General features: G+C 71.1%; 52 protein-coding genes and 1 tRNA gene (1 of these 53 cut by a window edge). 19 read left to right on the top strand and 34 right to left on the bottom strand.

What is annotated here, in order from left to right:
• Positions 1-846: the 5' portion of a murein biosynthesis integral membrane protein MurJ gene (gene murJ, locus ABZY57_RS11300; protein WP_356510556.1), read on the bottom strand. Its footprint begins 777 nt before the window's first position; 846 of the gene's 1,623 nt are visible here — the first part of the coding sequence; its start codon is at positions 844-846; its stop codon lies off the left edge, out of view.
• A gap of 104 nt (positions 847-950) precedes the next feature.
• Complete coding sequence (locus ABZY57_RS11295; protein WP_356510536.1) at positions 951-2,126, bottom strand: peptidoglycan bridge formation glycyltransferase FemA/FemB family protein; 1,176 nt, start codon at positions 2,124-2,126, stop codon at positions 951-953.
• 217 nt (positions 2,127-2,343) lie between these two features.
• Here ABZY57_RS11295 and ABZY57_RS11290 point away from each other — a divergent pair, with 217 nt between their 5' ends.
• The gene (locus ABZY57_RS11290; RefSeq protein WP_356510534.1) at positions 2,344-3,555 is read left to right on the top strand and encodes an Ig-like domain-containing protein; all 1,212 of its coding nucleotides are present in this window, start codon (positions 2,344-2,346) and stop codon (positions 3,553-3,555) included.
• Positions 3,556-3,693: 138 nt separating this feature from the next.
• Positions 3,694-5,310: a CocE/NonD family hydrolase gene (locus ABZY57_RS11285; RefSeq protein WP_356510532.1), complete on the top strand. Its 1,617-nt coding sequence runs from the start codon at positions 3,694-3,696 to the stop codon at positions 5,308-5,310.
• A 52-nt stretch (positions 5,311-5,362) separates the two neighbouring features.
• On the opposite strand, the gene ABZY57_RS11280 is transcribed toward ABZY57_RS11285, so the two are convergent.
• The 5 genes from ABZY57_RS11280 to ABZY57_RS11260 form a co-directional block, all read right to left on the bottom strand.
• Positions 5,363-6,250, bottom strand: a complete 888-nt coding sequence (locus tag ABZY57_RS11280) for an amino acid ABC transporter permease (RefSeq protein ID WP_356510530.1) — start codon at positions 6,248-6,250, stop codon at positions 5,363-5,365.
• A complete protein-coding gene (locus ABZY57_RS11275) occupies positions 6,247-6,891 on the bottom strand; it encodes an amino acid ABC transporter permease (RefSeq protein ID WP_356510528.1) in 645 nt (214 codons plus the stop codon). Before ABZY57_RS11275 ends, ABZY57_RS11280 begins: the two co-directional genes overlap by 4 nt.
• 17 nt (positions 6,892-6,908) lie before the next feature.
• Complete coding sequence (locus ABZY57_RS11270; protein ID WP_356510526.1) at positions 6,909-7,850, bottom strand: glutamate ABC transporter substrate-binding protein; 942 nt, start codon at positions 7,848-7,850, stop codon at positions 6,909-6,911.
• 26 nt (positions 7,851-7,876) lie between these two features.
• Positions 7,877-8,620 (bottom strand): amino acid ABC transporter ATP-binding protein, encoded by a 744-nt coding sequence (locus ABZY57_RS11265; RefSeq protein WP_356510524.1) that lies wholly within the window; start codon positions 8,618-8,620, stop codon positions 7,877-7,879.
• Between the two features lie 215 nt (positions 8,621-8,835).
• Entirely contained in the window at positions 8,836-9,276 is a 441-nt protein-coding gene (locus ABZY57_RS11260) for a DUF6278 family protein (protein ID WP_356510522.1), read from the bottom strand.
• Positions 9,277-9,389: 113 nt separating this feature from the next.
• Here ABZY57_RS11260 and ABZY57_RS11255 point away from each other — a divergent pair, with 113 nt between their 5' ends.
• The gene (locus tag ABZY57_RS11255) at positions 9,390-10,247 is read left to right on the top strand and encodes a DUF3626 domain-containing protein (protein ID WP_356510520.1); all 858 of its coding nucleotides are present in this window, start codon (positions 9,390-9,392) and stop codon (positions 10,245-10,247) included.
• On the opposite strand, the gene ABZY57_RS11250 is transcribed toward ABZY57_RS11255, so the two are convergent.
• From ABZY57_RS11250 to ABZY57_RS11215, 8 genes are all read right to left on the bottom strand, one after another.
• Positions 10,244-11,023: an exodeoxyribonuclease III gene (locus ABZY57_RS11250; RefSeq protein WP_356510518.1), complete on the bottom strand. Its 780-nt coding sequence runs from the start codon at positions 11,021-11,023 to the stop codon at positions 10,244-10,246. The two genes, ABZY57_RS11255 and ABZY57_RS11250, sit on opposite strands and share 4 nt — an antisense overlap.
• 30 nt (positions 11,024-11,053) lie before the next feature.
• Positions 11,054-11,686, bottom strand: a complete 633-nt coding sequence (locus ABZY57_RS11245) for an MBL fold metallo-hydrolase (protein ID WP_356510516.1) — start codon at positions 11,684-11,686, stop codon at positions 11,054-11,056.
• Positions 11,687-11,729: 43 nt separating this feature from the next.
• A tRNA-Gly gene (locus ABZY57_RS11240) sits at positions 11,730-11,804 on the bottom strand.
• 21 nt (positions 11,805-11,825) lie between these two features.
• Complete coding sequence (locus ABZY57_RS11235) at positions 11,826-12,416, bottom strand: hypothetical protein (RefSeq protein WP_356510514.1); 591 nt, start codon at positions 12,414-12,416, stop codon at positions 11,826-11,828.
• The gene (locus ABZY57_RS11230) at positions 12,413-13,576 is read right to left on the bottom strand and encodes an ROK family glucokinase (protein WP_356510512.1); all 1,164 of its coding nucleotides are present in this window, start codon (positions 13,574-13,576) and stop codon (positions 12,413-12,415) included. Before ABZY57_RS11230 ends, ABZY57_RS11235 begins: the two co-directional genes overlap by 4 nt.
• Before the next feature lie 16 nt (positions 13,577-13,592).
• Positions 13,593-14,492, bottom strand: coding sequence for an ATP-binding cassette domain-containing protein (locus ABZY57_RS11225; RefSeq protein ID WP_356510510.1), 900 nt, complete (start codon positions 14,490-14,492; stop codon positions 13,593-13,595).
• Positions 14,493-14,494: 2 nt separating this feature from the next.
• Positions 14,495-15,550 carry an ABC transporter permease gene (locus tag ABZY57_RS11220; protein ID WP_356510508.1) on the bottom strand — a complete coding sequence of 352 codons (1,056 nt, stop codon included), beginning with the start codon at positions 15,548-15,550 and terminating at the stop codon, positions 14,495-14,497.
• On the bottom strand, positions 15,547-16,536 hold the full coding sequence (locus tag ABZY57_RS11215) for a sugar ABC transporter substrate-binding protein (RefSeq protein ID WP_356510506.1): 990 nt from the start codon (positions 16,534-16,536) through the stop codon (positions 15,547-15,549). The genes ABZY57_RS11220 and ABZY57_RS11215 overlap by 4 nt, the downstream gene beginning before the upstream one ends.
• 236 nt (positions 16,537-16,772) lie before the next feature.
• On the opposite strand from ABZY57_RS11215, the gene ABZY57_RS11210 reads away from it, so the two are divergent.
• Positions 16,773-17,777 carry a Gfo/Idh/MocA family oxidoreductase gene (locus ABZY57_RS11210; protein ID WP_356510504.1) on the top strand — a complete coding sequence of 335 codons (1,005 nt, stop codon included), beginning with the start codon at positions 16,773-16,775 and terminating at the stop codon, positions 17,775-17,777.
• A 143-nt stretch (positions 17,778-17,920) separates the two neighbouring features.
• Here the strand turns inward: ABZY57_RS11210 and ABZY57_RS11205 are convergent, their stop codons facing one another.
• From ABZY57_RS11205 to ABZY57_RS11195, 3 genes are all read right to left on the bottom strand, one after another.
• Entirely contained in the window at positions 17,921-19,105 is a 1,185-nt protein-coding gene (locus ABZY57_RS11205; protein WP_356510502.1) for a cytochrome P450, read from the bottom strand.
• Between the two features lie 55 nt (positions 19,106-19,160).
• Positions 19,161-20,075 carry a DMT family transporter gene (locus tag ABZY57_RS11200; protein ID WP_356510500.1) on the bottom strand — a complete coding sequence of 305 codons (915 nt, stop codon included), beginning with the start codon at positions 20,073-20,075 and terminating at the stop codon, positions 19,161-19,163.
• A gap of 174 nt (positions 20,076-20,249) precedes the next feature.
• Positions 20,250-20,864: a dihydrofolate reductase family protein gene (locus ABZY57_RS11195; RefSeq protein ID WP_356510498.1), complete on the bottom strand. Its 615-nt coding sequence runs from the start codon at positions 20,862-20,864 to the stop codon at positions 20,250-20,252.
• Between the two features lie 167 nt (positions 20,865-21,031).
• Between ABZY57_RS11195 and ABZY57_RS11190 the strand changes: the two genes are divergently transcribed.
• Positions 21,032-21,766, top strand: a complete 735-nt coding sequence (locus ABZY57_RS11190) for a 3-oxoacyl-ACP reductase family protein (protein ID WP_356510496.1) — start codon at positions 21,032-21,034, stop codon at positions 21,764-21,766.
• Between the two features lie 223 nt (positions 21,767-21,989).
• Here the strand turns inward: ABZY57_RS11190 and alc are convergent, their stop codons facing one another.
• Together alc and allB are read right to left on the bottom strand one after the other, a co-directional pair.
• A complete protein-coding gene (alc, locus tag ABZY57_RS11185; protein WP_356510494.1) occupies positions 21,990-23,108 on the bottom strand; it encodes an allantoicase in 1,119 nt (372 codons plus the stop codon).
• 2 nt (positions 23,109-23,110) lie between these two features.
• Complete coding sequence (allB, locus tag ABZY57_RS11180; RefSeq protein ID WP_356510492.1) at positions 23,111-24,454, bottom strand: allantoinase AllB; 1,344 nt, start codon at positions 24,452-24,454, stop codon at positions 23,111-23,113.
• Between the two features lie 327 nt (positions 24,455-24,781).
• Between allB and ABZY57_RS11175 the strand changes: the two genes are divergently transcribed.
• A complete protein-coding gene (locus ABZY57_RS11175; protein ID WP_356510490.1) occupies positions 24,782-25,585 on the top strand; it encodes an IclR family transcriptional regulator in 804 nt (267 codons plus the stop codon).
• Positions 25,586-27,270: 1,685 nt separating this feature from the next.
• On the opposite strand, the gene ABZY57_RS11170 is transcribed toward ABZY57_RS11175, so the two are convergent.
• Both ABZY57_RS11170 and ABZY57_RS11165 read right to left on the bottom strand, forming a co-directional pair.
• Complete coding sequence (locus ABZY57_RS11170; protein ID WP_356510488.1) at positions 27,271-27,951, bottom strand: ABC transporter ATP-binding protein; 681 nt, start codon at positions 27,949-27,951, stop codon at positions 27,271-27,273.
• On the bottom strand, positions 27,948-29,036 hold the full coding sequence (locus ABZY57_RS11165; protein ID WP_356510486.1) for an ABC transporter permease: 1,089 nt from the start codon (positions 29,034-29,036) through the stop codon (positions 27,948-27,950). The genes ABZY57_RS11170 and ABZY57_RS11165 overlap by 4 nt, the downstream gene beginning before the upstream one ends.
• 134 nt (positions 29,037-29,170) lie before the next feature.
• Here ABZY57_RS11165 and ABZY57_RS11160 point away from each other — a divergent pair, with 134 nt between their 5' ends.
• On the top strand, positions 29,171-30,397 hold the full coding sequence (locus ABZY57_RS11160; protein ID WP_356510484.1) for a sensor histidine kinase: 1,227 nt from the start codon (positions 29,171-29,173) through the stop codon (positions 30,395-30,397).
• The gene (locus ABZY57_RS11155; RefSeq protein ID WP_243339143.1) at positions 30,394-31,029 is read left to right on the top strand and encodes a response regulator transcription factor; all 636 of its coding nucleotides are present in this window, start codon (positions 30,394-30,396) and stop codon (positions 31,027-31,029) included. Before ABZY57_RS11160 ends, ABZY57_RS11155 begins: the two co-directional genes overlap by 4 nt.
• 115 nt (positions 31,030-31,144) lie before the next feature.
• On the opposite strand, the gene ABZY57_RS11150 is transcribed toward ABZY57_RS11155, so the two are convergent.
• Positions 31,145-32,632: a PLP-dependent aminotransferase family protein gene (locus ABZY57_RS11150; protein ID WP_356510481.1), complete on the bottom strand. Its 1,488-nt coding sequence runs from the start codon at positions 32,630-32,632 to the stop codon at positions 31,145-31,147.
• A gap of 87 nt (positions 32,633-32,719) precedes the next feature.
• Here ABZY57_RS11150 and ABZY57_RS11145 point away from each other — a divergent pair, with 87 nt between their 5' ends.
• The 4 genes from ABZY57_RS11145 to ABZY57_RS11130 all read left to right on the top strand — a co-directional run bounded on the left by ABZY57_RS11145 (position 32,720) and on the right by ABZY57_RS11130 (position 36,870).
• A complete protein-coding gene (locus ABZY57_RS11145; protein ID WP_356510479.1) occupies positions 32,720-32,950 on the top strand; it encodes a hypothetical protein in 231 nt (76 codons plus the stop codon).
• The gene (locus ABZY57_RS11140; protein ID WP_356510477.1) at positions 32,947-33,528 is read left to right on the top strand and encodes a nucleotidyltransferase family protein; all 582 of its coding nucleotides are present in this window, start codon (positions 32,947-32,949) and stop codon (positions 33,526-33,528) included. Before ABZY57_RS11145 ends, ABZY57_RS11140 begins: the two co-directional genes overlap by 4 nt.
• Positions 33,529-33,779: 251 nt before the next feature.
• The gene (aceB, locus tag ABZY57_RS11135) at positions 33,780-35,399 is read left to right on the top strand and encodes a malate synthase A (RefSeq protein WP_356510475.1); all 1,620 of its coding nucleotides are present in this window, start codon (positions 33,780-33,782) and stop codon (positions 35,397-35,399) included.
• Between the two features lie 283 nt (positions 35,400-35,682).
• Complete coding sequence (locus ABZY57_RS11130) at positions 35,683-36,870, top strand: hypothetical protein (protein WP_356510473.1); 1,188 nt, start codon at positions 35,683-35,685, stop codon at positions 36,868-36,870.
• A 62-nt stretch (positions 36,871-36,932) separates the two neighbouring features.
• Here the strand turns inward: ABZY57_RS11130 and ABZY57_RS11125 are convergent, their stop codons facing one another.
• Positions 36,933-37,322, bottom strand: a complete 390-nt coding sequence (locus ABZY57_RS11125) for a VOC family protein (RefSeq protein ID WP_356510472.1) — start codon at positions 37,320-37,322, stop codon at positions 36,933-36,935.
• Positions 37,323-37,510: 188 nt separating this feature from the next.
• Here ABZY57_RS11125 and ABZY57_RS11120 point away from each other — a divergent pair, with 188 nt between their 5' ends.
• On the top strand, positions 37,511-38,104 hold the full coding sequence (locus ABZY57_RS11120) for a 3'-5' exoribonuclease (RefSeq protein WP_356510470.1): 594 nt from the start codon (positions 37,511-37,513) through the stop codon (positions 38,102-38,104).
• Positions 38,105-38,108: 4 nt separating this feature from the next.
• On the opposite strand, the gene ABZY57_RS11115 is transcribed toward ABZY57_RS11120, so the two are convergent.
• Positions 38,109-40,127, bottom strand: coding sequence for a hypothetical protein (locus tag ABZY57_RS11115; protein WP_356510468.1), 2,019 nt, complete (start codon positions 40,125-40,127; stop codon positions 38,109-38,111).
• A gap of 139 nt (positions 40,128-40,266) precedes the next feature.
• Here ABZY57_RS11115 and ABZY57_RS11110 point away from each other — a divergent pair, with 139 nt between their 5' ends.
• The gene (locus ABZY57_RS11110; protein ID WP_356510466.1) at positions 40,267-41,337 is read left to right on the top strand and encodes an Lrp/AsnC family transcriptional regulator; all 1,071 of its coding nucleotides are present in this window, start codon (positions 40,267-40,269) and stop codon (positions 41,335-41,337) included.
• A gap of 156 nt (positions 41,338-41,493) precedes the next feature.
• Here ABZY57_RS11110 and ABZY57_RS11105 read toward each other — a convergent pair whose 3' ends face one another.
• The 7 genes from ABZY57_RS11105 to ABZY57_RS11075 form a co-directional block, all read right to left on the bottom strand.
• Positions 41,494-42,900 carry a nucleobase:cation symporter-2 family protein gene (locus ABZY57_RS11105; protein WP_356510555.1) on the bottom strand — a complete coding sequence of 469 codons (1,407 nt, stop codon included), beginning with the start codon at positions 42,898-42,900 and terminating at the stop codon, positions 41,494-41,496.
• A 420-nt stretch (positions 42,901-43,320) separates the two neighbouring features.
• On the bottom strand, positions 43,321-44,724 hold the full coding sequence (locus tag ABZY57_RS11100) for an 8-oxoguanine deaminase (RefSeq protein ID WP_356510464.1): 1,404 nt from the start codon (positions 44,722-44,724) through the stop codon (positions 43,321-43,323).
• 217 nt (positions 44,725-44,941) lie between these two features.
• Positions 44,942-45,865, bottom strand: a complete 924-nt coding sequence (gene pucL, locus ABZY57_RS11095; RefSeq protein WP_254381168.1) for a factor-independent urate hydroxylase — start codon at positions 45,863-45,865, stop codon at positions 44,942-44,944.
• A gap of 1 nt (position 45,866) precedes the next feature.
• Positions 45,867-46,274, bottom strand: a complete 408-nt coding sequence (gene uraH / locus ABZY57_RS11090) for a hydroxyisourate hydrolase (protein WP_356510462.1) — start codon at positions 46,272-46,274, stop codon at positions 45,867-45,869.
• An 8-nt stretch (positions 46,275-46,282) separates the two neighbouring features.
• Positions 46,283-46,798, bottom strand: a complete 516-nt coding sequence (gene uraD, locus ABZY57_RS11085) for a 2-oxo-4-hydroxy-4-carboxy-5-ureidoimidazoline decarboxylase (RefSeq protein WP_356510460.1) — start codon at positions 46,796-46,798, stop codon at positions 46,283-46,285.
• A 154-nt stretch (positions 46,799-46,952) separates the two neighbouring features.
• Positions 46,953-47,351, bottom strand: a complete 399-nt coding sequence (locus ABZY57_RS11080) for a helix-turn-helix domain-containing protein (protein WP_356510459.1) — start codon at positions 47,349-47,351, stop codon at positions 46,953-46,955.
• Positions 47,348-47,599 (bottom strand): hypothetical protein, encoded by a 252-nt coding sequence (locus ABZY57_RS11075; RefSeq protein ID WP_356510457.1) that lies wholly within the window; start codon positions 47,597-47,599, stop codon positions 47,348-47,350. The genes ABZY57_RS11080 and ABZY57_RS11075 overlap by 4 nt, the downstream gene beginning before the upstream one ends.
• 181 nt (positions 47,600-47,780) lie before the next feature.
• On the opposite strand from ABZY57_RS11075, the gene ABZY57_RS11070 reads away from it, so the two are divergent.
• The 3 genes from ABZY57_RS11070 to ABZY57_RS11060 all read left to right on the top strand — a co-directional run bounded on the left by ABZY57_RS11070 (position 47,781) and on the right by ABZY57_RS11060 (position 51,289).
• On the top strand, positions 47,781-48,614 hold the full coding sequence (locus ABZY57_RS11070) for a TIM barrel protein (RefSeq protein ID WP_254381172.1): 834 nt from the start codon (positions 47,781-47,783) through the stop codon (positions 48,612-48,614).
• A gap of 73 nt (positions 48,615-48,687) precedes the next feature.
• Complete coding sequence (locus ABZY57_RS11065; protein WP_356510455.1) at positions 48,688-49,587, top strand: 2-hydroxy-3-oxopropionate reductase; 900 nt, start codon at positions 48,688-48,690, stop codon at positions 49,585-49,587.
• Between the two features lie 244 nt (positions 49,588-49,831).
• The gene (locus ABZY57_RS11060) at positions 49,832-51,289 is read left to right on the top strand and encodes a catalase (protein WP_356510553.1); all 1,458 of its coding nucleotides are present in this window, start codon (positions 49,832-49,834) and stop codon (positions 51,287-51,289) included.
• A 673-nt stretch (positions 51,290-51,962) separates the two neighbouring features.
• Here ABZY57_RS11060 and ABZY57_RS11055 read toward each other — a convergent pair.
• Complete coding sequence (locus tag ABZY57_RS11055) at positions 51,963-52,112, bottom strand: hypothetical protein (protein WP_356510453.1); 150 nt, start codon at positions 52,110-52,112, stop codon at positions 51,963-51,965.
• Positions 52,113-52,379: 267 nt separating this feature from the next.
• Positions 52,380-54,170: a glyoxylate carboligase gene (gcl, locus tag ABZY57_RS11050; RefSeq protein ID WP_356510451.1), complete on the bottom strand. Its 1,791-nt coding sequence runs from the start codon at positions 54,168-54,170 to the stop codon at positions 52,380-52,382.
• A gap of 257 nt (positions 54,171-54,427) precedes the next feature.
• On the opposite strand from gcl, the gene ABZY57_RS11045 reads away from it, so the two are divergent.
• Complete coding sequence (locus ABZY57_RS11045) at positions 54,428-55,348, top strand: hypothetical protein (protein WP_356510449.1); 921 nt, start codon at positions 54,428-54,430, stop codon at positions 55,346-55,348.
• A gap of 42 nt (positions 55,349-55,390) precedes the next feature.
• Positions 55,391-55,879, top strand: coding sequence for a glutathione peroxidase (locus tag ABZY57_RS11040; RefSeq protein ID WP_356510447.1), 489 nt, complete (start codon positions 55,391-55,393; stop codon positions 55,877-55,879).
• Positions 55,880-55,987 lie beyond the last annotated feature (108 nt).

The raw sequence follows: 55,987 nt of genomic DNA, 5'->3' as shown, positions 1-55,987 counted from the left end.
CAGGTAGGCGTTGCTGTAGGCGGTGTAGCCAGCGCCGCCGGCGAGGCCGGCGTCCACGGCACGCTGCCCGGTGGCGGTGGAGAGCCGGGTGACGACCCAGTAGGCGATCTGGTTGGTCAGGACGAGCAGGACGAGCCAGCCCGCGTTGCGCAGCGGGCGGGCCAGTCCGCTGCCGCGCCAGTCGAAGCGGGGGCGCCAGCGGAAGCGGGCGGCGCGCAGCGAGGGGATCAGGCCGAGGGCCTGCACGACGATGCCGGCGGTGGTGCCGATGCCCAGCAGCCGGGTCTCGGAGGCGCTCAGGCCGTCCGTCGCGCCGTGGGAGACGTACAGGAAGAGCCCGAACACGGCGATGACGACGAGGTTGTTGAGGACCGGGGTCCACATCATCGCGCCGAACCGGCCGCGTGCGTTCAGCACCTGCCCGAGCAGGGTGAACAGCCCGTAGAAGAGGATCTGCGGGAGGCAGTAGCGGGCCAGGGCCACGGTGGTGGACTCCTGGCCGCCGCTGTAGCCGGTGTACGCCGAGACGATCAGCGGGGCGGCAAGTACGGCGGCGGTGGTGAGGACCAGCAGCGCGGCCGTGCAGACGGTGAGCAGCCGGTCGGTGTAGGCGGCGCCGCCGTCCTCGTGCTCCTTGGCGGCGCGGACCAGCTCGGGGACGAAGACGGCGTTGAGGGCGCCGCCGATGAGGAGGATGTACAGGATGTTCGGGACGGTGTTGGCGACCGCGTAGCCGTCTCCGAGCAGGGTGGTGCCGAGGGCGGCGACGATCACGGCGGAGCGGACGAAGCCGGTGGCGCGGGAGACGATCGAGCCGGCGGCCATGAGCGCGCCGCTGCGCAGCACCGAGGTCTTCTTCGCTGCTGCGCGGTCGGCGCCGGGCTCTGCCGCGGCTTCGGTGCCGGTGTCCTGCGCGGCCGGGGTGGCGGCCGCTCTGGGGTCTGCGAGGGTCACCGGCGGGCCATGTACGCCTGGAACGCCTTGTAGAGGGCCGTGTTGGCGTATCCGTCCATGGAGATCTCCCACTCACCGAGGGTTTCGACGACCTGTCCGCCGGTGCCGAGCTTCCAGCGCAGCAGCCCGAAGGAGCGTTCGTCGGGGTCGAGGGTGGAGGGTACCCCGCGCATGTCGTATTCGTCCGCTCCGAGTGCATGTGCGTCACACATCATGCGCCACTGCAGGGCGTTGCTGGGGCGGACCTCGCGGCGGTGGTCGGCGGAGGCGCCGGTCTGGTACCAGACCCGGCTGCCGGCCACGATCATGGTGTGCGCGGCGAGGATCTCGCCCTGGTGAACGCCCAGGTAGAGGCGCATGCGGCCGGGTTCCTCGGCGTTCAGGACCTCGTACTGCCGCTGGTAGTACGCGAGCGAGCGGCCGAGCCGGAAGCCGTCGCGCTCCTCGGTGATGCGCAGCAGCCGGTAGAACTCGGGGAGATCGGCGGCCGAGCCGAGGACCGTCTCGACGCCCGCCTTCGTGGCCTTGCGCACATTGCGCCGCCACTCCTGGTTCAGGCCCGACCACAGCTCGTCGAGGGTGCGTCCGGCGAGCGGGACGCGGAAGACGTGGCGGGGCTGGGCGTCGCCGTCGTCCTCGCCTCCGCAGCGCGTCCAGCCGCGGGTGCGCAGCCGGTCGGCGAGCGCGGCGCCGACCGGGTCCACCTCGGTGGCGAGGACGTCGGAGATCTGCCGGCCCGGGCCGGTGCCCGTCTTGGCGGTGGCCGCGTCCCAGCGGCGGTAGGCCGGGGTGGGCCCGATGCGCACGGCGAAGGCGCCGGAGGCCTTGAGGTGGTTCTTCAGGGGGGTCAGCCACCGGTCGATGTCGGGGTCGGCCCAGTCGGCGACGGGCCCCTCGGGGAGGTAGGCGAAGTATTTCCGGGTGCCGGGCAATTGACGGTAGAGGACGAGCCCGGCGCCCTCTATTTCACCGCCGGGGTAGTGCCATCCGACCCTTTCCGATCGCCAAAGGTCCTTTACTCCGCCCCAGGACGGGTACTGAAGAAAGCTGGCCCGGCCCTCCTTGGAAAGGAATGCCTGATATTCCGGTACGGACAGCGTGCGCACGGCGAGCTCCCTGTCCAGGCCTCGGGTCCGGTGCTGCTGGGCGGGTGTCACGAGCAGTGCGCACATGGCTGAACGGCCTTCCTGTACGTCCGAATCGGTGGATGCACAGGACTCTCACAGCTGTCCATGACGGCCGTGCGCGGCGATTGTGACCGGACGATGACCGTCTTGCTGCGGTCCATGTCACAAGCGAAATCCTGATCTTTTTCGCATCTCCCGCAACCTAGAGTCGTTCCGTCCGCATCTTCTCTTACGGACGATCATTACTTCGGAGGGGTTTTCGTTGAGCCGCACACGCCGGGTCTTCTCTGTACGCAGCCGCACCGCCGTGGTGGCCGGCACCGCTTTGCTGGCGGCTTCGCTGGCCGCTTGCGGGGGCGGCGCCGCTTCGGGCGGCGCCACCACGTCGGAGATGAAGCAGAAGCCGGACATGGCGGTCTCGGTGAATCTCACCGGCGACCAGGTCAAGGCGGGGCAGCCGGTGACCGTGACGATCGCCGAGGGCAAGCTCGCCGCGGTGAAGGTCACGGACGCCAAGGGCGGCGAACTGGCCGGGCAGATATCCGCCGACGGGAAGACCTGGACCTCGCAGGGCAACGCCCTGCCCTCGGCCGACTACAAGGTCGAGGCCCAGAACACGGACAGCCAGAGCGCCACGACGGCGTTCAAGACCTCGGCCCCCGACAAGGTGAACAAGGTCTCGATCAACATCCCCAAGGGCAGCACCGTGGGCGTGGCCATGCCGGTCTCGATCGTCTTCGACAACCCGGTGAAGGACAAGGCCGCCGTCGAGAAGCAGCTGAAGGTCACCACCTCGAACAACACCGAGGGTTCCTGGGGCTGGATCACGGACTACTCGGGCAAGGACCGGGTGGACTGGCGACCCAAGGAGTACTGGAAGTCCGGCACGGACGTGAAGGTCCAGATGAACCTGAACGGCGTCGACTCCGGCCCCGGCGGCGGGATGTTCGTCAAGGACTACGTCACCGAGTTCAAGGTCGGCAAGGACCGCCGGGTGAAGGTGGACCTCGACTCGAAGAAGATGACGGTCTCCGAGAACGGCCGGGCCGTCGGCACCGTCCCGGTCTCGGCGGGCACTCCCGGCGGCAAGAAGGCCTCGTGGGACGGGAAGATGGTGATGATGGCCAAGGAGGGCACCATCCGGATGGACTCCCAGACGGTGGGCCTGGGCGACTCCTACGACAAGATGGTCGACTACTCGATCCGGCTGACCTGGTCGGGCATGTATGTGCACGCCGCCCCGTGGAACACCGCCAACTTCGGCCGGGCCAACACCAGTTCCGGCTGCGTGGGCATGAGCGACGAGAACGCCGAGGCGTTCTTCGCGGCGTCCCAGGCCGGCGACCCGTTCGAGGTCGTGGGGCAGGGCTCCAAGGGCAATCCGGACGTCGGCAACGGCTACGGCGAGTGGAACCTCAGCTGGGAGCAGTGGCAGAGCAGGAGCGCCACGGCGGGAACCCCGCAGGTCGGCTGAGGTCCACCGGGCCGGCAGCACCGAGTTGACCATCGTTCAATCGTTACCGGCACGTAACTTACTCACGGGTTACCTCCGGTAAGCCCCTCCCGTTACCGTCGGGTCACTTTGACACCCGGCACACGCGAGGAGCGATAGATGGTCCGCACGGTCCGCACCACCAGCACCGCGACTGCCATGGCAGCCGTACTGGCAGCAGCCGCCCTGGGCCTGGCCCCCCATCAGGCCCAGGCGGCTCCCGCCCGCACGACCGCCGCCGTCTCACAAGCCCCGGCAGCCTCCCCGGAGCTGCGCTTCCACGACATCCCCGGCTCCGGCGGCATCACGCTCAAGGGCAACGTCTTCACCCCGGCGGGCGCCGGGGCCGGTGCGACGTTCCCGCTGATCGTGCTGCCGACCAGCTGGGGCATGCCGCAGATCGAATACATCGCGCAGGCCAAGAAGCTCGCCGACTCCGGTTACGTGGTGGTCAGTTACACCTCCCGCGGCTTCTGGCTCTCCGGCGGCCAGATCGAGACCGCCGGACCGGCGGACATCGCCGACGTCTCCGCCGTCATCGACTGGGCGCTCGCGAACACCCCGGCCGACGCCGCGCACATCGGCACGGGCGGGGTCTCGTACGGCGCGGGCATCAGCCTGCTGGCCTCCGCGAGCGATCCGCGCATCAAGGCCGTGGTCGCGCTCAGCGGCTGGGCCGATCTCATCGAGTCCATCTACTCCGGCCGCACCCAGCACCTCCAGGCGGCCGCCCTGCTCGGCGGCGCCGGCTTCCTCACCGGGCGCCCCGGCCCCGAACTCCAGCAGATCCTCGGCGACTTCCTCGGCTCGAAGCTGGACCGGGAGCCGCAGATGATCGAGTGGGGCAAGAAGCGCTCCGCCTCCGAGCAGGTGGACCGGATCAACGCCAACGGCGCCGCGATCATGCTCGGCAACGCCTGGGGCGACACCATCTTCCCGCCCAACCAGTACGCGAAGTTCTTCGAGAAGCTGACCGGCCCCAAGCGCCTGGAGTTCCGCCCCGGCGACCACGCCACCGCCGAGGCCACCGGCCTCCTCGGGCTGCCCAACGACACCTGGACCAACGCCCACCGCTGGTTCGACCACTACCTCAAGGGCGCGGCCAACGGGGTCGACACCGAGGCCCCGGTGCAGATCAAGCCCCGCAACGACGGCGGGGACGAGGTCTACGAAAGCTACACCGACTGGAAGTCGGTCGGCGACGGCGGCGCCGAGAAGCTGATGCTCTCCGACAGCGAGCACCTCTTCACCGGCATCGACTCCGGCGCCAACGGCGGGATCGTCATGCTCTCCAGCCTCCTCGACCAGCTCTTCCAGGCGCCCCCGACCGCCTCGATCCCGCTGCTCCCCCGCGCCTTCGCCGCCGTCTGGCAGTCGCCGCGCTACGACGAGGAGCGCCGCGTCCGCGGCACGGTCGAGCTGCACACCACCGTCACGTCCTCGAAGTCCGACGGCACCTTCGTCGCGTACCTCTACGACGTGGGCCCGCTGGGCATCGGCAAGCTGATCAGCAACGCCCCGTACACCTTCCACGGGAAGCCGGCCGGCCAGCCCTTCGGCGTGGACCTGGAGCTCTTCTCCACCGCCTACGACGTCCCTGCCGGGCACCGCCTCGCGGTCGTCGTCGACACGGTCGATCCGCTGTACATCGAGCACAACCCGACCGGCGGACAGCTGACCTTCTCCTCGCCGCGCACCGATCCCTCGTACGTCTCGGTGCCGCTGCGCGAGCAGTGATCCGCGGCTGTTGCCGGGCCGGGTGTGGCTCTGGGGGGCTTCGGCCCGCGGGTCAGATCCGGCCCGGCAACGCCGTTCCGGGGTCGGCGGTGTCGATGTCGATGTCGACCGCCGTCGTCTTGGGGCTGCGGCGCTCGCGCTTCGCCACCCAGGTGGCGAACCAGGACAGGAGCATGCACATCCCGATGTAGATCGGCGAGATGATCATCACCACCGGGATGAAGGGGAGGTCGTAGTCGAGGTTGGAGGCGATCAGTTTGCCCGCGTGCAGGAACTCCTCGTAGGTGATCAGGTAGCCGAGCGAGGTGTCCTTCAGCGCGACCACGAGCTGGCTGATGATCGTGGGCATCATCGCCCGGACCCCCTGCGGGGCCAGGACGTAGCTCATCACCTGGGTCTTGCGCATGCCCAGGGCGTACGCGGCTTCGCGCTGGCCCTTCTCGACCGAGTTGATGCCCGTCCGGAAGACCTCGGCCAGCACCGAGCCGTTGTACAGGGTCAGTCCGGCGACCAGCGCGGGCAGCGGCTGGACCTTGAGCGCGACGAAGATGAAGAAGATCATCACCAGCACCGGCATGGCCCGGAAGAACTCCACGCACAGCGTGGACAGCCAGCGCACCGGCCGGTGGACCGAGAGCCGGCCCGTCGCGAGCACGGCGCCGAGCACGAGCGAGAGCACCGCGGCGTAGACGAAGGCCTTGAGGGTGTTCCCGAGCCCCCTGAGCAGCAGCTCCTGGATGCCCTGGTAGGTGAAGGGGCTCCACTTGGCGGCGGTGAACTGGTTGGTGTCGAAGAGCAGGTAGAGCAGCCAGCCGAGGAGCCCGAGGATGAGAGCCGTCGAGGCGATCCCGTAGAGGAAGTGGCGGCGCTGGGCGCGCGGGCCCGGCAGGTCGTAGAGGGCGGTGGACTCCAGGTCACCGTGGAGCGCGTGCGCGGTCATCGGGCGACTCCGAAGCGCTTTTCGAGCACGTTGAACAGTGCGCTGATGGACAGGGTGATGATCAGGTAGCCCACCGCGATCCAGACGAAGGTCCAGATGATGCTGTAGCCGAGCTCGTTGAGGGTCTTGTACGTCCCCAGCAGCTCGTTGACGCTGAAGGCCCCGGCGATCGCCGAATTCTTGGCGAGCGCGATCAGCGTGGAGCCGATGGGCGGGATGACGGACCGGAAGGCCTGGGGCAGGACGACGGCGCCCAGGGTCTGGCCGAAGGACATGCCGAGACTGCGGGCCGCCTCGCCCTGGCCCTTGGGCACGGTGTTGATGCCGGAGCGCAGGACCTCGCAGACGAAGGCCGAGGTGTAGCAGCCCAGGGCCAGCACCGCGAAGACCTCGAAGGGCAGGACGAGGCCGAAGCGCGGCAGGCCGAGCAGGACGGCGAAGAAGAGCAGGGTGAGCGGGGTGTTGCGCAGGACGGTCACCCAGACGGTGCCGAAGACCCGGAACGAGCCGACGGGGGCGACGCGGAAGGAGGCCATCAGGAAGCCGAGGACCAGGGCCAGGAGGGAGGAGTAGACCGTGAGTTCCACGGTGCCGAGGAAGCCCTGCCCGTAGAGCGAGAAGTTTTCGGTGAGTACGTCCATGGCGGTGCGCTCTCCCCTCAGCTCGCCGGGTAGCGGTCGATGGCGGGTGGTGTCGGCGCCGGCTGGCCGGAGAGGCCGAGCGTGGCCTCGTAGGCCTTCTTCCAGTTGCCGTTCTTCTCGTTCGCGGCGAGGGCGTCGTCCAGTGCGAAGCGCAGCGCGTTGTCGGAGCGCGGCACGCCGATGCCGTAGGGCTCCTCGGAGAAGGGCTTGCCGACCACCTTGAGCTCCTCGGGGACCTTGGCCGCGTAGCCCAGGAGGATGGAGTCGTCGGTGGAGACGGCGTCGACCTGGTAGGTCAGCAGGTTGTCCACGCAGACCGAGTACGTGTCGTAGGCGACGAGGACGGCCCGCGGGAACTCCTTCTGGAGCCGCTGGTAGGGGGTGGACCCCGCGGCCGAGCAGACCTTCTTGCCGGCGAGGTCCTCGGGACCCTTGATCTCCGTCTCCCCCTTCCGTACGAGCAGGGACTGCCCGGCGAGGAAGTAGGGGCCGGCGAAGCCGACCTGCTTCTTGCGGTTGTCGTTGATCGTGTAGGTGCCGACGTAGTAGTCGATCTGGCCGTTCTGCAGGGCCGTCTCGCGGTTGGCGGAGGAGATGGTCTTGAACTCGATCGTCTTGGGGTCGAAGCCGAGCGAGGCGGACATCATCTTGGCGATCTCGATGTCGAAACCGGAGTAGCGGCCGCTCGCGGGGTCCTTCTCCCCCATGTACGGCTGGTCCTCCTTGGCGCCGACCACGAGGTGGCCGCGCCGCTTGGCCTTCTCCCAGGTCGGGGAGTCCGGCAGCTGGAAGCCTGTCGCGACCTGGTAGACGGGCAGGTCCTCGGGCTGCGGGCCCTTGACCGGCGGGCTGCCGGACTTCCCGCAGCCGGCGAGGGCGCCCAGCAGGGCGAGGGCGGCGGCGACGGCGGGCAGGACCCGGGTGCGCGGGGCTCGCACCCGGGCGCGCGGGGACCTCATCGGTAGCAGTCTCATCGGGCCGCCCCTCAGTGCTTGAGGATCTTGGAGAGGAAGTCCTTGGCGCGGTCGCTCTCGGGTGCGGTGAAGAAGGCCTCCGGGGTCCGGTCCTCGACGATCTTCCCGTCGGCCATGAACACGACGCGGTTGGCGGCGGATCGGGCGAAGCCCATCTCGTGGGTGACCACGACCATGGTCATGCCCTCCGCGGCGAGCTGCTGCATGACCTCCAGCACCTCGTTGATCATCTCCGGGTCGAGCGCGGAGGTGGGCTCGTCGAAGAGGAGGGCCTTGGGGTTCATGGCGAGCGCGCGGGCGATGGCCACGCGCTGCTGCTGGCCGCCGGAGAGCTGGGCGGGGAACTTCTCGGCCTGGTTCGCGAGGCCGACCCGCTCCAGCAGCTCGCGCGAGCGCTTGTCCGCCTCCTCCTTCTTGCGCTTCCTGACCTTGATCTGGGCGAGGGAGACGTTGGCGAGGACCGTCTTGTGCGCGAAGAGGTTGAAGGACTGGAAGACCATCCCCACGTCCGCGCGGAGCGCGGCGAGTTCCTTGCCCTCGGCCGGCAGTGGCTTGCCGTCGAGCGTGATCGTGCCCGACTCGATGGTCTCCAGCCGGTTGATCGCCCGGCACAGGGTCGACTTCCCGGAGCCGGAGGGGCCGATGACCACCACCACCTCCCCGCGGCCGACGGTGAGGTCGATGTCCTGGAGGACGTGCAGTTGTCCGAAGTGCTTGTTGACGTCCCGCAGCTCGATCAACGGATCGACGGCCATACGCTGCCCTGCCCACTTGTCGGTGTGTCGAGGTCAGCGCAAACTATCCAGCCGCGGAAGGGCACTTCACCGCGACACGCCTAAAAGCCGCATAAAGGCCAGCGAGGTCAGCCTTACGTGGCGACGGGGTCTTCCGCGGCAGCTCGGCCCCGCGTGGCGACTCAGCCTTCCTTCGCAGCCCGGCCTTCCCCGGAAGCCCGGCCCACCATGACAGCTCAGCCTTCCGAGGCTTCGGCGTAGGCCTGGCTGAGCTCGGGGGATCCCGTCATCGCCCAGGACACCCCCGACTCGACCACGTTCAGCTCGCGGCCCGAGGCCAGCCGTATCATCGGCCGGCCGTTGGGCCACACCTGCCAGGCGGCACCCGGAACCGAGCGGATGATCACGGTCCCGAGGTAGAAGCCCGCGTCGCTGCCCAGCCACGGGGCGATCTCCGGATCCCGGCGCCAGCGCGGCATCAGCTGGTCGATTTCCTCCAACGAGCGCGGACTCTCATCGAGTTCGAGCCCGGCCGAGCGCGCGTGGGCGCGCAGCATCTCGCACTCCGCGAACATCTCGTTGATGCCCTCGGGATCGTCCGCGAGGGCCGCGGCGAGTCCCGCACCCGGTTCCGTTTCGTGTCGATTCATCCAGTTGGCCAGGAAAGGGATGTTCATGAGGCCAGCCTGACACCCGAATGCGGGAGCGGCCATAGGACGCGCCTGGAGGATCACAGGCCGTGGGCACGATCCGCGTGCACCGGACGATCACCGTGAGGGAGACTGCCGTGATGAACTCCGACGCCCCGGACACCCCGCAGGAACGGGCCCTTCGCCACGTCACGGAGCGGTCGGCCGGCGATCCCGTCGATCCGGCTCTGCGCGTCACCCTCAACTTCCACCCGGACCGGCACGTGCGCGGCAAGCCGATCCTGGACGCCCTGGCCGAGGACGGCACCTACCGCTCACAGTTCGTCACGGGCGTCGGCAACGGCGGTCTGACCGCCCGCCCCGGCGGTGACCGGTGGCGGTGGGAGAGCAGGATCTTCGCCGGAGCCTACGACGACGCGCCCGCCCACGAGCGGCCCGTCTACGGGGCCCTGAACTTCCGCCGCAAGCCGGTCGGCGGTGCACCGCGCTTCGGGTCCGCCCACTTCAGGCTCACCGCGCGGTCACTGGCGCGGACCACCTTCTGCTATCCCGACAGCTTCCACGAACCCGAGGACTTCGGTGTCGCGGCCCGCATGCCGCTGATCGCACTGGCCGAGGCCGACAGCCCGGACGACCTCGACGACTACGTCGAGGCCCAGGTGCACGGACCGGTCGGGCTGGAGCGCGACGTGGAAGCGCTGGTCCTGGACCCCTGCTACCGCGGCACGGCGGTGGAGGCCGCGGCCCTTCGCCTGCCCTGCCCGCTGGAGTGGCACGGCGGGTTCACGCTCTCCGTCGGGGAGCTGCGCACGCACTCCGACTACCGCGGACGGGAGTACGTCGACCTGGGCGCGGCCATCGCGGCCGACGGCCGGCTCGATCCCCGGATCATCGGGGAGGCCCTGCTCTCCGGCCGCGACGACGAGCAGGCCCTCAAGAGGGTGTGGCACTGCCTCGCGCGCTTCGGGGCACCCGCCGGACCGGGCCGGACGCCCTAGAGCTCCAGGTCGACGACGACCGGCGCGTGGTCGGAGGCACCCTTGCCCTTGCGCTCCTCGCGGTCCACGTAGGAGTCGGTGACCGCCTTGGCGAAGGCCGCGTTCCCGTAGACCAGGTCGATGCGCATGCCCCGGTTCTTCGGGAAGGCCAGCATCCGGTAGTCCCAGAAGGTGTACGGCCGGTCGTACTTGAGCGCGCGCGGGAAGACGTCCGAGAGCCCGGCCGCCCGCAGCTGCTCCAGGGCGGCCCGCTCGGCCGGGGTGACGTGGGTGAGGCCCTCGAAGACCGCCGGGTCGTAGACGTCCTCGTCGGTCGGGGCCACATTGAAGTCGCCGAGCACCGCGAACGGGCGCTCCCCCGCCGCGTCTTGCGCGATGGCGGCGGACAGGGCCCGGAACCAGTCCAGCTTGTAGCCGTAGTGGTCGTGCTCGATCTCGCGCCCGTTGGGCACGTACACCGACCAGACGCGCACCCCGCCGCAGGTGGCGGAGATGGCGCGGGGCTCCTGGACCCCCTCGTAGTCGGGCCCGCCGGGCAGCCCCATGACCACGTCCTCCAGGCCCACCTTGGAGAGCAGGGCCACGCCGTTCCACCGGCCGGTGGCGTTGACGGCCGACTCGTAGCCCGCCGCGCGCAGCTCCTCGTAGGGGAACTGCTCTGCGGAGCACTTCGTCTCCTGGATGCACACGACATCGGTGCCGGAGCTCTCCAGCCAGGCCAGCAGGCGCGGCAGCCGGGCGGTGATCGAGTTGACGTTGAACGTGGCGATACGCATGCCGTCCAACCTACCGCCCGGCACCGACAGTCAGAGCTCGGCCGTGTCCCCGGCGGTGAGTCGGGTGTGCGGGGAGCCGCCGAGGGCGTCGAGGGCGAAGTCGTAGATCGGGCGGGCGAGGTCCGCGAGGTAGGCGTCGTGGATGTCGATGGCCACGCGCGGCTTGACCGCCCGGACGTAGTCGACGACCTCGGCGATCTTGTTCCACGGGGCGTGCACCGGGAGCATCAGCGTGTCCACGGGGGCGTCCGGCACGGTCAGCGCGTCCCCGGGGTGGAAGAGCGAGCCGTCGACCAGGTAGCCGACGTTGGTGACCCGCGGCATGTCCGGATGGATCACGGCGTGCAGCTCGCCGTGCACCTGGACGTCGAAGCCGGCCGCGGTGAAGGTGTCCCCGTGGCCCACGGTGTGGACGCGGCCCGGATAGGCGGGGGCGAGCTTCTCCGCGACGCTGCGCAGGGTCCACAGCCCCGCCGCCGGGTTCGCGTCGAGGGCGGCGCGCAGCCGGCCCTCCTCGAAGTGGTCGGGGTGCTCGTGGGTGACGAGCAGGGCGTCGGCTCCGAGGCCGGCGTCCGCTTCGCTGAAGGCGCCCGGGTCGATGACGAGCACGCGCCCGTCCTTCTCCAGCTGGACGCAGGAGTGCAGCCGCTTGGTGAGCTTCATGATCGAAGGCTAGCGGGGCGGCGGGCCCCGCAGGGCGGGAAGGCGGAGCCGACCGGATTCGAACCGGCGTCCTCGCGAGGGTGGAGACCGCGCGCGACGACCCCTGCGCCACGGCTCCGCCCCCGGCAGCACTGTATGCCTAGGGCACGGTCGTGGAGACCACGTACACCCGGGAGACGCGGGGGTCCGAGAGGTCGACGGTGATGTCCCGGGTGGGCCGCGGGTTCTCCGCTTCGAGGGTGGTCCCGAGCCACTTGGTCTCGGGAATCCAGGTCCAGCCGGCGACCTCGGTGTCGTGCTCGGAGACCGAGGGCCCCGGGGTCAGCGCCTCGCGGCTGGTGCCGACGGAGGCCAGGAAGGCGTCCAGGTCGCTCGGGACGACCGCGAACTGCACGTACAGCCGGCTGGTGCGCCAGTTGTTGGTCTCCAGGAACCCGACGCGCCAGGCGTTCGGCGGGATCGGCACCTCGTAGATGCTGCGCTGCACCTTGGACGGCCAGCCGGGGCGCACGGTGGCGGCGCCCACCTTGGCGGCCTTGTCGCGGCCGCTCTGGCGGCTCTGCTGGGCGGAGACCGCGAGGTAGCCCGCCGGGACCCCGACCAGCAGCAGGATGATGATCGCGGTGATCCAGCGGCGCCGCACGACGTGCTTGCGGTCCTCGGTGGAGGTCGGCGCGCCGGGCAGCTCGTCGGGGGACGGGGCCTGGCGGGGCAGGGAGGGCGGGGTCACTGCTGGTCCTGGTCCTCGGGTCCGGTGGTGGTGTCGCGCCGGCCGAACTGCGCGTAGCGCTCGTACCGCTCGACGCGCCGGCGCGTGGCGCGGCGGAAGCGGCGGGCGACGAGCCGGGAGAGGTCGGCGGCGCCGACCATGCCGGCCTCGGGGCCGAGCTGGGCCTTGGCGATCCGGGCCTCGGGGCGGTACCCGCGGCCGGTGAGGTGTCGGCGGAAGGCGTCGCGGGCGGGGCCGATCAGCAGGTCGTCGGCGGCGCTGACGCCGCCTCCGATGACGAAGCAGGAGGGGTCGAGGGCGGCCGCGAGGTTGGCGATGCCGACGCCGAGCCACTGGCCGATGTCCTGGAGCAGCTCGACGCACATGGCGTCGCCCTCGCGGGCCAGCTCGGTGATGAGCGGCCCGGTGATCTCGTGGACGTTGCCGCCGACCCGGGCGATGAGGTTGTACGCGACCGGGGAGTCGGCTGCGGCCAGCTCGCGGGCCTCGCGGACCAGGGCGTTGCCGGAGCTGTACTGCTCCCAGCAGCCGCGGTTGCCGCAGGGGCAGCGGTGGCCCCCGGGGACCACCTGCATGTGGCCGAACTCGCCGGCGACGCCGTAGCGGCCGCGCTTGACCTGGCCGCCTTCGAGGATGGCCCCGCCGATCCCGGTGCCCAGGGTGATCATGACGAGGTGGTCCTCGCCGCGGCCGGCGCCGAAGCGCCACTCGGCCCAGGCGGCGGTGTTGGCATCGTTGTCCACCATGACCGGGACCGCGAGCCGGGACTGGAGCGCGTCGCGCAGCGGTTCGTCCCGCCAGGCCAGGTGCGGGGCGAACAGGACGCGGGAGCGGTCGGCGTCGACCCAGCCGGCGGCGCCGATGCCCACGGCGTGCACGTCGTGCCGGTCGGAGAGGTCGAGGACGAGCTCGACGATGGTGTCCTCGACGACCTTGGCGCTCTTGGACTTGTCCGGGGTCTCGGCCCGGATCTTCTCCAGGATCACCCCGTCGGCGTCGACGACGCCGGCCATCACCTTGGTGCCGCCGATGTCGATGCCGACGGTCGGCACGCGCGGTGCGGTGAGGTGCGAGCGGCGCTCACGGGTCCCGATGGTCCGCAGGACGGTGCCTCGCGCCGCCCCCCGGTGGGCGAGCGTGAAGTCCCGGTACGTGCTCATCGAGTCGTGTCGTCCCTCAAGGTGCGGCGGGGCCCGCAGTGGGGCCGGATGCCTGGTCGGATGGAGCGGCGGACGGGGGCGCGGATGCGCTGTCCGGTCCTGATTCTGCCACTCGCTCCAGTTCGTGGCTCAGTTCGTCGAGCTCGGAGCCGCCCGCCATCTGCCGGGTGAGCTCGTCCAGGGTGATCGAGTCGCGGGTGTGGCTGCCCGCCATGGTGCCGCGTTTGAGCAGCACGAACCGGTCCCCGACCAGGTGTGCGTGGTGGGGATTGTGCGTGATCAGGACCACGCCGAGGCCGGCGTCACGGGCCGCGGCCACGTATTTGAGGACCACCCCGGACTGTTTGACGCCGAGGGCGGCCGTGGGCTCGTCGAGTACGAGCACCTTCGCGCCGAAGTGGACGGCGCGGGCGATGGCGACGCACTGCCTCTCGCCGCCGGACAGCGTGCCGATGGGCTGGTCGACGTCCCGCAGGTCGATGCCCATGCGGAGCAGCTCGGCGCGGGTGGTCCGGCGCATGAGCTCCACGTCGAGGCGGCGGAGGGGGCCGCGGCCCCTGGTGGGCTCGGAGCCGAGGAAGAAGTTGCGCCAGACGGGCATGAGCGGGACCACGGCGAGGTCCTGGTAGACGGTGGCGATGCCGCGGTCGAGGGCGGCGCGCGGGTTGGCGAGCACCGTCTCCTCCCCCTCGATCTCGAAGGTGCCGGCGTCGTGCTGGTGCAGCCCCGCAATGATCTTGATGAGGGTGGACTTGCCGGCGCCGTTGTCGCCGAGGACGCAGGTGATCTCGCCCGCCGAGACCTCCAGGGAGACGTCCTGGAGGGCGCGGATGTTGCCGTAGTACTTGCTGACGCCGGTCAGCTTCACCAGGGCGGGTGCACCGGCCGGGGATGCTTGGGTCTCTGTCTCGGTCATCGTCACTTCGCCTCCGCCCGCTTGCGGACCCATGCGTTGAGCAGCGTGGCCAGCAGCAGCATCGCGCCGAGGAAGAACTTGAACCAGTCCGGGTTCCACTGGGCGTACACGATGCCGTTGCTGGTCATGCCGAAGATGAAGGCGCCCACGGCGGAGCCGATGGCCGAGCCGTAGCCGCCGGTCATCAGACAGCCGCCGATGACGGCCGCGATGATGTAGAGGAACTCGTTGCCGACGCCCTCGCCCGACTGGACCACGTCGAACGAGAAGAGGATGTGCTGCCCGGAGATCCAGGCGCACAGCGCGACGCCCATGTACAGGCCGATACGGGTCTTCACGACGGGCACGCCGGTCGCGCGGGCCGCGTCCGCTCCGCCGCCGACGGCGAAGATCCAGTTCCCGGCGCGGGTGCGCAGCAGGATCCAGGTGGCCACGGCGACCAGGAGCAGCCACCACAGGATGGTGACCTTGAGGGTGACCGAGCCGAAGGTCCACTGCGAGGCGAAGAGCGCGCGGGCGGAGGAGAAGCCCTCCATGTCGGCGATGGTCTTGGTGGAGACCGAGCCGCTGATCAGCTTGGTGAAGCCGAGGTTCAGGCCGGTCAGCATCAGGAAGGTGCCGAGCGTGATGATGAAGCTGGGCAGTCTCGTGCGGGTCAGCATGAACCCGTTGAAGAACCCGATCCCCAGGGTGACCAGCAGCGATACGAGAACGCCCACCCAGACGTTCGCGGTCATCTGGTAGCTGAACATCGAGCTGAGCAGCGCCGACGAGGTGACCATGACCCCGGCGGACAGGTCGAACTCGCCGCCGATCATGAGCAGGGCCACCGGGACGGCCATGATGCCGATGGTGGAGGCCGAGTACAGGATCGTGCTCAGGCTGGAGGCCTGCAGGAAGCTGTCGGCGGCGAAGGAGAAGAAGACGAAGACGGCCGCCGCGCCGACCACCGCGCCGAGCTCGGGCCGGCCGAGCAGGCGGCGCAGCAGCGAGGTGTGCGCGAGGCGCTCGTCGCGCGGGGCCGGAGCCGGTGCCGGGGTCCGGGTGGCGGTGGTCATCGGCTGCCCCGGTTGATGAACTTCTCCAGGGTGGCCGCTTCGGCGCCCGTGACGATCTGCGGTCCGGTGAGGACCGGCCGGCCGCCGCCGAGCACGTCGGCGTTGTAGCGGTAGAGCCACAGCAGGTCGACGGCCTCGTAGCCCTGGAGGTAGGGCTGCTGGTCGACGGCGAATCCGAGGGCGCCGGACTTCAGGTCGCGGGCGACGGAGGCGTTCAGGTCGAAGGTGTCGACCTCGGCCTTGCTGCCCGCCGCGTCCTTGGCCTTGATGGCCGTGGGCGCGAAGGGCGCGCCGAGGGTGACGATCGCGTCGACGGAGGGGTCGGCCTGCAGCTTGGCCTGGAGGGCTGCCTGGACGGACGGCATGTTGGTGCCCTCGACGTACAGGTTCTCCAGGGTCCCGCCGGACTCGCCGAAGGTCTTCTTCGCCCCGGCGCAGCGCTGCTCGTGGCCCACGTTGCCCTGCTCGTGCAGGACGCAGACGGCCTTCTTGCGGCCGCGCTTGCCCAGCTCGGTGCCGACCGCCTCGCCGGCGATCTCCTCGTCCTGGCCGATGTGGGTGAGCGCCCCGTACTCGGCGGACTGGGCGGAACCGGAGTTGACCGTGATCACCGGGATGCCGGCCTCGACGGCCTTGGCGAGGACGTCCTTGAGCGCCTCGGGCTTGGCGAGGGAGACGATCAGCCCGTCGACCTTCTGGTCGATGGCGTTCTGGACGAACTGGGCCTGCTGCTGCGCCTGGTCGTCGTGGGCGTAGACGAAGTTGATGTTGTCCTTCGCCGCTGCCTCCTTGGCGCCCTTCTGCACGATGTCCCAGAAGGTGTCGCCGTCTCCCGCGTGGGTGACCATCGCGAAGGTCCAGCGCGGGGTGGAGACGGCGGGCCGACCCGCCGCCTCGGCCTTCGCACGGTCCTCGGCGCGCTTGCCGCCCGTACTGCTGCAGCCCACGAGGGAGGCACCCAGTACCGCCGCGAGCACCGCGCCCACGAGGCGTACCCCTGTCCGAACCCTAGCCACGTCTGCCCGTGCCTTTCGTTTGTCGCGCCGTCCCGGCGGCACTGTCCCGCCGCGGTACCCGCTCGTCAAAACGGTCATTTGTTTCAAGCCGCAGCCGCCCAGTATCCGTCACAGTGCACCATGCAAGGTCATCGGGGCCATTGCGGACCGTGCCGGACACAGGGGGACAGATTGACAGCTCCCCCGGACGGGGCCACGTTGAGTGCATGCGCATCGGGCTCATCGGAACGGGCCGGATCGGTTCCTTCCACGCGGCGGCACTGGCCCGCCAGGCGGACGCGGGATCGCTCCTGCTCGCCGACGCCGACCCCGCGCGGGCGGTGCGCCTCGCCGACCGGCTCGGGGCCACCGCCGCGCCCACCGTCGAGCAGATCTTCACCTGGGGCGTGGACGCGCTGGTGGTGTCCTGCGCCACCGACGGGCACGCGGACCTCGTCGTACGGGCGGTCCGCGGCGGGCTGCCCGTGTTCTGCGAGAAGCCGCTCGCCCCGGACCTGGACCGCACGCTGGCGGTACTGCGGGAGGTGGCCTCGGCCGGCGGGGTGCTCCAGCTCGGCTTCATGCGCCGCTTCGACGCGGGCTACACGACGGCCCGCGAGCTCGTCCGTTCCGGAGCCCTGGGCCGGCTGCACACCGTACGGACCACGACCGCGGATCCCTCGCCGCCGGGCGCCGCGTACCTGCGGACCTCGGGCGGGCTGTACCGGGACTGCCTGGTGCACGACTTCGACATGGTGCGCTGGGTGACCGGGCGCGAGGTCAGCGAGGTGTACGCGACGGGGTCGGACGCGGGACCGCCGCGGTTCCGGGAGGCGGGTGACATCGACACCGCCAGCGCGATCCTTTCCCTGGACGACGGGACGCTGGTCTCCAGTACCGGTACGCGGTGCAACGGCGCCGGGTACGACGTACGCATGGAGCTGGCCGGGGAGCTGGACCAGGTCTCCACCGGACTGGACGACCGTACGCCGATCGCCTCGACCGAACCGCAGGGGCCGCCCCCGGCGACCAAGCCCTGGCCCGGGTTCCTGGAGCGCTTCGCCCCCGCCTACGAGGCCGAGCTGGCGGCCTTCGTCCGGCTGGTGCGGGGCGAGGGCCCCAATCCGTGCGACGGGCTCGAGGCGCTCGCCGCGTTCCGCGTGGCGGAGGCCTGCGAGCTCTCGCGGCGGGAGGGACGCCGGGTCGCGCTGGCGGAGCTCGCGGATCTCTGAGGCCCGCAGGCGGATCCCCGGGGCCCCTGAGCCGCCCGCCCCGTCCTCGGCTTCCGCGCGGTCTTCGGCTTCCGCGCGGTCTTCGGCTTCCGCGCGGTCCGTGACTCCCGCGCCGTCCGTGGCTCCCGTCCCGTCCATGCCGGCTACCAGCGGACCGGGTAGCGGGTCGTCCCGCGGACCAGGGTCCCGGGCACCCATGCGGGGACGGCCGGCTCCTCCCGGAGGTCCGGGAAGCGCTCCACCAGGGACCAGATCGCGATCCTGCCCTCCAGCCGGCCGAGCGGGGCGGCGACGCAGTGGTGGATGCCGTGTCCGAAAGCGATGTGCCCGCCGCGGGAGGGGCGGCGGATGTCGAAGGTGTCGGGGCGGTCGAAGCGGGCGGGGTCCCGGTCCGCGGCGGCGAGGCAGACGAGTATGCCGGAGCCGGCCTCGATGAAGGTGTCGCCGATCTCCAGGTCCGCGGCGGCGAAGCGGAACGTGGCCGTCTCCACCGGGCCTTCGTAGCGCAGGACCTCCTCGACGGCGCCGTCGATCAGTCCGGCCGGGTCGGCGCGCAGGGCGGCGAGCTGGTCGGGGTGGGTGAGGAGCGCGCGCATGCCGTTGGAGACCAGGTGCGTCGTGGTCTCGTGCCCGCCGACCATCATCAGGACGGCCATGGCGACCAGTTCCCGGCGGGAGAGCCGGTCTCCCCCGTCCCCCCGGCTGGTCACCCAGTCGCTGAGCAGGTCCTCGCCCGGATCGGCGATCTTGGCGTCGACGAGCCCGGCCGTGTAGCCGGTCATGGCGCGCACGGCCGCGTTCTCGGACTCGACCCCCGTGGGCGAGACCATCTCGGTGATCCAGCCGTGGAAGGCGCCGCGGTCGGCCTCCCCGACCCCGAGGAGCTCGCAGATCACGGTCACGGGCAGCGGCCGGGCGAAGACCTCGATCAGGTCGGCGCGGCGCTCCGGAAGGGCCTCCATCCCGTCGAGCAGCCGGTCCACGATCTCCTGGATGCGCGGGCGCAGGGTCTCGATCCGGCCGGGAGCGAAGGAGCTGGCGACCAGCCGGCGCAGCCGGGTGTGGTTCGGCGGGTCGGCGCGCATCATGTTGGCGCTGGCCTCGGTCTGCTCCCGGTCGGCGTAGAGCCCGGAGGTCAGCCAGTTCTTGGACACCGCGGGGTGGGTGAGGGCCTGGCGGGCCTCCTGGTGACCGACGATCAGCCAGACCTCCTGGCCGTCAGCCGTCTTCACGCGGTGAACGGGTCCCTCCGCACACAGGCGCGCGTAGTGGGGATACGGGTTCTCGTTGAAGTCTTCGGCGATCGTACTGAGGTCCAGGACCGGCATGTGGCCACCCTAGACCGGGAGTTGATCTACTCCGGAGCGGGTTTCGGCCATTCACTCAGCCAGCCGTGCGCCGCCCCCAGGCCGTACCCGCGAGGACCAGCGCGACCCCCGCGAACCCGGCCGCGCCGAGCCGCTCGCCGCCGATGGCGATGCCCGCCGCCGCGGCCCACAGGGGTTCGGTGCCGAGCAGCAGGCTGACGCGGGAGGGCGAGGTGCGGCGGACGGCCCACATCTGCACGAAGAAGGCGAACAGGGTGCAGAAGACGGAGAGGAAGGCGAGCCCGGCCCACTCGGCCGGGCCGAAGTCGGCGGCGGCCGCCCAGGGGCTCGCGCCGGTGCCGGGCAGCAGGGCCAGTACGGCGAACACGGCGACCGCGGTCCCGAGCTGGACGGTGGTCAGGGAGAGCGAGTCGGCCTCCTGCACGGCCTTGATCCGGGCCATGAGCAGGACGTGCACGGTCCGCGCGAGTGCGGCGCCGAGGATGAGGAGGTCACCGAGGCTCGGGGTGGTGAAACCCGCCCCCTGGGTGAGCAGGACGACTCCGCAGACGGAGACGGCCGCGGCCCCGAGGAAGGCGGGCGAGGGGGCTTCGCGGCGGACGGCGGACTCGGCGAGCGGGGTGAAGATCATGGTCAGGCTGATGATGAGCCCGGCGTTGGTGGCGGAGGTGTGGACGACCCCGTAGGTCTCCAGCAGGAAGATTCCGCCGAGTACGAGTCCCAGCGCTCCGGCGCCGCGCAGTTGGGCGGGGGTGAGCGCGCGCAGCCGGCGGCGGCCGGCGACGGCGAGGACGGGCAGGACCAGCGCGAAGCGCAGGACGAGCACCGCGATCACGGTGTGCGTGGTCGTGACGCCCTTGGCGGCGAGGTAGCTGCCGCCCCAGACGACGGCGACGAGCAGGACCGGCAGATCGGCGAGCCAGGCCTTGCGGGGCGCGGTGACGGAAGCGGGGGCGGCGAGGGTGGACACCGGTTCTCCAACGGCAGAAGGCAGGTGGAGACTTCGGCGGCTCGCACGGGGGCGAGCCCAAGCTACCCGAGCGTGATCGGCCGGTCGAGCGTTTTGATCCCGGCCGCGCACCACCCGCGCACCCCCCGCCCGCCGGCCCGCAGACCCACAGATCCGCAGGCCAGGGGCCCGGCGTCAGTCGAAGCTGCCGAACGCGGCGCGTCCCTTCGGCCGGTAGGTGTGGATGGCCGTGCCGGCGGAGGTGGTGCGGGAGTCCTTCAGCTCGTAGGCCGTCGGCAGCCCGCCCGTCGGGAACAGCCGCCGTCCGCCGCCGAGGAAGACCGGGAAGACCAGCAGGTTCAGCTCGTCCACCAGGTCCCGCGCCAGCAGCCACTGCGCGAGCGCGCCGCTGCCGTGTACCTGCAGCTCCCCCTCGGTCGCGTCCTTGATCCGTACGACCTCGCTCTGCAGCTGCTCCCCGTCGATGACGGTGACGGGGCCCCAGGCCGGCTCCTTGAGCGTGGTCGAGGCCACGTACTTGGGCAGCCGGTTGAGCCTGCTCGCGACCGGGTCGGCGGGGTCGTCGTGCTGCGGCCAGTACGAGGCGAAGATCTCGTAGGTCCGGCGCCCGAGCAGGAAGGCCCCGGTCCGGTCGAAGACCTCGGTGACGAACTCCCCCATGCCCTCGTCGGCGAAGGGCACGAGCCACCCGCCGTACGCGAACCCGCCGCTGGGATCCTCGTCCGGCGCTCCGGGGGCCTGCATCACCCCGTCGAGGGTCAGGAAGGTGGTGAGGGTCAGCTTTCCCATGGCTCTGCACTCCTTGGCTCCGGTACGTCTGCTACTCGTTCAGACTCCCGGTCCCACCCGAACTCATCGGTCCGGCGCGCGCGAACGCGATGTCCGTTTACCGCCAGCGCCGTCGCCTTGCGGCCGATTTCATTGAACTCGCAACCAAGTGATGCGGGAGGAACACCATGAACGGCAACGCAGTGGCCCTGGTGACAGGGGGCAGCCGGGGAATCGGCGCGGCGACCGCGCTGCGGCTGGCGCAGGACGGAGCCGACGTCGCGATCACCTACGTCAGCGACGCGGCCGCGGCCGCCGGGGTGGTCGGCAAGATCGAGGCGCTCGGCCGGCGCGGCCTGGCCGTGCGCGCCGACGTGGGGGACGCGGAGCGGGCCGCCGGGGCGGTGGAGGAGACCGTACGGGGCCTGGGCCGGCTCGACGTCCTGGTGAACAACGCCGGGGTGGGCGTGCTCGGCCCACTGGAGGGGCTCCCTCTCGCGGACGTGGACCGGGTCCTCGCGGTCAACGTCCGGGGCGTCTTCCTGGCCTCCCGGGCCGCGGCCGGCCGGATGGGCCGGGGCGGGCGGATCATCACCATCGGCAGCTGCATGACCCAGCGGGTGCCGGGCCCGGGCGTCACCCTGTACGCGATGAGCAAGACGGCGCTGACCGGCCTGACCAAGGCCCTCGCGCGGGAACTCGGCGAGCGCGGGATCACCGCGAACCTGGTCCACCCGGGCCCGGTGGACACCGACATGAACCCGGCGGACGGCCCCCACGCCGCCCCGCAGGCGGCCATGACGGCCCTGGGCCGTTTCGGCACCCCGGAGGAGGTGGCCGCCCTGGTGTCCTTCCTCGCGGGCCCGGACTCCTCGTACGTCACGGGCGCCGAGTTGTCGGTGGACGGCGGCCACGCGGCGTAGGCCGTCAGGGCGGTGGCGGCCGGAGGCCCTGCGTGGTCAGGGCGTGTGTCCTGCTTGGTCAGGGAGCCTGCCCTGCGCGGTCAGGGCGCCTGCCGTAGCCGTGGAACGGCCTCCCGCGCCGCCGGAGAAGGCCGCAGGGGCGCACCGTCGAAACGGTGCGCCCCTGCGGGGTGTCGGGCATGCCCCGGGGGTGTCGGCCCCCGGGGCGGTCACGAGGGTGGCGTCAGCCGCCCAGCTCCTGGTGACGGGCGGTGTGCGCGGCGGTGCCGGCCTCCGTCAGCGCGCCGAAGAGGCGCAGGCGGGAGAAGCCGCCGTCCGGGAAGATGTCGATGCGCACGTGCGTGCCGACCGCCGGGGCGTCGAGCACGAAGCGGTGGTTGGTGTCGGGCTGCAGGCGGGTGCGCGGCAGGAACTCCGTCCACTCGCCCTCCTCGCCCGTCTTGATCGACAGCGAGGCCCAGCCGGCCGAGTTGCCCTTGAGGTAGGCGGTGTCGATCTCGACGGCGCGGATCTCGGACTCGGCGACGAGCTGGTAGCGGATCCAGTCGTTGCCGTTGTCGCGGCGACGGGCGGTCTCCCAGCCGTCGTCCATCTTGCGGGAGCGGCCCGGGTTGATGGTGTTGGTCGGCGGGGAGTAGAAGCGGTTGGAGGCGTCCTGGACGGAGCCGCCGTTCTCCAGCGCGACGACGTCGAAGGAGCCGAGCGCCGCGAGCCACGCCGGGTCGGGGACGACCTCGCCGTAGACGCGCAGGCGGGCGATGCCGCCGTCGGGGTGCTGGTTGACGCGCAGGTGCGTGAAGCGCTGCGGGGCGTCCACCTCGAAGCCGTTGGCCGCGTGGCCGCCGACGGGGGTGCGGGGGACGATGGTCGTCCACTTGATGTCGTCGCCCTGGAGCTCCGCCGGGGTGGGCGCGAGGGCGCCCTCCCAGTTGGTGGCCTCTACGGAGACGGCCTGCGGCATGTTGCCGCGGAAGTGGGCGGTGTCGACCACGATGCCGCGGATCACGCCGGGGGCGCCCAGGCGGACGAGCGCCCAGTCGTGGTCCTCGGGGGTCGGCCAGGGCTGGGTGGCGGAGATGCCGCGGCGGCGGCGGGTCTCCCAGCCGTCCATGACCTTGCCCTTGTGGCCGAAGTCCTCGGGGTCGAAGTGCGCGGCCTCGGAGATCAGCAGGTTCTCGCGCTGGGCGAAGAACTCGTCGTTGGCCTCGATGACACCGGCGCCGAGCTCACGGGCGGCGAGGTTCGCGTACTGGGTGAACGGGAAGTCCGCGCTGCGGTAGTCCGCGTACGGGTCGCCGCCTCCGTACGGGTTCGCGTTGCCGGTGAAGGATTCAATCGCCACTGTCAGTTCTGCCTTTCAAGGAGTCGGCCGGTGGGCTCGGACGGGGTGCCGTGGTCGGCGATCCGCGCGCCGCGCAGCCAGGTGGACTTCACGACGCCGTACAGGGTCTTGCCCGCGTACGCCGTGACCTGGTTGCGGTGGTGCAGTTCCGCGGGGTCCACGGTGAAGGTGTCTTCGGGGGCCAGGACGGCGAAGTCGGCGTCGCGGCCGGCCTCGATCGCGCCCTTGCCCGCCAGACCGGCGAGGGCGGCCGGGGCGGCGGACATCCAGCGGACGACGTCCTCGAGGGTGCGGCCGCGCTTCTTCGCCTCGGTCCAGATGGCCGGCAGGCCCAGCTGGAGGGAGGAGATGCCGCCCCACGCGGTGGCGAAGTCGCCGGTCTTGAGGTCCGCGGTGGAGGGCGAGTGGTCGGAGACGATGCAGTCGATCGTGCCGTCGGCGAGCGCGTCCCACAGGAGGTCCTGGTTGGCGGACTCGCGGATGGGCGGGCAGCACTTGAACTCGGTTGCGCCGTCCGGGACTTCCTCGGCCGTGAGGGTGAGGAAGTGCGGGCAGGACTCGACCGTGATCCGGACGCCCTCGGCCTTCGCGGCGGCGATCAGCGGCAGCGCGTCGGAGGAGGACAGGTGCAGGACGTGGACGCGCGCGCCCAGTCGCTTCGCCTGGTCGATCAGGTTCTGGATCGCGGTGTTCTCGGCGTCCTTGGGGCGGGAGGCCAGGAAGTCGGCGTACTTGGGGCCCGGGTTCTGCGGCGCGGACTCCAGGTGGTGCGGGTCCTCGGCGTGCACGATCATCAGGCCGCCGAAGCCGGTGATCTCGGCGAGCGAGGCGGCGAGCTGCTCCTGGTCGAGCTCCGGGAACTCCTCCACGCCGGAGGGCGACAGGAAGCACTTGAAGCCGAAGACGCCGGCGTCGTGCAGCGGGCGCAGGTCCTTGACGTTGTCCGGCAGCGCACCGCCCCAGAAGCCGACGTCCACGTGCGCCTTGGTCCGCGCGACCTCCTGCTTGACCACCAGGTTGGCGGTCGTGGTGGTCGGCGGCAGCGAGTTGAGCGGCATGTCGAGGATGGTGGTGATGCCACCGGCCGCGGCGGCTCGGGTGGCCGTCCAGAAGCCTTCCCACTCGGTACGACCGGGGTCGTTCACGTGGACGTGGGTGTCGACCAGGCCGGGGAGGAGCACGTCGTCGCCGAAGTCCTCCAGCCGGGCCCCGGCCGGTACGTCGGCCTCGTACGGCAGCACGGCCGCGATCTTCCCGCCGGCGACGGCCACCGAAGCGGCGCGCGTCCCCTCGGGGGTGATGACGCGCGTCGAGCGCAGTACCAGTTCCACAGCCAGGTCGGACACCGGAACCTCCCCATCTACTTCCACAGAGCGAAATTCAACGTTCTGTTGACGGAGTCTTCACGTCGATCCGGAACCAGTCAAGAGCGCCCGGACGGACCACTGACGTCCGCGTATCGCAATTGGATGTTTCCACAGGATGGAATTAAGATTTCGCCATACAGAATGTAGCTACCGCCACCGGGAACCGGACGGGCAACTTCCCGAGGACGTCCGCCACCAGGACAAACCGCCTCTGACCGGCGCGGACGGCATTGACCCGGCTCTAGGGCCGACGCCGACCGACCGGTAGGCTGCTTGCTTGCCTGCCAGCACCGAAAGGACCGCGCCGTGCCGACGTCCAGCGCCAGCACCACCGACGCCTCCACCAAGCCCACCGCCGCCAGCGGTGGCGTCCAGTCCCTTGAGCGCGCCTTCGATCTGCTCGAACGCATGGCCGATGCCGGGGGCGAGGTCGGCCTCAGCGAGCTCTCCGCCGCCAGCGGTCTGCCGCTGCCCACCATCCATCGCCTCATGCGCACCCTCGTGGCGTGCGGCTACGTCCGGCAGCAGCCCAACCGACGGTACTCCCTCGGCCCCCGGCTGATCCGCCTCGGCGAGTCCGCGTCGCGGCTGCTGGGCACCTGGGCCCGCCCCTACCTGGCACGTCTGGTGGAGGAGACCGGCGAGACCGCGAACATGGCCCTGCTCGACGGGGACGAGATCGTCTACGTCGCCCAGGTGCCGTCCAAGCACTCCATGCGCATGTTCACCGAGGTCGGCCGCCGCGTGCTGCCGCACTCCACCGGCGTGGGCAAGGCGCTGCTCGCCTACACCCCCGCGGACGAGGTGCGGGCCCTGCTCGCGCGCACCGGGATGCCGGCCGCGACCGAGAAGACCATCACCACGCCCGAGGGCTTCCTGGAGGCCCTGGAGCAGGTCCGCCGGGTGGGCTACGCGGTCGACGACAACGAGCAGGAAATAGGAGTCCGCTGCCTGGCGGTCTCCGTACCCGACTCGCCGACCGCCGCCGCGATCTCCATCTCCGGCCCGGCCGGCCGCGTGACCGAGGCGGTGGCCGAGTCCTTCGTGCCGATCCTCCAGGGCGTCGCGGCCGAACTGTCGGTGGCCCTGCAGAGCCAGAACCCGGCCTAGACCGGGCGGGCACCGCGGTGCCCGCCCGCGCCGGGCCCACGCCCGGGCCGACCGCGGGCCGAGGGCACGGGCCGACCGCTGGGCCGACTGCCCGTCCGTGATGGCGGGGTCCGCCCCGACGGGGCAGCGTGGTGGGCAACTGCCCCGCCTCCCCGCCCCGAGGTCCGCCCATGGCCCCGACCCCCGTCACGGCGCCGAGCCCGCCCGATGCCCCGCCCGGGGCCGCCGCCCGCGCGGAGCGACGGCGCGCCTTCGTCCGGCTGGCTCCCGTGGCCGCCGCGTACGCCGTCGCCCAGCTGCTCCTGGTAGTGCCGGGCACCGGACTCGGCTGGGACGAGACCGTCTACGTCAGCCAGGTCGCGCGCGACGCTCCCGCCGCGTTCTTCAGCGCCCCGCGCGCCCGCGGAATCACCCTCCTCGTCGCCCCCGTCACGCTCCTCACCCCGTCCGTCACGGCCCTGCGGATCTACCTGGCGCTGCTGTCGGCGGCGGCGCTCCTGCTCTGCCTCTGGGTGTGGCGGCGGCTGATCCCGGCGCCCGTGCTCGCCCTGGCCGGTGCCCTCTTCGCCTGCCTGTGGCCGACCGTGTTCTACGGCCCTCAGGCCATGCCCAATCTCTGGGTGGCCTTCGGGGCGCTCCTCGCCGTGGGCTGCTTCCTGCGGGCCGCGCGCGATCCCGGCGACCGCCTGGCGCTCACCGGGCTGGGCGCCGGGACCGCGCTCGCCGCGCTCATGCGCCCCTCGGACGCGGTGTGGCTCGTCCTGCCCCTCGCGTGCGCCGTGCCGGCCGTCCGTGCCGGGCGGCGGCCCGCGCTGCTCGGGGCGCTCGCGGCGGGGGCGCTGCTCGGGGGCGCCCAGTGGGTCGTCGAGGCCGAGCTCCGCCATGGCGGCCTCCTCCCCCGGCTGCACCGCGCCGGAGAGATCCAGGGCGGCCTCGGCTGGAACCCGGCGTTCGGCGACCACCTCCGCGCCCTGGGCGGCCGTACGCTCTGCCGCCCGTGCGACGTGCCCTGGTCCGACCCCGTGACCGCCCTGTGGTGGTTCGCGCTGCCGCTGCTCACCGCGGGCGGGCTCGTCACCGCGTACCGGTCGGGGCGGCTTCGCCTGTTCCTCGTACCCACGGTGGCGGCGCTGTCCCTGGCGGCGCCGTACCTGCTGCTGGTCGGGTACGCGGCCCCGCGCTTCCTGCTGCCCGCGTACGCCCTGCTGGCCCTCCCCGTCGCCCTGTGCCTGACCAGGCTGCTCACCCTGGCCCGTACCCGCCCGCTCGCCCGGGGGGTGCTCTGCCTGGCGCTGGCGGGGTATCTCGCGCTCCACCTCGCGGTCACCGCCACGCTGGGAGCACGCAGCAGGGCCACCCGGACGGCATTCACCGCCGTGTTCGCCGAACTGCACCGCCAGGGGGTACGGCCGCCCTGCGTGGTCAGCGGCTGGGAGGCGGTCCGGGTCGGTTTCCTCGCCGGGTGCTCCTCGCGCCAGGTCTACGGGGACCACGACGGCAGCATCACCCCCGAGGGGCTCGCCGCGCTGGCCCGCACCCGGCCCACGGTCCTCCTGGGGGCGGCCGGGGCGCCGCCGCCCCCGTGGGCGCGGGGCTGGCGGCCGCTCCCCCTGCCGCACTTCCCCGGCCTGCGCGGCCGCCTCGCCTACCTGGCCCCGTCGGCGCGTCCCGCCGACGGGCCGGCGCTACGCGGGAACCGAGACGGTCAGGCGCCCGTCGGTCATCGTCGCGGTGCGGTCCATCCGCTCCAGGTGGGCGTGGTCGTGGGTGACCAGCACGGTGGCGGTGGAGCGCTCCCGGGTGAGGGTGACCAGCAGGTCCAGGATCGCGGCGCCGCGCTCGTGGTCGAGGGCGCTGGTGGGCTCGTCGACCAGCAGCACGGCGGGCTCGTTCATCAGGGCGCGGGCGATGTTGATCCGCTGGCGCTGCCCCCCGGAGAGCTGGTGCGGCCGCTTGTCGGCCTTGTCGGCCAGCCCCACCGCGTCCAGCAGCTCCAGGGCCCGCCGGCGCAGGGCCCGCACCGGGCGGCCGGAGAGGTGGGCCATGACCTGGAGCTGTTCGGCGGCGGTGAGCGAGGCCAGCAGGTTCGGCTGCTGGAAGACGATGCCGATCTTCTCCCGGCGCAGCGCCGACTTCTCGCCCGCGCCGAGGGTCGAGACGTCCTGCCCGGCCACGACCACCCGTCCCGCGTCGGGCGTGACGAGGGTCGCGGCGACGGCCAGCAGGCTGGACTTCCCGGAACCGGAGGGGCCGACCACCGCCGTCAGGGTGCCGGCCGGCACCTCCAGGCCGACCGCGTCCAGCGCGGTGAGGCGGCCGTCGCCGTCCGGGTAGGTGAGCGTGACGTCGTGCACGAGCAGGGTCATCGGGCGCTCCCGAGAGCGGTCAGGGGGTCTACGGCGGTGATCCGCCGGATGGACAGGGCGGCGCCCAGCGCGCCGAGCGCGATCATGACGGCGGCCGGGACCAGCACGGTGGCGGCGTCGAGCACGAAGGGCACGTCCCCGCCGCTGATCAGCGCCCCGAAGCCGGCCGCGAGCGCGGTGCCCGCGCCGGTGCCGAGCGCCAGCATCACCACGGCCTGCCCGAGGGCGTCCTTGAGGAGGTACGGGGTGGAGGCACCCAGTGCCTTCAGCACGGCGACGTCGCCGCTGCGCTGGATGGTCCACACCGTGAAGAAGGCCCCTATGACCAGGGCCGAGATGGCGAAGAGGAACCCGCGCATCAGCTGGAGCGAGCCGTTCTCGGAGGTGTAGGAGCCGATCGCGCTCAGCGCGTCGTCGACGGTCTGCGCCCTGGTGGCGGTGGCCGTGTCACCGGCCGCCCAGTCGACGCCCTTGCCGTCCAGGGCCACGACGGTGGCGAGGGTGTCGATGGAGGTGCCGGGGTTCCCGACGCGCTGCCAGTCGTTGAGGTCCATCCACACCACGGGGGTGTGGCTGTAGGCGGCGGTGCCGGAGACCGCGGCCACGGTCGTCTCGACCTGGCCGATCCTGAGCTTGGATCCGGCGGCCAGCCCGCCGAGCTCCTTGGCGGCCTTCTCGGTGAGCACCACCCTTCCCTGGGCGAGTCCGCTCCCCCGGGGCGCGAGGGCGCCCGCCGGATCCACGCCGAAGACGGACACGCCCGCCGTGCGCTCGCCCGAGACGACGTTGGTGGTGCGGATGCCCAGCGGCTGCGCCGAGGTCACGCCCGGCTGCTCCCGCCAGGCCAGCCAGGCCTTCTCGGGCACCTGGGAGTTGGTGAAGGAGACCTTCTGGTCCCCGGCGGGCGCTGCGAACGCGAGGCGGGTGGTGGCGGGCAGGCCGGTGATGGCCGAGATGTTCTCCCGGGCCAGGCCTGCGGTGAGCCCTGACAACAGGCCGACCAGCAGTGTGATCAGCAGTACGACCGAGCCCATCAGGGCGAAGCGGCCCTTGGCGAACCGTAGATCTCTCCATGCGACGAACATGTTCCCCACCTTGGTCTTCCGCGTGGACACAAGGCATCGCGCCCCAGTAGAGATCCTCGTATCGAAGGGCGCACCGAGACATCAATCCTTTGGTTGACCGGGGCCCCCGGACCCGGACTTACGCTGGTCGGGCCATGACTGCTCCCCTCCCGCCCACCGCGGCCGCCCTCCCCGCGCCCGGCGCGCGCACCCTCACCCCCGTCTCCCGCGTCCTGCGGCTGTGCCTGCACGCGCTGCTCTTCGGCCTGCTCGCCCTCGCCGCCGGGCGGGCCGTCGCCGACTCCGCACCGCGTGCGGGCTGGGTGGTCGCGGCCTGCGCGGTGCTGGCCGCCGTGTACCTCGCGGGCGTACGGACCCCTGCGGTGCACAGCTCGGCGCGCGCCGGGGCGCTGTGGCTGGCCGCCCTGGGCGCCGCCTGGGCCGCGCTGCTCGTGGTCTCCCCCGACGGGCTGTGGATCGCCTTCCCGCTGTACTTCCTGGAGCTGCACCTGCTGCGGCTGCGCTGGGGCGTGGCGGCCGTCGCGGTGACCGCGTGCGCGGCGATCGCCGGCTTCCTCGCGCACAGCGGCGCCGTGACCCCGGGGGCCTTCCTCGGGCCGCTGCTGGGCGGGGCCGTGGCGGTGGCGACCGTACTGGGCTACCAGGCGCTGTACCGGGAGAGCGAGCGGCGCCGCGAGCTGATCGAGGAGCTCATCACCACCCGGGCGGAGCTGGCCGCGGCCGAGCGGAGCGCCGGGATCCTGGCCGAGCGGGAGCGGCTCGCCCGGGAGATCCACGACACCCTGGCGCAGGGCCTGTCCTCCATCCAGCTCCTCCTGCGGGCCGCCGAGCGCAGCCTGCCCGAGGGCTCGGCGGCCCTTGCGCACATCGGCCGGGCCCGGGAGGCCGCCCAGGAGAACCTCGCCGAGGCGCGGCGCTTCGTACGGGCCCTCACGCCTCCGGACCTCGAACACGGGTCGCTGCCGGCCGCGCTGGAACGCCTCTGCACCGGGGCTCCGGGCCCCCGGGTCCGCTTCTCCCTGAGCGGCACCCCGCGCCCTCTCCCCACCCCCTACGAGGTGGCGCTGCTGCGGATCGCGCAGTCGGCGCTGGCCAATGTGGTGCGCCACGCGGGGGCCGGGCGCGCCGAGATCACCCTGACCTTCATGGACTCCTCCGTGACCCTGGACATCGTCGACGACGGCAAGGGCTTCGACCCCGGCGCGGCCTCCTGCGCCCCCTCGGACGGGGGCGGCTTCGGCCTGCCGGCGATGCGCTCTCGGGCCGAGAGCCTCAGCGGCCTGTTCACGGTCGAATCCGCCCCGGGCCAGGGCACCGCCGTGGCCGTCACCCTTCCCCTGCCCGCGGAGGCCCTGTCATGACGATCCGGCTGCTCCTCGCCGACGACCATCCGGTGGTCCGGGCCGGGCTGCGCGCGGTGCTGGACACGGAGCCGGACTTCGAGGTGGTGGCGGAGGCGGCCACGGCGGAACGCGCGGTGGAGCTGGCCGGCTCCGCCGGGGTCGACGTGGTCCTGATGGACCTCCAGTTCGGCCCGGGCGGCGGCATGCACGGCTCGGCGGCCACGGCCCTGATCACGGCCGGGTCCCCGTCCCCCCGGGTGCTGGTCCTGACCACGTACGACACGGACGCGGACATCCTGGCGGCGGTGGAGGCGGGCGCCTCGGGCTACCTCCTCAAGGACGCCCCGCCGGAGGAACTCGCGGCCGCGGTCCGCACCGCGGCGGCCGGCCAGTCCGCGCTGGCCCCGGCGGTGGCACTGCGCCTGATGGACCGCATGCGGACACCGGCGGAGGCCCTGACCAAGCGCGAGCTGGAGGTCCTCCAGCTCGTCGCGGACGGCCTGTCGAACCAGCAGATCTCCAAACAGCTCTTCCTGAGCCAGGCCACCGTCAAATCCCACCTGGTCCACATCTACGCCAAGCTGGGCGTCGACTCCCGCACCTCGGCAGTGGCCACGGCCGCGACCCGCCGCCTGATCCGCACACCCTGATCCAGGTCAGGGCGCTCCAAGCCGTCCGGCGTGCGAGGACCGGGCCCGGGGCACAGCCCCGCAGGGGGCCCGTGCCGCGGACCGAGGCCCGGGGGCCCGGGGGCCCGGCCCCCGGCTAAGCCACCCAGTACGGCCGCTCCACCGCCGAAGGCAACGGCACGCCCCCGTGGAACGCCTCCGCCAGCCTCCGCACCCCCTCGTCCAACTGCTCCGCCGCCAGCGTGTACGGAATCCGCAGCCGGTGCTCGAAGGTTCCGGGGTCCACCCCGAACCGGGCGCCCCGCCCGATGTTGACGCCGGCCGCCGCCGCCCGGTCCGCCAGCGCGGAGCTGACCGGCTCCCCGAGGTCCACCCAGAGCGAGAGCCCGCCCGGCGGGACCCCCCAGGTCCACTCGGGCGTGTGCCGCTCCAGCGAGGCGATCAGCGCCGCCCGCTGCCCGCGCAGCCGCTCGAGTCGCGCGGGCAGCGTCCGCTCCAGCCCTTCCAGCAGGGGCAGCGCCACCAGCTGGTCCAGGACCGAGCCGGTCATGTCGGCCGCCACCCGTACCGCCGTGAGCTCCGTGATCATCTTGGCGGTGGCCCGGATCCACCCGACCCGCAGCCCGCCCCAGTGCGTCTTGCTCAGCGAGCCGATGGTCAGCACGTGGTCGGCTCCGCCGTTCGCGGCGAGCGAGGCCAGCGGGGCGGGCGCCGGCACGTCGAGCGCGATGTCGGCGATGGTCTCGTCGACCACCAGCCAGGTCCCTGTCCGCCGGGTCGCCGCCAGCAGCCGCAGCCGCTGCTCCCGGGGCATCAGCGCGCCCGTCGGGTTGTGGAAGTCGGGGATCACGTAGGCGAGCCTCGGCACCGTCTGGCGCAGCGCGGACTCGGCGATCTCCAGGTCCCAGCCCGCGTCGGAGACGGCGATCGACCCGGTGCGCAGCCGCGCGTGGCGCAGCGCGTCCAGGGCGTTGGCGTAGGTCGGGTTCTCGGCCATGACCCGGTCCCCGGGCCGGCACAGCAGGCTCACCACCAGCGCGAACGCCTGCTGGGCACCCGCCGTGACGAGGATCTGCTCGGGGCGGGTCGCAAGGCCCCTGCGGGTGAACCGCTCGGCGATGGCGGTCCGCAGGTCGGGCAGCCCGAAGGGGTGGTAGCCGGGGCTGCCGGCGAAGGCGGGGAGCCTGGAGGCGGCCCAGGCCACCGCGTCGGTGAGGCTGTCCTCGGGGGCGCCCATGGCGGCGATGGCGAGGTCGATGCCGGGGTCGCCGTCGGCGCTGTAGCCGCCGGCGCCGACGAGGGCGTGCGCGCCGACCGGGCGGTGGCCTTCGGGGAGCTCGGTCCAGGTCCCGGAGCCGCGGCGGCTGCGGACGTAGCCGCTCTCGCGCAGGAGGTCGTAGGCGCCGGTGACGGTGGCCCGGCTGGCGCCGACCGCCTCGGCGAGCTCGCGTTCGGCGGGCAGCCGCACGTGCAGGCCGATCCGGCCGTCGAGGATCAGGGTGCGGACGGCGTCGGCCAGGGCCCGGTAGCCGGGGCGGGCGAGTACCTCCGCCGGGAGCAGCGCCGCGAGCTGGCGGCTGCCGATCATTCTGTCCGCCGTCTGGACCACTCGCCCGTTTGCCATGCCAACCTCCCCTGATTGGCTCTGCCTGCCAGGCCAATCCAGGTCCAGACTCGCTGTATTGGCCGCCGATTGGCAAGGAGAAGCAGAATGCTGACGAGACTGACCGACCGTGACGAGCGGGCCCTGCTCACCGCCGCCGAGAACCGGATCGCCGAGCCCCTGCGCGTGGGGGCGGCGCTGGCCGCCGTACGACGCCTCCTGCGGCGCGAGCGAGAATCGGTGACATGTCACCCCACAGCAGCACACCAGACGAGCACCGGCACCGTCAGCAGCACCAACAGCCCGCGGCGGCAGCCGACCGCTCCGCTCCCCCGGTGATCGCGGGCCTGCTCCTCGCCGCGGGCGGCGGGCGGCGCCTGGGCGGCCGGCCGAAGGCCCTGCTGACCTACCGGGGCCGCCCGCTGGTGGAGAACGCCGTACGGGTCCTGCGCGAGGCGGGTTGCGGCCCGCTGCACGTGGTGCTCGGCGCCTCCGCGGCCGAGGTCCGCGAGCGCGCCGACCTGAGCGGCTGCGTGGTGACCGACAACCCGGACTGGGCCGAGGGCATGGGCTCCTCCCTGCGGATCGGCCTCGCCTCGCTGGCCGGTACGGGCGCGAGCGCGGCACTGGTCTCCCTGGTGGACCAGCCCGGCATCGGCCCGGAGGCGGTGGCCCGCGTCCGGGCCGCCTACCGGTCGCCCGCGAGCCTGGCGGCCGCGGCCTACGACGGCGAGCGCGGCCATCCGGTGCTCTTCGGGGCGGACCGCTGGCCGGACATCGTGGCGACCGCCACGGGCGACAAGGGCGCGCGGGTGCACCTCGCGGCGCACGCGGCGGAACTCACGCTGGTCGAGTGCGGCGACATCGCGGAGGCCTTCGACATCGACACGCCCCCCGACCTGGCCCGACTCGCCTGAGCAGGGTGTGACGATCGTGGCACTGAGGGCCACAGTGAAGCGGAATCTGTCGACTCAGAGAATCTCGACATCAACAAACCATTGAACTTCCACCATGAGGAAATTACTATCCACTGGTCAGAAGCGCCCTGAACCCCCAGACGGCGCCCGCGACCGTATCCCGGAACTCTCCACACCCGACGGCACTGCGTGCCGTCCAGCGCGAGCATTCCCCGCGGCCGCCAGGCACCGCCGCTGAAGGAGTGACAGATATGTCCGCACCAGCGCCGTCATCGCTGGCCATCGTCGACGCCGAGCCCCTGCCCCGGCAGGACGAAGTCCTCACCGAAGCGGCTCTCGCCTTCGTGGCAGAGCTCCACCGGCGGTTCGCCCCCCGCCGGGCCGAGCTCCTCGCCCGCCGCTCCGTGCGCCGCGCCGAGATCGCCCGTACCTCCACCCTCGACTTCCTCCCGGACACCGCACAGGTCCGCGAGGGCGACTGGAAGGTGGCGCCGGCCCCGGCCGCGCTGAACGACCGCCGTGTGGAGATCACCGGTCCGACGGACCGCAAGATGACCATCAACGCCCTGAACTCGGGCGCCAAGGTCTGGCTCGCCGACTTCGAGGACGCCTCGGCTCCCACCTGGGAGAACGTGGTCCTCGGCCAGCTCAACCTGATCGACGCCTACGAGCGCCGCATCGACTTCACCGACGCCCGCACGGGCAAGGCGTACGCCCTCAAGCCCGCCGAGGAGCTCGCCACCGTCGTGATGCGCCCCCGCGGCTGGCACCTGGAGGAGCGCCACCTGCAGTTCGAGGGCGGCCCGGCCTCCGGCTCGCTCGTGGACTTCGGCCTGTACTTCTTCCACAACGCCAAGCGCCTCATCGCGCTCGGCAAGGGCCCGTACTTCTACCTGCCGAAGACCGAGTCCCACCTGGAGGCGCGCCTCTGGAACGAGATCTTCGTCTTCGCCCAGGACTACGTCGGCATCCCGCAGGGCACCGTCCGCGCGACCGTCCTGATCGAGACGATCACGGCCGCGTACGAGATGGACGAGATCCTCTTCGAGCTGCGCGACCACGCGGCGGGCCTGAACGCCGGCCGCTGGGACTACCTCTTCTCCATCGTCAAGAACTTCCGTGACGGCGGCGAGAAGTTCGTCCTGCCGGACCGCAACGCGGTGACGATGACGGCTCCCTTCATGCGGGCCTACACCGAACTGCTCGTCAAGACCTGCCACAAGCGCGGTGCGCACGCCATCGGCGGCATGGCGGCCTTCATCCCGTCCCGCAAGGACGCCGAGATCAACAAGGTCGCCTTCGAGAAGGTCAAGGCCGACAAGGACCGCGAGGCCGGCGACGGCTTCGACGGCTCCTGGGTCGCCCACCCCGACCTGGTCCCGATCGCGATGGCCTCCTTCGACGCCGTCCTGGGCGAGAAGCCCAACCAGAAGGACCGCCTGCGCGAGGACGTCTCGGTCGCGGCCGGCGAGCTCATCGCGATCGACTCCCTCGACGCGAAGCCCACGTACGACGGCCTGCGCAACGCCGTCCAGGTCGGCATCCGCTACATCGAGGCCTGGCTCCGCGGCCTCGGTGCCGTCGGCATCTTCGGCCTGATGGAGGACGCCGCCACCGCCGAGATCTCGCGCTCGCAGATCTGGCAGTGGATCAACGCCGGCGTGGTCTTCGAGAACGGCAAGCTCGCCACCGCAGACCTCGCCCGCGAGGTCGCGGCCGCCGAACTCGCCGCGATCCGCGCCGAGGTCGGCGAGGAGGCCTTCGCCGCCGGCAAGTGGCAGCAGGCCCACGACCTCCTCCTCCAGGTCTCCCTGGACGCGGACTATGCGGACTTCCTCACCCTCCCCGCGTACGACCAGCTCATCGGCTGACACACCGTCCTCGGCTGAATCGCACAGCAGCCGAACACCATGACTGCGCCCCCGAAGCCTTCCGGCTCCGGGGGCGCAGTCATGTGTCCGACCGGCGCGTCGGACCGGTTGGCGCCGAACGACCGATCGGTTGTTACTTGTTCGTAACTTGCCTGTACCTAGCGGTAACAACGCGCGGGGTGGCACCTTTCCGATTGCCACCGGCCGGAGGTAACCCCCACTTACCCCGCCATGCGCCGGAGTTGTTCCCGGCCTGCGCATGGCCGACCGCAGGAGTTCCGCAGTGATCGGATTGCGCAGGGACAGCATGGACCGGGCCCGTCGGGTGCGACGACTGGCCGGGATCGGGATGGCGGCGGCCCTCGGCGCCGGGGCCCTGGTCGCCGGAGGGGCCGGGACGGCCGTGGCCGGGCCGGGGAACGGACCCACCGCCGTGGTCTCCCTCGGCGACAGCTACATCTCCGGGGAAGCCGGGCGCTGGAAGGGCAACAGCCTGACCAACAGCGGGAACCGGACCGGGACGGACCGGGCCTGGGTGAGCGGCAGCAGCTACGACCCCGGCAAGGTCTACGGGGCCACCGCCGGCGGCTGCCACCGGTCGGACTCGGCCGAGGTGAAGAGCGCCGGGGCCATCGCCGATGTCGCGATCAACCTGGCCTGCTCCGGGGCGGTCTCGCAGAACGTGTTCCGCGCCTCCAACGGAGGCGTCGCCTTCAAGGGCGAGGCCCCGCAGGCCGATCAGCTCGCCGCCGTGGCCGCGAGCCACGACGTCAAGGTCATCGCCCTGTCCATCGGCGGCAACGACCTCGGCTTCGCCGACATCATCAAGGAGTGCGCATACGACTTCGTGCTCTGGAACTCCTACTGCTACGACGACCAGCAGTGGGACGTGGACCAGAAGATCGACGGGGTCATGGCCGGCGTCGGCAAGTCCGTGGACGAGGTGCGGGCCGTCATGCGCGGCGCCGGGTACGCGGACTCCTCGTACCGGATCGTGCTGCAGTCCTACCCGTCGCCGATCCCGCGCGGCACGGAGAACCGGTACACCCAGAGCGACTGGAGCCGGCTCAACACCGGTGGGTGTCCCTTCTGGAACAAGGACTCCGACTGGGCGCGGGACTCGCTCGTGCCGCAGATCGCCGGGCGGCTCAAGGCGGTCGCCGCGGCCAAGGGCGTGCAGTTCCTGGACCTGAAGGACATGATGCAGGGGCGCGAGGTGTGCGCGAAGGCCAGCAAGCAGGTGACCACCGCGGCGCCGGCCTCGGCGAGGACCAGCGAGTGGGCGCGCTGGATCGACAGCAGCGAGACGCAGGGACTGGTCCAGGAGTCCATGCACCCGAACTACTTCGGGCAGCTCGCGGCCGGGCGCTGTCTGGCGCTGGCCGTGGCACAGCCGGCGAGTTCGGGCTTCGGCTGCAAGAACACCGCCGGGGCCGACCAGAGCGGGATGTACCTGACCCCGGCTCCGTAGGGTTGCGTCGTACCGATCCGCCGCGGCCTGGCCCTTCCGGCCTCGCCGCGGTGGGGTGCGTACTACGCGGATTCGTTGAGGACCGACAGGATGTTGCCCGCCGGATCCTTGAACCAGGCGATGGACGGCGTTCCGGGTGTGGTGTGGCGGACGATGCCTCTGTCGTCGGCCTCGAATCCTTCGTAGCGCTCGAAGCGGACACCCCGCGCGGCGAGTTCGTCGACCGCCCGGTCGATGTCGTCCACGGGGAAATTGAGAATCGTGAAGCTCGCCGGCTCGTGGTTCTCCTTCGGGTAGATCAGCACCACCGCGCCGCCCGCGAGGTGCAGTTGCAGATGCGGCATGTCCTCTTCCTCGGTGACGCGGAGCCCGAGCGTGCCGCCGTAGAACTGCTTCGCCTTCCCCAGGTCATCGACCGAGAATCCGCTGTATGCATTGCCGTCTTCGAACATGACCGATCCTTCGATGCGAGGCGGCCCCGCTTTCCATCCTCCCCCCGGCCACGGCGGCCGTCGACCGGCAGCCGCCGCCGCACGGGCGGTGCGGGCAGTGCGGGCAGTGCGGGCAGTGCGACTACCGTGCGTGCCCGCAGCGCGAAATCCCGGTGTGCGCCGCCGTACGGCCTGGCATGCTCGCGCGCATGGCAGCCCGTACCGCACGTCCCAGTCTCTACATCTCCGTCGACATCGAGGCCGACGGGCCCATTCCCGGGCCCTACTCGATGATCAGCTTCGGGGCCGCGGTCGCCGGCCGGCAGGACGGTGACGTGTATACGGCCGCCGATCCGGAGCGGCAGACCTTCTACCGGGAGCTGCGGCCGATCAGCGACGCGTACGTGGCCGAGGCCCTCGCCGTCAGCGGGCTGGACCGCGACAGGCTCCTCCGGGAGGGCGCGGATCCGGCGGCGGCCATGGCCGAGTTCCGCGCCTGGCTCCGCGAACTGGCCGCGGAGGCCGGCGCGCAGCCCGTGATGTGCGGCTACCCGGCCTCCTTCGACTGGACCTTCCTCTACTGGTACTTGATGCGGTTCGGCGGGGACAGCCCCTTCGGCCACTCCGGATGCCTGGACATGAAGACCCTCTACGCCACCAAGGCCCGGGTACCGCTGCGCGCCGCCGTCAAGGGCCGGATGCCCCGCGAACTGCTCTCCCGGCGCCGCCACACCCACCATGCCCTCGACGACGCCATCGAGCAGGCCGAGCTGATGAGCAACCTGATGCTGTGGACGCCCTGACCGGTCAGAGCTCCGGCAGCAGTTCGCGCAGCGGCGTCCGGGCGCCGGAGGTGTAGGCCGCACGGAAGGCCTGCGCGGTGAGGCGCATCCGGACCGTGTGCTGGACACGGGGGGCCGGGGCCGCGCGCGGGCGGGTGCGGGACCCCGCACCGAGGAGCCGGGCGGCTTCGGCGTAGCGGCCCTGGTCCGCCTCCAGTTCGGCGAGGAGTTCCACCGAGAAGGCCTGCCCGAGCGTGTCGTCCAGCGCGAACTGGGTCCGCAGCGCGCTCAGCAGTTCGGTACGGGCCCGGCCCGGGCGGCCCTCGTGGCGCTGGACCAGGGCGTGGGCGCAGCTCACCCAGGAGTGGGCCCACAGATCGGCCGGGCCGTCCGGCGGAGCGTCCCCGACCGGGACCGAGGCCGGGTCCGTACGGGCGACAGCCACGGTGTGCGCGGCCCGCAGGGCTTCGCGGCCGGGGCCGAACTCGGGATCGGCCGGCAGGAGTTCGAGGCCCTCCCGGTACTCCGCAGCGGCGTCCTCGTACCGGTCCTCCCACAGCGCGATCGTGCCGCGCAGGTGCGCGAGGTAGGCCAGGCAGGCGTCCTCCCCCTCGTGCACGGCCTCGGTCCACGCCTCCACCAGCAGCGGGTCGGCGCCGTCGGACTCGCCGAAGGCGGCGACCAGCCAGGCCGCGAGCCACAGCGCCCGGGAGGGCCGGGGCGCGGGGTGCACGGCCAGGGCCCGTTCCACGTGCCTGCGCCCCTCCGCCGCCATCCCGCACGCGGACCACAGGAACCACAGGGACACCGCGATCTCCAGGGCCGCGCCCGGCCCCCCGGCGGCGAGCGGGTTCATCGCCGTGCGCAGCTCGGGGAGTTCCCGCAGGGCGAGGGCGCGCGCTTCCCGCTGCGCGCCGGCGCGCCACAGCTGCGCGGCTCGCTCCGCCACCACCCGGCAGCGCTCGCGGTGGCGCCGGGCCGTCGTCGCGCCGTCCCCGGCGGATCCGTGCGCGAGCCGCCGGGCCGCGTACGCCCGTACGGACAGGGGAAGCCGGTAGCGGCCCGGCCCGGCGTCCGCGAGCAGGCCCGGGGCCAGCCGGAGCAGTGCCTCGACGGCGGTGTCCGGCGTGAGCGCCCCGAAGCCGCACACCTCGGCGACGGCCGCCCGGTCGAAGGAGCCCGCGAAGACGGAGAGGCGCTCCCAGAGGAGCCGTTCGGCGGGCGAGGCCAGCCGCAGCGAGCGTTCGGCGTCGACCCGGGTGCTGCGGCCGGCGCCGCCGGCGAGGAAGCCCAGCGGGTCGGAGCCGAGTCTGCGGAGCGCCTGCGCGGGCGCGTACTGGTGGGAGCGCCCCGCCGCGAGCTCCAGTGCGCCGGGGATCCCGTCGAGCGCCCGGCACAGCGCGGCCACGGCGCCCGCGTTGCGGTCGGTCAGCTCGAAGAAGGGGTCGGCGCCGCGCGCCCGCTCCTCGAAGAGCCGTACGGCCGCATAGCCGGCGACGTCGGCCACCGGGAACCGCCGGGTGGGGTCGGGCTCGGCCTGCCCCGGCAGGACGGGCGGCGCCGGGAGCAACGGCGGTACGCAGGGCGCGGTCGGCACCGAGAGCGGCGGTACCGCGAGCACCGCTTCCCCGGAGATCCGCAGCCGCCGCTGCGACGTGGCCAGAATGCGCAGCCCCGGCAGGCGCCGCAGCAGCTCGGCCGCGAGTTCCGCGCCGGCCTCCCCGAGCTGTTCGCAGCCGTCGAGCACGAGCAGCGCCTCCCGTCCCGCGAGGCGGTCCGCGAGCTCCGTTCCCAGACGGGCACAGCACCGCTCGGGCAGGGCCCCGAGCTCCGCCCAGACGGCGTCCAGGCCGTCCCTGTCGCCGAGGGTGCGGACGGTGCGCACCGCGAGCCGGGTCTTGCCGATGCCGGCCGGTCCGGTGAGCGTGACCAGGCGTTGCGTCGCGAGCAGGGAGGCGAGGGCGGTGAGTTCCCGCTCCCGCCCGATGAAGCTCGACAGTTCGGCGGGCACCGCCTGCCGCACGCCCGAGCCGGCCTCCCCCACACATCCTCCTGCTGTGTCCGACACGTGCGCGCCGCCGGGCCCACCGTGGCGTGGTCAACAGTTGAACGCACAAAGAGAGATGATCGGCTCATCATCCCGTCGTCCCGCCGCCGACCGGGAGAACCACCAAGGGGAGGGTATGAACTCGGCCATTTCCGCCATCGACGACACGGACCGGGCACTGGTTCACGCACTTCAGCTCGCACCACGAGCGAGCTGGGAACTGCTGGGTCCGGTCCTCGGCGCGCGCCCGGACACCCTCGCACGCCGCTGGGAGCGGCTCACCGGGTCCGGCGAGGCGTGGCTGAGCGGACTCGGGCTGCGCACCGGCGTCACGAAGCCCTGCATGGCGTGGGTCGAGGTCACGTGCGGGGCGGGCACCTCGCCCTCGGTGGGGAACGAGCTCGTGGCGGATCCGCACGCCCTGGGGGTGGAGCACATCACCGGGGGCCGGGACCTGCTCGTCTTCGTGGCGGTGCCCGACCTGCCGGCGTTGTACTCCTACCTGTCCTCCCGGGTACAGCGGATCCCGGGCGTCGTCGGCACCCGCACCTCGATGGTGACGGCGGTGCACTACGCCCCCGACCGCTGGCGCCTGGACCAGCTCACCCCGGCACAGATCGGGCAGCTGACCCACCGGACCCGGCGGCCGGCGGCTCACGGCGCCCCGGACCGTGCGGCGGTGGCGCCGCTCCAGGAGGAGGACCGGCCGCTGGTCCTGGCCCTGGCCTCGGACGCCCGGCGCAGCGTGGCCTCGCTGGCCCGTGAGTCCGGGATGAGCGAGTCGACCGTACGGCGCCGGCTGGCGCGGCTGGAGGGCGGACAGAGCCTGCGCTACAGCTGCGCGCTGGCCGCCGGGCTGTCGGGCTGGCCGGTGTCGGCGACGCTGTGGGCCGAGGCCTCGGAGTTCGAGCTCGCCGACTGCGCGGCGGTCGCCGCGGGGCTGCGCGAGACCCGTATCTGCATGTCCGTCAGCGGCCCCTGCAACTTCATGATCAGCGCCCGGCTGCGCACGGTGGAGGACCTCTCGCGCTACACGGCGGAGCTCACCCGAAGGCTGCCGGGCCTGCGCATCACGGACTCGGCGGTGTCCCTGCAGGTCCGCAAGTCGGAGGCCCAGGAACTGGACCGCCGCGGCCACCGCGTGCGCACGGTCTCCCCGGACATCTGGTCGGACCCGGTGCCTGAATCCAGCCTCGCCGGCGTGTGAGGCGCGGGGGCCGGGGCGGAGCCCCGGGAACCTCGGCCGGAGCCGCCCGCCACATCACCCGCGGAGCCGAAGACGCGTACGGCGGTGCGGACGCCAACCCCGCAGTGGGTGACGTACGCACCGCCGTATCGCGCGCACCGGCCGGGAACAGCCCGGTCAGTGCACCAGTACCGGATCCGGGGCGGCCGAGGCCGATCCCTTCTTGGCACCGAGGTGGTTGAAGGCGAGGTTCAGCAGGATGGCCACGACGCAGCCGGTGCTGATGCCGGAGTCGAGGACGACCAACAGGTCCTCGGGGAAGGCGTGGTAGAAGCCGGGGGCCGCGATCGGGATCAGGCCGATGCCGAGCGAGGCGGCGACGATCAGGGCGTTCTCGCCCTTCTCCATGGCCGCGCCGGCCAGGGTCTGGATGCCGCTGGCGGCCACCGAGCCGAAGAGGACGATGCCCGCGCCGCCGAGGACCGGCAGCGGTACGACTCCGATGACGGAGGCGGCGACGGGACACAGCCCGAGCAGGATCAGGATGCCGCCGCCGGCCGCGACGACGAACCGGCTGCGGACTTTGGTCATGGCGACCAGGCCGATGTTCTGCGCGAAGGCACTGCACATGAACCCGTTGAACAGCGGGCTGAGCGCGCTGCCCAGGGTGTCGGCACGCAGGCCGCCCTCGATGGTCTTCGCGTCCGCCGGACGGCCGACGATCTTGCCCAGGGCGAGGATGTCGGCGGTGGACTCGGTCATGCACACCAGCATCACGATGCACATGGAGATGATCGCGGCGACCTGGAACTGTGGCGCCCCGAAGTGGAACGGCGTCGGGAAGCCCACGAGATCGGCGTTGCGGACGGCGTCGAAGCTCGTCATGCCCAGCGGCAGCGCTATGAGCGTGCCGACGACCAGGCCGAGGAGGATGGAGATCTGCTGGAGGAAGCCGCGCAGGAACTTGCGCATCAGCAGCACGATCGCGAGGGTGACGGCGGCCATGGCGATGTTCTTCATCGAGCCGTAGTCGGTGGCGGTGCTGTTCCCGCCCTGCGACCAGTTGAAGGCCACGGGGAGCAGCGAGACGCCGATCAGGGTGATGACCGTACCGGTGACGACCGGTGGGAAGAACCGGACCAGCCTGCCGAAGTACGGGGCGGCGAAGAAGCCGAGGATTCCGGCGACGATGATCGCGCCGAAGATGATCGGGACCGCGTTGTCGCCCTCGCCCTTTCCGATGGCGATCATCGGGGTCACACCGGCGAAGGAAACGCCGTTGACGAAGGGGAGTTTGGCGCCGATCTTCCAGAACCCGAGGGTCTGGAGGAGGGTGGCGAGGCCTGCGGTGAAGAGCGAGGCGCCCATCAGGAAGGCGGTCTCGGTGGCGGAGAGGCCTACGGCCGGACCGACGATCATGGGCGGGGCGACTACACCCGCGTACATGGCGGCCACGTGCTGGAGACCGCTGGTGAACATTTTCAGCGGGGGCAAGGTCTCGTCGACCGGGTGCTTCCCCCCTGCGTCGCCAGCGACTGGCGGTACTGCGACTGCGTCTTTGCGAAACCTGGGCGCCTGGGCCACGGCTTCCTCCGAACTGTTTAACACGTCGGCAGGGACGTGATGTGTCTGGGAGGTGATGCGAAAGCTGTGCGAGTCGAGCCTGTATGGAGTTGTGGGTGCTGCGAATGCTTGTCCCAAGGGGTGCGGAAACGATTCGCCCGAGGCGTTTCCACGCGATGGCGGCCCCAGAAGGCCGCCGGTCAGGAAGTCGGAAGAGAGCTGGAGGTGCCGTAGCGGCGGCGCGGTGCACGGGCAGCGGAGCACGTGGAACGAACTGCACGGAGCAGGTGCCACGAGCCGCGGAGCAACCCGCACGAGTCACCGCCCCCGGGGCGCCCTCGGAAAAATCCTCGGGCGCTACCCGGGAACAGCTGCCGCGGACCCCGCTCGGGTCCACGGCCGCCGGCCGGGGGCCGTCCCCCCCGGCCGGACTCCGTGGGATCAGGCCTGCGCGGAGATCCGCGCCAGGCGCTGGGCCTCTTCCCGGGTGGACACGGCGATGGCGTCCTCGTCGGCGAAGAGGAGACGGTTGTTCTCGACGATCTGCTTGCCGTTGACGAACGACGCGGTGACCGGGGCCGCCGCACCGAAGACCAGCGCCGTGACCGGGTCGGCGATCGAGGAGTGCAGGAAGGTGTTCAGGTTCCAGAGCACCAGGTCGGCGCACTTGCCGACCTCGAGCGAACCGATGTTCGAGGCACGGCCGAGGACCTGGGCGCCACCGAACGTACCGAGGCGCAGGGCCTGGCGGGCGTTCAGGGCACGCTCGCGGTGGACCGTGTTCAGGCGGTTGATGAGCAGCGCGTTGCGCAGCTCGGTGTGCAGCTCACCGGACTCGTTCGAGGCGGTGCCGTCCACGCCGAGGCCGACCGGGACACCGGCGGCGAGCATGTCCGGGACGCGGGCGATGCCGGCGGCCAGACGGGCGTTGGAGGACGGGCAGTGCGCGACACCGGTCTTGGTACGGGCGAACGCGGCGATGTCGGAGTCGTTCATGTGGACGCTGTGCGCCATCCACACGTCCTCGCCGAGCCAGCCGGTCGACTCGAAGTAGTCGGTCGGGCCCATCCCGAACAGTTCCTTGCAGAACTGCTCTTCCTCGACGGTCTCCGAGCCGTGCGTGTGCATGCGCACACCCAGGCGGCGGGCCAGCTCGGCGCCCTGCTTCAGCAGCTCGGTGGAGACCGAGAAGGGGGAGCAGGGGGCGACGGCGACCTGGGTCATCGCGTCGAAGGAGGAGTCGTGGTACTTCTTCACGGTCGCCTCGGTGTCCGCGAGGGCACCTTCGAGGGTCTCGACCGCGTGGTCCGGCGGCAGGCCGCCGTCCTTCTCGCTGCGGTCCATCGAGCCGCGGGCGAGGGTGAAGCGGACGCCCATCTCGGACGCGGCGCGGATGATCGACCCGGAGAGGTCGCCCGAGCCCTTGGGGAAGACGTAGTGGTGGTCCATCGCGGTGGTGACGCCACCCTTGGCCATCGCGGCGAGGGAGCCCTGCGCGGCCGTGTACGTCATCTGCTCGTCGATGCGCGCCCACGTCGGGTACAGCGCGACCAGCCAGTTGAAGAGGTTGTGATCGGTGGCCAGACCACGCGTGATCCACTGGTAGAAGTGGTGGTGCGTGTTGACCAGACCGGGGGTCACGAGGTGCCCGGTGCCGTCGATGCGGCGGACGACGTTCTCGAGGTTCTCGGGGGCCTTGCCCGCGCCGACGAACTCGATCTTGTTACCGGCGACGACCACGTGACCCGAGGCGTACTCGGTGTCGTTGGCGTCGACGGTCGCAATCGCACAGTTTTCGATGACGATGCGCTCTACGGCGCTGTCATTGGCTGCCGATGCTGCCATGGGACTTCCTCGTGCTTTCAGTGGCGGTGCGGGCACGGCAAAACCCAGGGGATTTGAGTGCCGGAGCCGGGGGCCTTGACAGCTGACAGTACTGCCGCCCCGTGTGGTGCGTCCGGGTGCCGATTCAGGAAGTTGAAAGTGTTGTACGTGCTGAACGTGCTGACCGGTGTCGCGCCGCCCCGGGGCCACTGCGGAGCCCCGGGACGCGCGTGCCACATCAGAGGTTGGTCATGTCCACGGGGATACGGGCGTCGACGCCGTCGCGGAGGACCGTCGCCTCGATCAGACCGTACGGGCGGTCCGCGGCGAAGTAGACCTCGTTGTCGTTCTTGAGGCCGAAGGGCTCGAGGTCGACGAGGAAGTGGTGCTTGTTCGGGAGCGAGAAGCGAACCTCGTCGATCTCCGAACGGTGGTTGATGATGCGCGAACCCATCTGGTACAGGGTCTGCTGCAGCGACAGGGAGTAGGTCTCCGCGAAGGCCTGGAGCATGTGCTTCCGGGTCTCGGCGTAGGACTTCTCCCAGTTGGGCATCCGCTGGTCGTCGTCCGACCAGCTGAAGCGCCAGCGGGCCGACACCTGGGTGGCGAGGATGCGGTCGTACGCTTCCTTCAGGGTCGTGTACTTGTCCTTCACGTAACCCCAGAACTCGGAGTTCGTGGAGTTCATGACGACCAGGTCCTTGAGGCCGGAGATGACCTCCCAGTTCTTGCCGTCGTACGTGATCTGGGTGACGCGGGTCTCGCCGCCGTTGCGGACGAACGAGTGGTTCACCTCGTCGGAGCCGATGAACTTGGAGTTCGCGTCCGAGGTCGCGATCCGGGACCAGGAGTACTCCTCGATCCGGATGCGGGCCTTCTGGATCGGCTCCTGGCTGTTGACGAACCAGCGCGCCAGGTGGATGCCGAACTGCTCGGCGGACTCGATGCCGTACTCCTTGGCAAACGCGTACACCGTGTTCTTGGTGGTGTCCGTCGGCAGGACGTTGGCGTTCGAGCCGGAGTAGTGGACGTCGTCCATGTCACCCGAGAGGGCGACCGAGACGTTCAGGTCCTTGATGTGGTGGGTGTCGCCGTCCCGCGTGATCTTGACAACGCGGTTCTCTGCTTTGCCGTACTGGTTCTGGCCCAGAATGGTGGCCATGCTAGCTCCCTCGGTAAACGGAGTAGCCGAACGGGTTGAGCAGCAGCGGTACGTGATAGTGCTCGCCCGGGTTCACCGCGAAGGTGATGGTGACCTCGGGGAAGAACGCACCGCTGTCCCTTACGCGGGGGGCGTCCTGCTGTGCCTCGGCGGCTTGCTTCTTGGAACTGTGCTTATTCGAGAAGTACGTCTCGGTCTCGAAGTCGAGACGCACGTGGGTGGTGCCCTCCGGCAGGGCCGGCAGGTCCTTGCAGCGCCCGTCCGCATCGGTGGCGGAGCCGCCCAGGGCCGCCCACTCGCCGTCGAGACCCGTACGGGCCGACAGGGAGATCGCGACGCCTTCGGCGGGCTTTCCGATGCTGGTGTCCAGGATGTGCGTGGACACCGACGCGGTGGTCTCAGTGCTCATGCTCGGTCCTACTCTCCTTCTGCGGATTCCACGAGGCGGGTCAGGCGAATCCGGTTGATCTTGACGAGCTCGCCACGAGCGATTTCCCGCTCCTGTTCCGGCGAGTTCTCGATCCGGACCTTGACCGCGTCCCGCATGAACTCACCGGTCGCACCGGTGGCGCAGATGAGGAAGACGTGGCCGAACTTCTCCTGGTAGGCCAGGTTCAGTTCGAGGAGCTCGTTCTTGAGCTCCTCCGAGGCACCGGCCATGCCACGCTGCTCGCGGGCGGAGGTCGGGTCTCCCGGCTTCGGCCGGCCGATCGGCGCGTGTCCACCCATCGCCTCGCCCAGGTCCTCCGCGGTGAGCTCGGCCATGGCGGCCTCGTTCGCGGAGAACAGGGTGTCGACGCTGGTGAAGGGGCGCTGGGCGAGCAGCTTGCTGCCCCATGCCGAGCTGGCACACACCTCGTGCAGTTCGGCCGTGGCCGCACTGTCGTCCAAGGCGTTGAACCGGGTGAGACCCGGGGTCGGACTCGAAGTCACGGTAGGCCTCCGTGGCCTGTTGTTGCTTTGACGGGCTGCGCATAGCTAACGCCCTCGACAACACGGCGTCAACACTTTGTTGAAACTTCCCGTACACAAAAGCCGCCGCCCGGGTGAATTGGGCGGCGGCTCGTCACGGTGGGTGAATAAGGATTCACTCCTGGTTGGTCGCACTGGACCCTTTGGGAGTGTTTGAGTCCCTGTTCAAGTAGTTGTAGACCGTGAAGCGGCTTACACCCAGCGCTCCCGCGACCGTTTCCACACCGTGCCGGACCGAGAAGGCGCCGCGCGCCTCCAGTATCCGCACGACGTCCTGCTTGGACTTCCGGTCGAGCTGCGCCAACGGTACGCCGTGCCGGCGCTCCAGCGCCGCCAGGATGTGGTCCAGCGAGTCCGAGAGCTGCGGAAGCCGTACGGCGAGCAGGTCCCGCCCCTCCCAGGCGAGCACGACGTCGTCGGGCTGAGCCAGGGACGGATCCATCAGCTCGCCGCCCATCGCGTCCACCAGCGGCTTGATCGCCGCGACGAAGGGGTGGTCCCTGGGCTCGGTCATGGCGTCTCCTCCCCGATCACGTTGACCTGGAGCGAGACGCGCGTGGCTCCCGCCTCCAGGGAGTTGCGCAGCAGCGCGGCGACCGCGGTCAGCACCGCCTCGGACTCCCCCTCGGCAGTGTTGCCGAACGGGCCGACATCCACCGCGTCCAGCTGGGCCGTCTGGATGACCTCGCGAGCGGCTACGGCATGGGCAGGGGCCTCTTCAAGATCGAAGGGCTCGGTCGTGAACTCCACTCTCAATCGCACGCCGCTCAAGCTACCTGGACCAGGAGGGGCGGCGCGAAAGCGCCTCCTTGAGGGGTGGCGGCCGGGCGACGGGCGGGACGGACTTTTCGGGAGGCGGCACTTGACAACCGGGCCGCCCTGCTTGCAGTCTTCCATCAGGCAGAAACTAACTTCCGCAATACGGAAGGAGCGCACACCCCTCATGGGATACACGGACCAGCGCTTCGATGTAAATCTTTCGATCCTCTTCACGGAACTCCCGCTCCTGGAGCGTCCCGCGGCCGCCGCCGCAGCGGGCTTCACGGCGGTCGAGCTGTGGTGGCCCTGGATCGAGACCCCCACCCCCGCTCAGGAGGAGCTCGACGCCCTCAAGAAGGCTCTTGAGGACGCCGGCACCCAGCTGGTGGGCCTGAACTTCTACGCCGGCCAGCTGCCGGGGCCGGACCGCGGTGCGGTCTCGGTTCCCGGTGAGGAGTCGGAGCGCTTCAACGCCAACATCAACGTGGCTGCGGACTTCGCCGCCTCGGTCGGCTGCAAGGCTCTGAACGCCCTGTACGGCAACCGCGTCGAAGGCGTGGACCCGGCCGTTCAGGACGAGCTCGCGCTGAAGAACCTGGTCGTGGCGGCTCAGGCCGCGGACCGCGTCGGCGCGATCCTCCTGATCGAGACCCTGAACAAGCCCGAGTCGCCGCTCTACCCGCTGGTGAGCGCCCCGGCCGGCATCGAGGTAGTGGACAAGGTGAACGAGGCCACCGGCCTCGGGAACGCCAAGTTCCTGCTCGACCTGTACCACCTGGCGATGAACGATGAGGACCTCTCCGAGGTCATCGAAAAGTACGCCGCCAAGACCGGGCACGTCCAGATCGCGGACAAGCCGGGACGAGGTGCCCCCGGCACCGGCGAGCTGCCCCTCGAAGAGCTGCTCGACCAGCTCCAGAAGGCCGGCTACCAGGGCTTTGTCGGTCTTGAGTACAAGGCCGCCGACGCCGCCGCCTCCTTCGCGTGGCTGCCCGAAGAGGCCCGCGCCGCGAAGTAGCGGACAAAGTCCAGGCGATCAGCCAGGCACTTCACGAACTTTTCGTACAAAGCATTAAGAGAAGGACCTCATCATGAGCAACCCCACTGCGCTCCCGTCGATCGCCTGGATCGGACTCGGAATCATGGGCTCCCCCATGGCCGAGAACCTCCTGAAGGCCGGCTACTCGGTCACCGGCTTCACGCTGGAGCAGGACAAGCTGGACCGCCTCGCCGCGGCCGGCGGCTCCGCCGCCGGTTCGATCGCCGACGCCGTCAAGGACGCCGACGTCATCATCACGATGGTGCCCGCCTCCCCGCAGGTCGAGGCCATCTCCTACGGCGAGAACGGCATCCTCGAGAACGCCAAGTCCGGCGCGCTGATCATCGACATGTCGTCGATCACCCCGCAGACCTCGATCGACCTGGCGAAGAACGCCGCTGCCAAGGGCATCCGCGTCATCGACGCCCCGGTGTCGGGTGGCGAGGCCGGTGCCATCGAGGCCGTCCTGTCGATCATGGTGGGTGGCGAGCAGGCCGACTTCGACGAGGCCCTGCCGGTCCTCGAGGCCCTCGGCAAGGTCATCGTCCTGTGCGGCCCGCACGGCTCCGGCCAGACGGTGAAGGCCGCCAACCAGCTCATCGTCGCGGTGAACATCCAGGCGTGCGCCGAGGCCGTCGTCTTCCTCGAGAAGTCGGGCGTGAACCTCGAAGCCGCTCTGGACGTGCTCAACGGCGGTCTGGCCGGCTCCACGGTCCTGACCCGCAAGAAGGCCAACTTCCTGAACCGCGACTTCAAGCCCGGTTTCCGGATCGACCTGCACCACAAGGACATGGGCATCGTCACCGACGCCGCCCGCAACGTCGGTGCGGCCCTCCCGGTCGGCGCGGTCGTCGCCCAGCTGGTCGCCTCGCTGCGCGCCCAGGGTGACGGCGGCCTGGACCACTCCGCGCTGCTCCGCGCGGTCGAGCGCCTCTCCGGCGCCCAGATCTGAGCTCCGCTCCGATAGGCGGCCCGCCCACAGGGCCGCCACCCGCCCCGCTCACGGGGCCCCGAGTTTCCGGATGGTGCCGGTGCTGACACCTGTCCTGTCGCGCCCAAGTGCCGGCACCGTCCGGATTACCTCTCCTCACCTCTTTCTTTCAACAAACTGTTGACGTCGAGTTCATGCCGAAATTAGGCTGTTCCGCATGACGGAAGACGATTTCCGTCAGCAGTTCCCCGTACGGAAGGTCACCATGTCGAAGCGCACGCTGACGACCGAGTCTGGCGCCCCGGTCGCCGACAACCAGAACTCCGCTACCGCCGGCGTCGGTGGCCCCCTGCTGATCCAGGACCAGCAGCTCCTCGAGAAGCTCGCCCGCTTCAACCGCGAGCGCATCCCGGAGCGCGTGGTGCACGCCCGCGGCTCGGCCGCGTACGGCTACTTCGAGGTGACCGACGACGTCACCGCGTACACCAGCGCCGCGTTCCTGAACACGGTCGGCAAGAAGACCGAGACCTTCCTGCGGTTCTCCACCGTGGCCGACTCGCTGGGTGGCGCGGACGCGGTCCGCGACCCGCGCGGCTTCGCGCTGAAGTTCTACACCGAAGAGGGCAACTACGACCTCGTCGGCAACAACACCCCGGTGTTCTTCATCAAGGACCCGATCAAGTTCCCCGACTTCATCCACTCCCAGAAGCGCGACCCCTTCACGGGCAAGCAGGAAGCGGACAACGTCTGGGACTTCTGGGCCCACGCCCCCGAGGCGACGCACCAGATCACCTGGCTGATGGGTGACCGCGGTATCCCGGCGTCGTACCGTCACATGAACGGCTACGGCTCCCACACGTACCAGTGGACCAACGCCCAGGGCGAGGCCTTCTTCGTCAAGTACCACTTCAAGACGAACCAGGGCATCCGCTGCCTGTCGGGCGAGCAGGCCGCCGAGCTCGTCGGCTCCGACGCCAACTCGCACCAGACCGACCTGCTGCAGGCGATCGAGCGCGGTGTGAACCCCTCGTGGACCCTGTACGTCCAGGTCATGCCGGCCGCCGAGGCCGCCGACTACCGCTTCAACCCGTTCGACCTCACCAAGGTGTGGCCGCACAGCGACTACCCGCTGCAGCGCGTGGGCCGTCTGGTCCTCGACCGCAACCCGGACAACGTCTTCGCCGAGGTCGAGCAGGCCGCCTTCTCCCCGAACAACTTCGTCCCGGGCATCACCGCCTCGCCGGACAAGATGCTCCAGGGCCGTCTCTTCGCGTACGCCGACGCCCAGCGCTACCGCCTCGGTGTGAACCACACCCTGATCCCGGTCAACGCTCCGAAGGCGACGAAGGCCGACAACTACGGCCGCGACGGTGTCATGGCGCTGCGCAACGGCTCGCGCCACGACAAGAACTACGAGCCCAACTCGCACCAGGGTCCGGCCGAGACCGGTCTGGCGCTGGGCGCCCCGAAGGCCGTCTCCGGCTACACGGGCACCCACGAGGCTCCGGCCCACACCAAGGACGACGACTTCTTCCAGGCCGGTGAGCTCTACCGCCTGATGTCGGAGGCCGAGAAGCAGCGTCTGGTGGCGACCATCGCCGGCGGCCTGTCTCAGGTCACCCTCGAGGACGTCATCGAGAAGAACCTGGCTCACTTCCACGCCGCGGACGCCGACTACGGCAAGCGCGTCGAGGAGGCCGTCCGCGCCCTGCGCGACGCCTGAGCCGAAAAGCTGCACCGGGATCCTGACGGGAGGTCAGGATCCGGGTGCTGAGCCCGAACCGCGGACCCGGATGAGGGGTGGTACGCGGTGAGGGCAGGACGAGGACCGTGGCGAGCGTGCGAGCCAGTGCGGTGGTAATGGGTTCCGAGGCCCGTCTCTTGACCTGAGGGAGACGAAGCCGAAGTTCTCGTCGCCGTTCGCCACGGTCCCAGCCAAACCACTCCTCTCTATGCAGGGGCCACGCACAGAGCCCCCTGTATAGAGAGGACAACCTCCCCCACCCTCTCCGCCCGGCGGTGCGAACGGCCCCTTCTGGACGCCGTCCTCACACCGCTCCGCGGGCATCGGGCCGGCTGCGCCGGCCTCCGGCCGTCGGGTTCCGCCCGACGCCACCACAACTCCGCCCGGCGGTGCGAACGTCCTGTCGCGCCAGCCTCGTACCGTCGGGCGGTATCAGCAACACACACTCAAAGAGCCGAGTCACGGACGGTCCCGTGACTCGGCTCTTTGTCATGCCCGGGGGCACTGTGGGGGTTCGAGGCTGTACGGACGAAGGCTCTACGGATCGAGGCAGGGCCGCGCCAGGGCCGCGTAGCGGTCGTGGAAGCGCAGACGGAGGAAGACGTACTCCCCCCTCTCCCGAGGCCGGGCACCGCCTCCCCGCCCAGGAGATCTACTCCTCCGTCCGCCGGGCGTCGCCGGGGGTGTGCTCGACCACGGCTACGGCGGCCGCGTACCGCCGCCTGCCGTCGTCCGGCGGCAGCAGCCGAGGTACGCGTACCCCGAGCTCGCCCAGCCGCTGCTGGACGGCCTGGAGCGGCACCGGCCGGAGCCGGCGCGAACGGGTCCGTGCCCCTCCCCCGGAGCCGGACCCGGTACGGGCCCTTCGTGCCGTGCCGTCCTCCCCTCGCAGGTGCTCCACACCGGCGATCCGGCCCGCCCTGCGCCCCGAGGGGCCGACCGAGGGTGTTCTTTCGGGCCCGGTGGAACGGCTCCCGGACCCGGGGCCCGTAGGGAACGCGGAACGGCCCCCGTTCCTCCTGGAGGAGGGACGGGGGCCGTTCGGTGGTGCTGGACCAGCCTGGTGGGACTAGACGGGCAGCGTGTTGCGGAGCGCGGTCGGGGCGTGGCCCTGCTCGCTCGCGATCTCTTCGAACTCGGTGACGTCGCTCATGTCGACGGTCTTGCTCATCGAGATGTTGGTGATGCGCTCGAGGATGGCCTCGACGACGACCGGAACCTGGTGCTCCTGGGCCCACTTCTTGGCCGTCTCGAAGGCCTCGCCCAGCTTGTCCGGGTCGGTGACGCGGATCGCCTTGACGCCCAGGCCCTCGGCGACCTTGACGTGGTCGACACCGTAGACACCCAGCTCGGGGGTGTTGATGTTCTCGAACTCGAGGTTGACCTCGAAGTTGATGCCCAGGCCGCCCTGCGCCTGGCGGATCAGACCCAGGTAGGCGTTGTTCACGAGGACGTGAACGTAGGGGACCTTGTGCTGGGCGGCGACCGCCAGCTCCTCGATCATGAACTGGAAGTCGTAGTCGCCGGACAGGGCGACGATCGGGGTCTCCGGGTCCGCGGTGGCGGCACCGATCGCGGCCGGGATGGTCCAGCCGAGGGGGCCGGCCTGGCCGCAGTTGATCCAGTTGCGCGGCTTGTAGACGTGCAGCATCTGCGCACCGGCGATCTGGGACAGACCGATGGTGGTGACGTAGCGGGTCTCGGGGCCGAACGCCTTGTTCATCTCCTCGTAGACGCGCTGCGGCTTCATGGGGATGTTGTCGAAGTGCGTGCGACGCAGCAGCGTCGCCTTGCGCTCCTGGGCGGAAGCGGCCCAGGCGCTGAAGTCGGGCAGCTTGCCCTCGGCCTTGAGCTCCTTGGCGATCTCGACGAAGAGCTCCAGGGCCGCCTTGGCGTCCGAGGCGATGCCGAAGTCCGGGGCGAAGATCTTGCCGATCTGGGTCGGCTCGATGTCGACGTGGACGAACTTGCGGCCCTTGGTGTAGGCGTCGAGGTTGTAACCGGTGTGACGGTTGGCCCAGCGGTTGCCGATGCCGAAGACGAAGTCCGACTCGAGGAACGTCGCGTTGCCGTAGCGGTGCGAGGTCTGGACACCGACCATACCGGCGGCCAGCTCGTGGTCGTCCGGGATGACGCCCCAGCCCATGAGGGTGGAGATGACCGGGACGTTCGTCAGCTCGGCGAATTCGACCAGCAGGTCGGAGGCGTCGGCGTTGATGATGCCGCCACCGGCGACGATCAGCGGACGCTCGGACTCGAGCAGGAACTGCAGGGCCTTGCGGGCCTGGGCGCGGCTGGCGCTCGGCTTGTAGACCGGCAGCGGCGTGTAGGTCTCGGGGTCGAACTCGATCTCGGTCAGCTGGACGTCGATCGGGAGGTCGATCAGGACCGGGCCCGGACGGCCGGAGCGCATCAGGTGGAAGGCCTCCTGGAACACGCCCGGAACCTGGGCGGCCTCCAGGACGGTCGTCGCCTTCTTGGTGACCGGCTTGGCGATCGAGGCGATGTCGACGGCCTGGAAGTCCTCCTTGTGGAGCTTCGAGACCGGAGCCTGACCGGTGATGCACAGGATCGGGATGGAGTCCGCGATCGCGGAGTACAGGCCGGTGATCATGTCGGTGCCGGCCGGGCCCGAGGTGCCGATGCAGACGCCGATGTTGCCGGCCTTGGCGCGGGTGTACCCCTCGGCCATGTGCGAGGCACCCTCGACGTGGCGGGCCAGCGTGTGAGCGATCCCGCCCACGTTCTTGAGCTCGCGGTAGAACGGGTTGATCGCAGCACCGGGGACGCCGAACGCTTGTTCGACACCCTCAAGCTTGAGGATCTCCACTGCAGCGGCGGCGGCTGTCATACGAGGCATCGAGTTCTCCTGCGGGTCTGGCGGTCAGGCTTTTCCGTAATCCGGAAGTTTTGTTCTGCTATACGGAACAAGCTAAGCGGCGACTCCCCACAACGTCAAGGCGGTGCGGCACCCCGGAACCCACCAAAAGCCGCCGATGGGGCAGTGAGTTGTACGAAAATCCAGTGCCCGGCCGAAAATCGGGGGTCTGCCCGCCCCTGCGGTGGCTGATGGTGGACCATGGGCCTACGCACAGCGACGAAGGGGGTCCGGTTCTCATGGCGGATGCGGTACCGGTGCGCTGCCCGGCGTGCCTGCGCGAGAACGGCTACGCCGCCCCGGTCTTCCCCTGCGCCTGCGGGAACCCGGTCGTCCCTCCCCTGGACCTGACGTCACCGCCCCGGGAGCTGACCCACCGCACCTGGACGGAAAGCTGGGTCGCGGTGCGGTGCGAGGCCTGCGGCCGGGAGAGCGAGTGGCCGCATCCGGAGGTGGGGTGCACCTCCTGCGGGACGGTGGTGCTGGTTCCGGTGCATCCGCTGGAGCCGGCGGGCGGGGTCGGTCCCTCGGCCAGGGCCTCCGGTGGGGATGTACGCACTCCTCCTCGCGCAGCGGAAACACCCGGGCGGCCGGGGTGGCCCGCGGGGTCGCCTGCCGCGGCTCCGGCACCCGCTTCACCCCCCGGCCCGACACGCGATCCGGCGCCCGGCCCGCCGCACGGCCCGTTGGACGACTCGGTGCGCACCCCGGGCGGCACGAGTCCGGGCGGCACGAGTCCGGGCGGCACGAGTCCGGCCGACCCCGCGGTGCCCCGTCCCGCCTTCCGGCCCGTGACCATCCGTACCGCCCGGGACGCGGTGGTCACCGCCGCGCTGTACCTGCGGTGGCTCGGCTTCCAGGACGTGCGCCAGCCCGACGGGCGGCCGATCCCGTCGGCGGCGGTGGACCTGCGGGCCCCCGGTCTGGTCGCCCAGGTGGACCCGACCACGGCCCCGGCCGGGCTGCGGGCGGTGGAGTGCGTCTGGCTGAACGGGCTCACGGCCTGCGCGACCAGCGTCTACTTCTCGCTCGCCGGATATACGGAGGACGCCCGCGCCCGCGCGGACGACCTCGGGATACCGCTCTTCGTCATGGACCTCACGGGCATGCCCCAGCCGGTCAACGACCCGGCGGAGGACCTTCTCCGCATGGGGGCCTAGGCTCGGGGGGTCTTACGTGTGTTGCCTGCCGAGGAGAGCTTGATGAGCCTGTACGACATCCCGCTGACCACCCTGTCCGACGAGCCCACCAGCCTCGCCGCGCACAAGGGCAAGGCGATCCTGCTCGTGAACACCGCCTCGCAGTGCGGTCTCACCCCTCAGTACTCGGGCCTGGCCCGTCTGCAGTTCACGTACGAGGAGAAGGGCTTCACCGTCATCGGTGTGCCGTGCAACCAGTTCGGCGGGCAGGAGCCGGGCAACGCCGAAGACATCCAGACGTTCTGCGCCGCCGGCTTCGGCGTCACCTTCCCGATGCTGGAGAAGACCGACGTCAACGGCGAGAACCGGCACCCGCTCTACGAGGAGCTGGTGAAGGTCCCGGACGCCGAGGGCGAGGCCGGTGACATCACCTGGAACTTCGAGAAGTTCCTGATCTCCCCCGCGGGCGAGGTCGTGGCCCGCTTCCGCCCGCGCACGGAGCCCGAGTCCGCCGAGGTCATCGCGGCGATCGAGGCCCTGCTGCCTGCCTAGAGCACCACCTGAGGGCCGGGGGGCGGGTCGGGCGGGACCCCCGAGCACCCGCCGCCGGGCGAGCAGGCGCGCCGCCCCCCGGGCTAGAGGGAACCGAGCCCCCCCCCG

The organism is Streptomyces sp. NPDC006450, assembly GCF_040612195.1.
GTDB lineage: Bacteria > Actinomycetota > Actinomycetes > Streptomycetales > Streptomycetaceae > Streptomyces.
This window is presented reverse-complemented; position numbering and strand designations above follow the sequence as displayed.

Coding starts and splice junctions, on each gene's coding strand:
- ABZY57_RS11295 (WP_356510536.1), bottom strand. CDS start 2,126: ATGTGCGCACTGCTCGTGACACCCGCCCAGCAGCACCGGACCCGAGGC.
- ABZY57_RS11285 (WP_356510532.1), top strand. CDS start 3,694: ATGGTCCGCACGGTCCGCACCACCAGCACCGCGACTGCCATGGCAGCC.
- ABZY57_RS11280 (WP_356510530.1), bottom strand. CDS start 6,250: ATGACCGCGCACGCGCTCCACGGTGACCTGGAGTCCACCGCCCTCTAC.
- ABZY57_RS11275 (WP_356510528.1), bottom strand. CDS start 6,891: ATGGACGTACTCACCGAAAACTTCTCGCTCTACGGGCAGGGCTTCCTC.
- ABZY57_RS11270 (WP_356510526.1), bottom strand. CDS start 7,850: ATGAGGTCCCCGCGCGCCCGGGTGCGAGCCCCGCGCACCCGGGTCCTG.
- ABZY57_RS11265 (WP_356510524.1), bottom strand. CDS start 8,620: ATGGCCGTCGATCCGTTGATCGAGCTGCGGGACGTCAACAAGCACTTC.
- ABZY57_RS11260 (WP_356510522.1), bottom strand. CDS start 9,276: ATGAACATCCCTTTCCTGGCCAACTGGATGAATCGACACGAAACGGAA.
- ABZY57_RS11255 (WP_356510520.1), top strand. CDS start 9,390: ATGAACTCCGACGCCCCGGACACCCCGCAGGAACGGGCCCTTCGCCAC.
- ABZY57_RS11250 (WP_356510518.1), bottom strand. CDS start 11,023: ATGCGTATCGCCACGTTCAACGTCAACTCGATCACCGCCCGGCTGCCG.
- ABZY57_RS11245 (WP_356510516.1), bottom strand. CDS start 11,686: ATGAAGCTCACCAAGCGGCTGCACTCCTGCGTCCAGCTGGAGAAGGAC.
- ABZY57_RS11230 (WP_356510512.1), bottom strand. CDS start 13,576: ATGAGCACGTACCGGGACTTCACGCTCGCCCACCGGGGGGCGGCGCGA.
- ABZY57_RS11225 (WP_356510510.1), bottom strand. CDS start 14,492: ATGACCGAGACAGAGACCCAAGCATCCCCGGCCGGTGCACCCGCCCTG.
- ABZY57_RS11220 (WP_356510508.1), bottom strand. CDS start 15,550: ATGACCACCGCCACCCGGACCCCGGCACCGGCTCCGGCCCCGCGCGAC.
- ABZY57_RS11210 (WP_356510504.1), top strand. CDS start 16,773: ATGCGCATCGGGCTCATCGGAACGGGCCGGATCGGTTCCTTCCACGCG.
- ABZY57_RS11205 (WP_356510502.1), bottom strand. CDS start 19,105: ATGCCGGTCCTGGACCTCAGTACGATCGCCGAAGACTTCAACGAGAAC.
- ABZY57_RS11195 (WP_356510498.1), bottom strand. CDS start 20,864: ATGGGAAAGCTGACCCTCACCACCTTCCTGACCCTCGACGGGGTGATG.
- ABZY57_RS11190 (WP_356510496.1), top strand. CDS start 21,032: ATGAACGGCAACGCAGTGGCCCTGGTGACAGGGGGCAGCCGGGGAATC.
- ABZY57_RS11170 (WP_356510488.1), bottom strand. CDS start 27,951: ATGACCCTGCTCGTGCACGACGTCACGCTCACCTACCCGGACGGCGAC.
- ABZY57_RS11165 (WP_356510486.1), bottom strand. CDS start 29,036: ATGTTCGTCGCATGGAGAGATCTACGGTTCGCCAAGGGCCGCTTCGCC.
- ABZY57_RS11160 (WP_356510484.1), top strand. CDS start 29,171: ATGACTGCTCCCCTCCCGCCCACCGCGGCCGCCCTCCCCGCGCCCGGC.
- ABZY57_RS11155 (WP_243339143.1), top strand. CDS start 30,394: ATGACGATCCGGCTGCTCCTCGCCGACGACCATCCGGTGGTCCGGGCC.
- ABZY57_RS11150 (WP_356510481.1), bottom strand. CDS start 32,632: ATGGCAAACGGGCGAGTGGTCCAGACGGCGGACAGAATGATCGGCAGC.
- ABZY57_RS11145 (WP_356510479.1), top strand. CDS start 32,720: ATGCTGACGAGACTGACCGACCGTGACGAGCGGGCCCTGCTCACCGCC.
- aceB (WP_356510475.1), top strand. CDS start 33,780: ATGTCCGCACCAGCGCCGTCATCGCTGGCCATCGTCGACGCCGAGCCC.
- ABZY57_RS11125 (WP_356510472.1), bottom strand. CDS start 37,322: ATGTTCGAAGACGGCAATGCATACAGCGGATTCTCGGTCGATGACCTG.
- ABZY57_RS11120 (WP_356510470.1), top strand. CDS start 37,511: ATGGCAGCCCGTACCGCACGTCCCAGTCTCTACATCTCCGTCGACATC.
- ABZY57_RS11110 (WP_356510466.1), top strand. CDS start 40,267: ATGAACTCGGCCATTTCCGCCATCGACGACACGGACCGGGCACTGGTT.
- ABZY57_RS11100 (WP_356510464.1), bottom strand. CDS start 44,724: ATGGCAGCATCGGCAGCCAATGACAGCGCCGTAGAGCGCATCGTCATC.
- pucL (WP_254381168.1), bottom strand. CDS start 45,865: ATGGCCACCATTCTGGGCCAGAACCAGTACGGCAAAGCAGAGAACCGC.
- uraH (WP_356510462.1), bottom strand. CDS start 46,274: ATGAGCACTGAGACCACCGCGTCGGTGTCCACGCACATCCTGGACACC.
- ABZY57_RS11080 (WP_356510459.1), bottom strand. CDS start 47,351: ATGACCGAGCCCAGGGACCACCCCTTCGTCGCGGCGATCAAGCCGCTG.
- ABZY57_RS11070 (WP_254381172.1), top strand. CDS start 47,781: ATGGGATACACGGACCAGCGCTTCGATGTAAATCTTTCGATCCTCTTC.
- ABZY57_RS11065 (WP_356510455.1), top strand. CDS start 48,688: ATGAGCAACCCCACTGCGCTCCCGTCGATCGCCTGGATCGGACTCGGA.
- ABZY57_RS11060 (WP_356510553.1), top strand. CDS start 49,832: ATGTCGAAGCGCACGCTGACGACCGAGTCTGGCGCCCCGGTCGCCGAC.
- gcl (WP_356510451.1), bottom strand. CDS start 54,170: ATGCCTCGTATGACAGCCGCCGCCGCTGCAGTGGAGATCCTCAAGCTT.
- ABZY57_RS11045 (WP_356510449.1), top strand. CDS start 54,428: ATGGCGGATGCGGTACCGGTGCGCTGCCCGGCGTGCCTGCGCGAGAAC.
- ABZY57_RS11040 (WP_356510447.1), top strand. CDS start 55,391: ATGAGCCTGTACGACATCCCGCTGACCACCCTGTCCGACGAGCCCACC.